The sequence below is a fragment of the Mycobacterium sp. AZCC_0083 genome (assembly GCF_014202335.1).
GTDB lineage: Bacteria > Actinomycetota > Actinomycetes > Mycobacteriales > Mycobacteriaceae > Mycobacterium.
In genome coordinates, this window is record NZ_JACHGP010000020.1 from 56,828 (window position 1) to 114,498 (window position 57,671).

Here is a 57,671-nt window from a genome sequence, read left to right on the forward strand (position 1 = left end):
TCCGCTGCGCGCCGAACACGACGTGCAGCGGCGGGAGATCGGCGGTGTCGGGCATTTCCGGTGGCGTCTCCACCGGCCGAAACGACGGCGGGGCGTCGCCGAGCTTGATGCCAACCCCGGTCGTGAGGGCGATGACCCGGGAGGAATCGGCGGCGTCCGTGATCACCGAGCGGCTGAATCCCATTTTTCGGCCCCGGTGCACGGTGCTGCGGGACACCCGGATCTCGGCAACGTCGCGAGCGTCGTCGACTATGTGCAGCCCGTACGTGACAGGTGCGGGTACCACCTCGCGATCGCGCCAGCCACCTGTCTCGGGAGCTGCAATCGCGAGCGGGGCGGCCATGATCCCGCCCGCACCGTTGCGCATATCGCGGCGCAGCCTCACCGTATCGGGGTCCACGGCCTGGTTGAACGCCCGGCCCAGGTACCAGTAGGTGATCAGGCCGTCGGGGCCCATCATCTCCCGCAACCGATCCCAGTACTCCTCGGTCGGCCCCTCTCGAACGTCACGGACCATCGAGCATCCTCCTCCGTCAGCGTCGCGACCGGACCTCCGTGAAGCGCACGGCAAGGGTCGCGGCGCATGGCGATCGGAACAATCATCACCGCTTGGTGCACCTATCGTGTTGCTTTGAGAACAGCAGTCATACTAGATTTTTTAGTATGTGGTTACCGCATGGGGATCTCAAGCGGCTCAGGTCTTGCGACCCATTGCTGCCGTACACCGCTGGGCGAGGGGCGGAGACCGACGGTGGATCTTGACCTCACCCCGGATCAGGAGTTACTGCGAGATACGACGCGCAAGTTCCTCCACGCGACCCTCCCGTTGACCGCGGTTCGGGCGCTCGCCGACAACGCCCCCGGATTCGACCGCGGATGGTGGCGGAAGGGAGCCGAGCTCGGCTGGACGTCGCTGCTGGTCGACGAGCAGCGCGGCGGCGGGAGTGTCTCCGGGTACGGCCTGCGTGACCTGGCGCTCGTCGCGGAAGAGATGGGCGCCATGGTGTCGCCGGGGCCCCTGATCGCCACCAATGTCGTCGCCCAGACCCTGCCGTGTGACGCCTCCGATGAGCTCGCCGGGCAGGTCTTACCGGGTTTGCTGGCCGGGGAGTCGGTGGCCGCCTGGTGCGTCGCGGAGCCGGGCCGAGCGGTCACCGCGGACGGGATGACACTGCAAGCACGGCGGGACGGCGACGAGTTCGTCCTGGACGGGGTGAAGTGCCCCGTCGACTCTGGTGGTCAAGCCGACTGGCTACTCATCACCGCCGCCTCGTCCGAGGGTCTGTCCCAATTCCTGATCCCGTCGTCGACGCCCGGCCTGGCCATCACGCCGCTGCGCGGGCTCGACCTCGTCCGCAGGCACGCCGAGATCCGGTTCGAAGATGTCCGGGTGCCCACTTCCGCTGTGGTCGGTGTCCTCGGTGGCGCCTCGCTCTCGTTCGAGCGGCAGATCCAGACCACGCTCGTACTCCAGTGCGCCGAGATCGTGGGCGCGGCGGACCGCGTCTTCGACTTCACCGTGCAGTACGCGTTCGACCGCTCGTCGTTCGGCCGCGCACTCGCGTCCTATCAGGCCCTCAAACACCGTTTCGCCGACATGAAGCTGTGGCTCGAGTCCGCCCACGCCATCACCGTCGACGCCACCAGGGCAGTGCAGGCCGGAGCCCCCGACGCCGGCGAGGTCGTCAGAATCGCCAAGGCGTATGTCGCCGACCGATGTCCCGAGCTCATCCAGGACTGCATCCAAATGCACGGCGGAATCGGCGTGACCTGGGAACACGACCTGCACCTGTATCTGCGGCGGGTCGTCGTTCATCGACAGACCTACGGCGACCCGGTGCAGCAGCGCGACCAAGTGGCGATCCTTGCCGGCAGATAGGACAACCATGACCGTGACGACTGCGGCACCCGGAGAACTGGCCGAGGACCTCGACGCCTTTGCGGCGCGAGCCAAGGACTGGGTCAGCGCGAATTTGGAACCCCTCAACGGCGCCGACCCGTACCTGGGTCACGCCACCGACGCCGATCACGTCGTACGGGCCAAGGCAATTCAGCGCAAGCTGTGGGACGCCGGCTTCGCCGGCCTGTGTTATCCCGTCGAGTACGGCGGGCGAGGCCTCCCCGTGGAATACCAGGACGCCTTCATCGAGGTGACCTACGACTACGAGCTGCCCCGGTTGTTCAACATCCCCACCTTCACCATCATCCTGCCGACCATCCTGGACTTCGGCAGCGAAGAGCAGAAGCAGCGCTTCATCCCCGCCGCGCTCAAGGGTGAGGAGCTTTGGGTCCAATTCCTCTCCGAGCCGACGGGCGGTTCAGACCTCGCGGGGGCGCTCACCCGGGCGGAGCGCCAGGGTGAGGTCTTCGTTCTGAACGGCTCGAAGATCTGGAGCACGTACGCGTGGAAGTCGGACTATGCGCTGTGCGTGGCCCGCACCGACTGGGATGTTCCCAAGCACCGGGGCCTGAGCGTCCTGATGGTGAAGGTGCACCAACCCGGGATCACCATCACCCAGATCAAACACGTCGACGGAAACGAAGACTTTTGCCAGGAATTCTTCGACGACGTCCCGGTCCCCGTCGACCACGTCCTCGGGGAAGTGAACGACGGATGGAACGTCGCGTCCCGGTTGCTCCTTCACGAGCGGGAAGCGATGAGCGGTTCCTCGCCCTATGCGATGGCGCCGCGCACAGCCGCCCATGAGAATGACCAGGTCAGTGCCGCGGCGCTCGCGCAAGTCTCCGGCGGCGCGAACGACCCGCGAGTGCGTCAGCTCATCGGCGAAGCGCGGGTGCTGACCCGAGTTCACACCGCGCTCGTCGGCCGTATCGCCACGTCCATCCAGACCGGTCGCCTCCCCGCCGCGGCCGGATCGATCCCTCGGCTGTCCAACGGGATGATGCGGGTCAGGCTGGCCACCATCGCGATCGAGATCGCGGGTGATCGCGCTGTTGCGTGGCACGAAGACGACCCGACCGGCGATCTCGGTGTCGCCTATCTGGGCCGACAAGGACCGTGCATCGGCGGGGGCACCACCGAAATCACCCGCAACATCATCAGCGAACGGGTACTCGGGATGCCCCGCGAGCGAGCCGAAGACCTGGACCGCCCCTTCCGGGACGTACGGACCAACGCAGCGGTGCCACGACACCGACAATGACCGACGCAGGAGGAACCATGGGGAAACTCGACTTTCCGGTATTCGACGCTGACAACCACCTCTATGAAACCGAGGACGCCTTCACCCGACACTTACCCAAGAAGTTCGAGGGGCTCTTCAAGTACGTGCAGGTGAACGGGCGGACCAAGATCGCCGTCGACAACGTCATCAGCGACTACATCCCGAACCCCACCTTCGAAGTCGTTGCACGGCCCGGTGCGTTCGCCGAGTACTTCTCCGGCAACAATCCCGAAGGCAAATCGCTACGGGAATTGGCGGGAAAGCCGATGCGCACCGGCGAGGAGTTCCGCACTGCCGAGCCACGCCTAGCGTTGCTCGATGAACTCGGCCTCGATGCCGCGCTGATGTTCCCGACCCTGGCCAGCCTGCTCGAAGTCCGTCTCACCGACGACCCGGAGCTGACGTGCACCGTCATCCACGCGTTCAACGAGTGGATCCACGACGAGTGGACGTTCAACTACCAGGACCGGATCTTCGCCACACCGATCGTGAACCCGTCGATCCCCGAGCGCGGCGTGGCCGAACTGGAGTGGCTGCTGGAGCGGGGCGCGAAAGTCGTGCTGCTGCGCCCGGCGCCCGTCGCCGGTCACCGGGGCACGCGGTCTCCGTTCCTGCCGGAATTCGATCCGTTCTGGGCCCGGGTGGCCGAATCCGGTGTGCTGGTCACCCTGCACGCGTCCGACTCCGGCTACCAGCGGTACATAAACGACTGGGAGGGCACTAGCCGTGAAACGCTGGCATTCAAGCCCAATCCGTTCTACGACGCCGTCTCGCCCGGTCGGGCCATCAACGACACCGTCGCCGCGGCGATCTGCCACGGCATGCTCAGCCGGTTCCCGACCGTGAAACTCGCGAGTGTGGAAAACGGTGGCAGCTGGGCAATCTCATGCCTGAAGGCGTTGGAGAAGACGCACCAGAAGATGCCGCAGGAGTTCGCCGAGCACCCCCGTGACGTATTTCTTCGCAACCTGTGGATCAACCCGTTCTGGGAAGACTCCATCGAGGACCTGGTGAACCTCGTGTCGCCCGAACACATTCTGTTCGGCTCCGATTACCCCCATCCCGAGGGCATGGCCGACCCGTTGAACTGGGCCAAGGAGATGAGCGAGTTGTTCCCCGCCGCCGACGTACGCAAGATGATGGGCGGCAACATGTATGGACTTCTCGGGCTGACGGCCGCGGGCCGTTGAAGGGCCGGCGTCGCCGCCCACAGAGGTGATGGACGCGCCTGCTCTAGCCGCCGCAACGATAGGTAGGCCTACTCACCTTTAGCGTGTTAACCTCGTTCTGCGGCACCTTAGCCTATCCCCTTGGTAGAACGTGATAGGCAATTGGGAACAATCATGTAGACGTCATCGGAAGGCCTTAGGTGAAGAACGAGGGCAGAAGCGGCGTCGTCTGCCTCCAGAAGGGTGTGCGATCTGTCGCCGAACGAGAACTATGTTGTTGTCTGAGGAAGTCGTGACTGATCAGTCGGGGGGATTCCACCCGTTCACCTACGAACGGGACGGGCTGACACTGGCGTATTCCGTCGTCGGCGATGGACGACAAGCCATCTTGTTCGTCCACGGTGCGACCGCCACCGGGGAGTTCGAATGGGGTGAACTGGCCGCCGCGATGGTGCCGGGCTATCGCTGCATCCTGCCTGATCTGCGTGGTCACGGCCGATCGGAGTTTCGTGAGTCGGCCACGACCGGCGAGGCGGTTTGCGCGGACCTGCTTTGCCTCATCGACCATCTACAACTCGGTCGGCCACACATCGTGGGTTTCTCCTACGGCTCGGAGGTCTCGCTGATGCTCGAGATTCTCGCGCCCGGCACTGCGCGATCGCTCGTTCTCATCAGTCCGGGGACCGGACGCCCCAGCGACTACCGGATACCGCGTCTGGAGTATCTGCACCGCACCTGGCCGTTCGCGCTGCGTCGCCTACACGACGCCACCCACGGACCCGAGCATTGGCACCAGCTGGTCACCGCCCTGCACGAGGACAGCACCGCGCGCCCCGAACTGTCGCCGGAGACATTGGCCGGCATCGGATGTCCGGTCCTCCTGCTGGCCGGTGACAACGACGAACCGATACGCCAGCAGCAGGGACGGCGGTTCGCCGAACTCAACGCGCAGGCACGGTACGTGGAGATCAAGGGCGCGGCACACGCCGCCCACCAGAAATGCCCGGATGTGGTCAAGACAGTCATCGGTGACTTCCTGGCTGAAGTCGACCTTGAGAGAGCGGGAAGCCATGGCGCGGTCAACTGAACTGAAGCCGAAGAAGAATGTCCAGGCGTCAGAGGCGCCCGAACCGACCTGGCAGAAGGACAGTGTCGATCGATCGCTGCGCAACGCCCGCGCGCGTGCCCAGGCACGCAGCGACCGTTTCGTCGCAGCAGCCGTGGAACTTCTCGGTGAGCGCGACGAGAGTGACTTCACCATCCAGGACGTCGTCGACCGCTCCAATATGTCGCAGCGCACGTTCTACACCTTCTTCGACGGCAAGGACACCCTGCTGCTCGCCGTCTACGAGACGATCCTGCGCACCACCGCCCTGCCGATATTGCGGGAGCGGTGCGAGGGTATTGCCGATCCGGTGTTGCGGCTCAAAGCGCTATTGGAGGCGATATCGGAGATCACGGCGATGCCGCCCCGGCTGGCTCGTGGGCTCAGCGTCTTGCACCTGCGACTGACCGAATCGCGGCCGAACGATCTCACCCGCGCGCTGGAGCCGCTGCACTCCCTGATCGTCGAACTGCTCAAAGATGTCGCCGACGCCGGCCTGCTCCGGGAGGACGTCCCGCTGGCCACCCAAGCCGCGCTGCTGCAGGAACTGCTGCTGGCGACCTCGCACTCGGCGGTGTTGTCCGGCGGACGGTCGACCACCTTCGATGACCTGTGGGCGTTCTGTTCGGCGGCCATCCTCCGCCCCGCGAACTGAGAGGAACCGCGCCTCTCAGGTCACCGCACCACTGATCTTGAGATTGATCAGCTCGTCGTCGGACTTGCCGAGCGCGCGCAGAATCTCGTCAGTGTGCTCGGCGAACTGCGGAGCCCGACTTATTTGAGCCGGTTTCTGATCGAATTGCACGGGATTGGCCACCAGTTCGCGGCGGGTGCCCTCGGTGTCGACTACTTCGGCGATCAATCCGTTGGCGCGCAGCGCGGCGTCCTGGCCAACCTCCCACGGATCCTGTGCGACGGCCCACTGGCCCTCCATGCCTGCGAAGGCCGTGGCCCATTCGGCGAGGGTCCTCGCGGCCAGTACCTCCTGCACGATCTCTGCCGCCGCCGCGGCATTGCCCATCAGTGCCTTGGCGGAGGCGAAACGCTCGTCGCTGATCAGGTCCTCGCGGCCGATATGTCGACAGAACTCCGGCCAGTACCGGCCCGGCTGCAACATCGCCAGTACCAGCCATCGGTTGTCGGCGGTCCGGTAATTACCGACCAGGGGATTCGTCCGCGCCGAGTTGCCGGGTGCGCGCCGCGCCGGCGGTCCCCCCTCCAACAGTGCGAAGCTCACGGACAGTGCGTTCGCCCAGGCCCCGACACCGAGCAGGGAGACATCGATGACCGAGGTCTCGCCGGTTCGTTCCCTGGCGAAGAGTGCACCTGCGATGCCGCCGGCGATGGTCATCCCGCCCAGTGAGTCGCCGTAGGCGCCGGCCGGCATCACGCACAGGCCGTCGTAGTCCACCGGCGTAGCCCCCAGCGCGCTGCCGCCGCGCGCCCAGAAGGCGGTGCTGTCGTAGCCGCCCTTCTCGCTGTCGGGTCCGGCGGCACCGAAGCCGGATCCGCGCACATAGATGATGTCCGGGTTGATCTTGCGAACGTCCTCGAGTTCGATGCCCAGTCGGCGGCGGGCTCTCGGGAGGAAGTTCGTCAGGAACACGTCACTCTCGCGGATCAGGTCGTGCAGCACATCGAGTGCCTCGGGCTGCTCCAGAGCCAGGCCGATGCTGCGCTTGCCCCGGTTGGGGTGCTCCATCAACGGAGCGAAGGATCCGCTGCCGACCGGCATGCCCATCAGCGCGCTGAGGCCACGCTGGGCGTCACCGGTTTCGGCGTGTTCGACCTTGATCACGTCGGCGCCCCAGTCGGCCAGGACCGCGCCCGCTGCCGGTACGAAGGTGAACTGCGCCACCTCCAGCACCCGGACGCCATCCATCGGTCGAATCACAGTGTCTCCTTTGCAGTTTCAGGTCTGGCCCGGCACGAGCTCGTTCGCGTCGGCGGTTCAGCTGCTCGACGGGCGGACGTGGACCACGTCCATCATCACGTCGCGAGGCCGGGTGATGACGTCGTGCAGCACATCGGCGACAGTGGTCGGCGTGAGGAGTTTGGTACCGCTCATTCGGGTCAGGTAGCCGTCGGCTTCCCATAGCGGCCAAGCCTTTTCGAGGTCACCCGGGCCGAAGTTCTCGTGGATTCCGGTATCTGCAACCGCGCCGAGAATGACCAGGGTCACGCGGATACCCTCGCGCCGCAGTTCCTTGCCCATGGCCTTGGTGAAACCGTTGAGGCCACTCTTGGTGGCGGCGTAGAGGGTCATCATCGGCATGTCGTCGAGGGTGATCTCGGAGGAGATGTTCATGATGTCGCCGCCACCTGCTGCGCGCAGCAGCGGAATCGCCGAGCGTGTGGTGTAGATGGGCGCCACGATGTTGGTGTTGACCGTGACGGCGATGTCCTCGTCGCTGGCCTCTTCGATCAGCCGGATCCGGCTGGCGCCTGCGGAGTTGATCAGAACGTCGATGTGCCCGAACTGCGCCGCGATCTGATCGAACGCGGCGTGCACATCGTGGCTGCTGGTGACGTCGGTGACGATCGGCACCGCGCTGGGCCCGATGATCTCGACGACCTCGTCGAGCAGCAATTTCCGGCGGGCCAGCAGCACCACCGTTGCGCCATCCCGCGCGAGGCGAATCGCGGTGGCCCGGCCGACGCCCATCGATGCGCCGGAGACCACCGCGACCTGGCCCTCCATGCCTTTCGACATCACACCCCTCACGTTCCAGTCTGCGGACCTAACAAATATGCGGATCATGATGCATTCGCAATGCACCTGTTCCTTGCATCAGACGCAGATAACGTTCTACCATGACGCGCACGTGATAGTCATCACTTGGCCCGAGATACTCGCGTCGGCAAAAGTTCAAAAGGAGTCGGTTGTGGTCACAGGTGTCACCGGTAAGGAGGCGAAGGATTGGGCGTCGGAACACCTGCGGGGCAACTGCAGCTCGCTGTACACCCCGTTCTGCGGTCTCGACGGCGATGACATCGACTTCGAGGCGTTGCGCACGTTGGTGCGGCACTGCCTTGTTGATCTGGATCAGGACGGCATCTGGCTGACGGGTGGTATCGCCGAATTCTGGTCGCTGACCACCGACGAACTCAAAGAGGTGGCCCGCGTCAGCATCGAGGAGGCCCGACGGGTCAAACCCGATGCGCTGGTTCAGGTGATGTCGAGCACCGACACCGCCAAGCAGGCCGTCGAGCTGACACTGAACGCCCAAGAGTTGGGCGCCGACATTTGCTACATCCTGACGCCCTACTTCGAGTGCTCGGGGAAGCCCGGGGTGCTGGAGTACCTGCGCTACGTGGCTGACCGCACCGACATGCCGCTGGGCTTCTTCAACTCCCACTCGACGGGTCTGGTGCTGACCCCCGAGGAATGCGTCGAGCTCTACCGCGAGATCCCCGCCTTGTGCGGGTTGAAGAACGGGCTGCTCGACGCGCAGCACAGCCTGGCAGTGCATCGGCTGGCCCCGGACATGGTGCTGTGGGAGGCGGCCGATGAGGCCGGGATCCGGTTGGGGATACCGCACCCGGGAGCTCTCGGCTCGGCGCTCTACCTCTACGAGAAGCCGGGAGCGCCGCTGTTCAGGGAATGGCGAGAACTGTTGGTGCAGGGTGATTTCGAGCGCGCTGACGCCTTCGCCGCCGAGACCGGTCTGACTGCCATGCGGGAGGCAAGCCGACGCTATCAGTCTCATCCGGCCCGCCCGGGCATGTTCACGCACTGGGGAGCCGGGTTCAAGTTCGGTGCGTCGTTGCTCGGTCTCCCGATCGGTGACCACCCTGCGCGGCCGCCGCAGACTGCGTTCCCCGAGGACTTGCGGCCGCCGATCCGTCAGGCGTACGTCGCCTCCGGGTTCATCGAGTCCTGAGAACGGGGATTGTCGTGGAAGTGCGCGAGTTTCGTGCCGGAGTGCGGGCGTGGATCGACGAGGTCGGAGAGTCACTGGTCCCCGAGATCGAGGATCAGAGTGTCGAGGCTCAGCTGAACCACCAGCGTCGCGTGCAGCGGTTGCTGTTCGACGCGGGGTGGATGCGCTGGGGATGGCCCGCGCAGATCGGTGGTTTGGGGGGTTCGCCGATCTTGCGCGCCGTACTCGGTGAGGAGCTCACCAGCCGAGCATTGGTGCACACCACGTCCTGGTCGATGCACGAAGTACTCGGGCCGGCGGTGGCCGAGTTCGGACGCCAAGACATCGTCGAGGACATCTTCCCTCGGCTGTTGCGCGGTGAGGAGTTCTGGTGTCAGGGCTTCTCCGAGCCAGAGGCAGGCAGCGATCTGGGATCGATGCGGACGACGGCCCGCCCGCACCGCGACGGCTGGGTGATCAACGGCGAAAAACTGTGGACCAGCTGGGCACACCACGCCACCCGGTGCATCGTGCTGGCCCGCACCGGTGGCCCCGGGTCGCGGGGTATCAGTGCCCTTCTGGTCGACATGGATACCCCGGGGGTGACGGCGAGCCCACTGGAGACGATGGCCGGCGTCGATGAATTTTGCTCCACGTCATTCGTCGACGTCGAGGTTCCCGCGGAGCGGCTGCTCGGTGAACTCGACGCCGGGTGGCGCGTCGCCCAGTTCATCCTGTCGTGTGAACGCGGCCCGATCTTCTGGCAGCGCGGAGCCTGGCTGGCGCATCATCTCGGCCTCCTCCTGGACGCCGCAGGCGACGGACGGTCTCCGTCGGCGCTGGGCGAGGCCTATCAGCTGTTGTGGGCCTTCCGCGCCACTTCGAAGTCAACTCAGGACCGCATCGCGACCGGTGCTCTGCCCGGTCCGGAGGCGTCGGTCGACAAGATCATGATCGCCGCCGCCGACCAGGCCGTGTTCGATACCGCACGCGAGTTGTTGCGCGGCGACATCGAAACCGATGACACCGCCCGCAGCCGGGCGTGGCGCCGCGAGTGGGCGTACTCGCGGGCCGCCACCATCTACGGGGGCACTAGTGAAATTCAGAAGGACATCGTGGCGTCGCGGCTGCTCGGACTGCCGAGAAGCGCGTGAGGCAGACCCAGACCATCGACGCGGCGGAGCGCGCCCTGATGGCCGTGACGCTCCGTGGCCTGGCCGAAGAGCTCGACGGGACCGAACTGGTGGCGGCACTCGATGCGTTCGGGTTCGCCGACCTGCTCGCCGAGGCACCTCGCGACGCGGTGCCTGCGCTGTTCACGGCGCTCGGTCGTGCCGGGTCGATGTCGACGTCGCTGCAGGACGTTCTGCTGGCGCCGCTGGCCGAATACCTGCCGGTGCCAACGACGGAATGCAACGTCGTGCTGCCCGGCATCGGCGCCGACTTGGTTGGCGAAACCGACGGCGAGGGCCTGGTTCTCCGCGGCCTGGTCATCGGTGCGCGCCCCGCCCCGACGTTTCTCGCGCCGGTTGCCATCCGCGGTGAGCTGGCCTGGGTTGGCTTGCAAGGGTCCTCGGGGATCTCCACGCGCCGAGTCGAGGGTCTCGATCCGGGTTTGGCGATGACCGAGGTCACCGGCGTCGACGTAGCGGCCGACCTCGTCGTGGCGGGGCAGCGCGCGGTCGCGGCCTGGGATGCGGTCGCGACGGCGGGCCGGCTGGCACTGGGATACCAGATCCTCGGGGCGGTCGGTCAGATGATCGAGCTCGCCGTCGACCATGCCCGCAGCCGGGTGCAGTTCGGTAGGCCCATCGGGTCGTTTCAAGCGGTAAGGAATCGCCTTGCCGATGCGCACGTCGCCCGCGAGGGCGCCGCCGCGGCCCTCGCGTCGGCGTGGGACGCCGACGACGCCTACTTGGCGGGCCTGCTGGCCAAATCGTTGGCTGGGCGGGCGGCGCGGATCGCCGCCACCCACTGTCAGCAGGTGCTCGCCGGCATCGGCTTCACCGCCGAGCACCCCTTCCACCGCTTCCTGGCCCGCGCCCTGGTGTTGGATTCGGTGCTGGGCTCGGCCACCGAATTGCCCGAAGTGATTGGGGCTCGCCTGATCTCGGCCGGGACGATCCCCCGGCTGGTCGACCTGTGAGCACCAGCGAACCGTTCCGCCTCCTCGGCCGCCCGGCAGTCGTCGTCGACCGAGACGGACCCGTGGCGTGCGTAACGCTGGCACGGCCAGAGAAGGCCAACGCGATGGACGCCGAGATCACCGATGCCCTGCTCGAAGTGGTCATCGACTTGCGCGACGATCCCGGCGTGCGGGCCATGGTGCTCACCGGCGAGGGCGGCGCGTTCAGTGCAGGCGGCGATTTCGGCACCATCCGCGCGATGCGCGAGGACCGCCACCTCCGCGGCGCGGTGCTGGACGCCCACCAGGACTTGTTCTGGGTCATGAGGCGCCTGCCGTTCCCCACCGTCGCCGCCGTCAACGGCGCCGCGGTAGGCGCAGGCGTCACCGTGGCGCTGTTGTGCGATCTCGTCGTGATGGCCGAGGACACCTTCCTGTCCGACCCGCGGGTCTCCCTTGGACTCCTCGACGGTGCAGGCGGGTTGGTGCTCTGGCCGCTGCTGACCAGCCTGTCCGCCGCCAAGGAACATCTGCTGCTCGGCGACCGGGTCAGTGGCACCGAAGCCCATCGACTGGGGTTGGCGAACCGCGCGGTACCCGCCTGCGATGTGTTGGAGGAGGCCCTGAGTCTGGCCGATCGTCTGGCGGCCCTTCCGGCACAGGCGGTTCGGGAGGTGCGCCAACTGCTGAACTCGCACATCGATCGGGCCGCCGCGATCCTGCCGGACTGTGCGCGCGCCGAAAGCGCGTGCTTCGACACCGAGGAGCACCGCGTACTACTGGAGCGCCTGAGTGCGCGGGTGGCAGCCAAGACCGCGGGGACCACCTAGTGGACGCCAGCACCCGGGTCGCGCTCGTCACGGGCGGAACCCGGGGGATCGGTCGCGCCGTCACCGATCGGTTGACACGGTCCGGTGTCGCGGTCGCCGCGGTGTACGCCCGGGATGTCGCCGCCGCGGACGCGGTCCGCGATGACGCTGCGCGGTCTGGAGCGACCGTGACGCTGCACCAGGCCGACGTCGGGCAGCCGGCGGCCTGCCAGACGCTGGTCGCCGAGGTTCTCGAGCAGCATGGGCGGCTGGACTATCTGATCAACAACGCCGGGATGGTCATCGAGCAACGCCTCGGCGCCATCAGTGCCGAGGACTGGCACCGGCAGCTCGCGGTGAACCTGTCGTCAGCGTTCTTCCTCAGTCAGGCAGCGCTGGCCCACATGACTCAGCAGCGGTTCGGGCGCGTCGTCAACATCGGCTCGGTCACAGCGCTGATGGGCAGCCCCGTCCAGGTCGCCTACGGAGCGGCCAAGGGCGGGATCGTCGGGCTCACCCGCTCCAGCGCTCGCGCCGTCGCCAGAAAGGGCATCACCGTGAACTGCGTAATCCCAGGCAGTTTCGATACCGATCTGTCGGCCGAGCTGGTGTACACCGACCGGGATGCGGTGACGTCGATGATCCCGGTCGGGCGCTGGGGTCGACCCGAGGAGCTGGCGCACGCCGTCGCGTTCCTGCTCGACGACCTTGCCGCTTACGTCACCGGCGCGGTCGTGACCGTCGACGGCGGAATGAGCATGGGCGGTTGAGGATGAACCGAACTCGACTGACCGCGGCCGACATCGTGGCCCCTCCGGTGGCCGCGGACCGCATCGAGGAATACCGGCGCTTCGGATACGTCAGTGACCTGACGATCAGTGCGTGTGTCGAACGGGCCGCGCGGCAGTGGGGCAGCCGTCCGGCGCTGGTCGAGTCGGGAACAGAGCTGACCTATCAGGAGCTGCTTGAACTCGTCGAACACGCGGCGGCGTGGTTGACGAAATCCGGGGTTGGTCCGGGTGGCGTGGTGGTCTGGCAGACCCCGAACTGGTGGGAGGCCCATGTCCTGGGTCTGGCCATCTGGCATGCCGGCGCGGTGAGCTGCCCGATCGCCCCGTTCTACCGGGAGCACGAGCTGCGTGGGGTCATCGAGCAGGTGCGGCCGGCGGCAGTTGTTGCCGCCGAGTCGTTTCGGGGCTTCGCGCACGCCGAGGCGTTCGATGATCTGCTGGCCCAAGCCGGCCTGCGCGCGATACCCAGGGTTGTCCTGCGCGGCTGCCGGCCGGGATGGACACCGTTCGAGGAGGTCATGTCCCACGGTCGACGGCAGAAGTTCGCCGAGACCTCGGCGGGCGACCCTTGCCTCATCCTGTTTACGTCGGGGACGACGACGGCCGCCAAGGCCGCCGTGCACTCCTCCCACACCCTGTTGGCCGAAACCCGTCAGCTCGCCGACGTGTGGGGGCTGAGCTGGGAGGATGTCGCGTACATGGCGGCCCCGTTGCAGCACATCACCGGAGTGCTCAATGCCATGACGATCCCCCTGCTGGTGGGCGCGTCTGCGGTGCTCGCCGAACGTTGGGATGCCGACGAAGCCGTGCAGGACATGACGCGGCGGCGGGTCACCTGGACCGCGGGTGCGACCGTGTTCCTGCAGGAACTGACCGACGCTGCGCACGCCGCGTCGTTGCACTTGCCGCTGCGAATGTTCGCCTGCGGCGGTGCGTCGGTTCCGCGCGCGATCATGGAACGTAGTGAGGAGCAGGGGATTCCCGCGGCGCGGGTCTACGGCATGACTGAACTACCGACCGTCACCGTGATGAACCGAGCCTACCCGTTCGACCTGCGGGCCCAGACCGACGGCGCAGTCGCACCGGGCGTCGAGGTGCGCATAGTCGACGACCAATCCCATCCGCTCCCAACCGGTTCCGCGGGCGAGATCCTGGTGCGCGGACCGGAGCGGATGCTCGGCTACCTCGACGAGGCGGCCAACCGGACCGCCCTGGACGACGCGGGTTGGTTTCGCACGGGGGACGTTGGAGTCCTCGACGACGCTGGCTTCGTCACGATCACCGGCCGCCTCAAGGATGTGATCAATCGCGGTGGCGAGAAGTTCTCTGCCCGCGACATCGAGGACGTGCTTGCAGCGCATCCCGCGGTCCGTCAGGCCGCGGTGGTGGCGGGTCCCGACGCCAGATTCGGTGAGGTTCCGGTCGCCTTCGTGGTGCTCGACGGCGCTGAGCGGCCCTCTGCCGAAGAGCTCGTGGGGCATCTCCGGGCGACCGGCGTTGCGCGACAAAAGACCCCCGTCGCATGGCATTTCGTGGAATCCCTGCCGATGACGCCGTCGGGCAAGGTCAAGAAGTTCGAGCTGATCGCAGCCGCAGGGAGGCAACGATGAACATCGACCAATTCCGCACCATGATGACGCTCTCCGAGGACCCCGAGGGCCGAACGGTGCTGCCGGTGCCGGACCGGAACGTCGAGCGGATCTTCGGCGGGCAGATCATGGCGCAACTCATTGGGGCCGCTGCGCCGCCCGGCTCGAGCAAGACGGTGAAGTCGCTCCAGATCGCGTTCCCCCGCGCCGGACGCGCCGGTGACCCGCTGTATCTCGACCTCGAGAAGACTTACGACGGGCGCTCGTTGGGGCATCGGCGTGCCGTGGCATGGCAGGGCCAGGAGGGCGCCCGTCGGGTGGTCGCCACCGCGTCGATCCTCGTCGACCACGCCGACGACGGGTACGACTATCAGTACGCCACCGCCGAAGCCGGTGATCCGATGGCGGCCAAACCCGTTGACTTCGCGGTCATTCCAGGTGAAGCCCGACTGGTCGGCGACGTTGGTCTGGACGTCGAGGACGCCGCGGACGCCGACCTGTCGTTCTGGATGTGCTGCCCGGACTTCACCGACACCGCGCTCGCGCAACCGGTCATCGCCTACATCTCGGACTGGCCGCTGATCGGCACCCTGCTCAAGGCGGTGCCCGGGGTCAGTCACCGCGACGCCCACGGCAGCGTCCAAACCGGTGTGGTGACCCATTCGGTGTGGTTTCACCAGCCATTCGACGTCGCGCAGTGGCTGCGGGTGCAGATCCACGGCGTGCGGCTCATTGGTGGCCGCGGCTTCGGCACCGGTGACGTGTACACCCAGTCCGGCTCACACGTGGCGTCGTTCGCGCAGGAGAGCGTCGTGAGAACTCCCCCGAAAGGAACACAACCATGACAGCCCAACACTTCGTCCGCTACGACGTCGACGATCGGGTCGCGGTCATCACCCTCGATCGCCCCGAGGCCGCCAACGCCCAGACCCCCGGCATTCTCCAGGATCTCGACGACGCGTGGCGGCGCGCCGACGAGGACCCCGAGGTCCGGGTCATCGTCTTGGCGACAACGGGTAAGCACTTCTCGGCCGGGCACGACATGTCGGGCACCGATCCGTCGGCTGACGGGCCCACCCTGGGGCCTCAGCGCTCCGATGGCAAGCTCTTCGCGGAGAGCTATTACGACTGGGAGACAAGGGGATACCTCGAGTACGCCAGGCGCTGGCGCGACATCCCCAAGCCGACCATTGCCGCGGTGCAGGGCAAGTGCATCGCGGCCGGGCTGATGCTGTGCTGGCCGTGCGACCTCATCGTCGCCGCGGACAATGCGCAGTTCTCGGACCCGGTCGGTCTGCTGGGCATCATGGGCGTCGAATACCACGCCCACACCTGGGAACTCGGGGCCCGCAAGGCCAAGGAGATGCTGTTCACCGCCGGTTCGGTGACGGCCGAGGAGGCGCTGCGCTCAGGGATGGTGAACCATGTCGTACCGCTGGACGAATTGCGTTCCTTCACACTGGCTCTCGCTCACCGCGTGGCCCAGACCGATCCGTGGGCGCTGCGCCTGGCCAAGCGGGCGGTCAACCACACCCTGGACACCATGGGCTTCTCGACGGCGATCGCATCGTGCTTCGACATGCACCACCTCGGCCACACCCGAGCGCTCGCCGCGACCGGCGGGCAGACCGTGGTGATGGCCGACCTCGAGCGGATGAAGGCCGCGGGCCGCGCCAGGTAAGTAGGGTCGCCGGCCCGCTCGCGCGCCGGCTGCGAGGGACACGCCGCTCAGCGCCAGGAGAACGTCGTCGGCGGCCTGGACTTCCTCCGGGCCGCACGGTGCGATGGTGCCGCTGACTGTTCCGGTGGCGGGTTCGATACGGTCGAGGTCACGCGCACGGGTTGTGTCCCATCGCCGTGAGCACCCGGTGGGCAGCGCTCAGCAGAAGGTCGCCGCGGTTCGCGTGTTCGGCGAGGTCGGCGGCGATGGCGACGTCCTTACCCAGCAAGTCGGCGATGACGCGCACGCGGGCTGATGGTGGCTGAAGGCCGTCGAGTAGGCCGGAGTACATTTGCACCGCATAGCTCCGTCCGCTGGCGTGCGGCAGGATGCTCATCAGGGCGGTCTCATCGACGCCAAGCGCGGCTGCAAACTCCGCGGTCTCGTGGGCCAGGCCCATCGTGGCGGTCAGCAGCAGGTTGTTGAGGAGTTTGGCCAGCTGGCCGGAACCCAGGGCTCCGACGTGCACGATGGGGTCGCCGAACGCGGAGAGCACAGGCACAGCCGTTTCGTAGATGTCGTGGTCGCCGCCCACCATCACGAGGAGCCGCCGCGCGCGGGCCGCTTCGCCGCCGCCGCTGACCGGCGCATCCAGCAAGTGGGCGTGACGTTCGCTGAAGCGCTCTCCGAGTTGGCGGCAGGTCGTCGGGTGCACGGTGCTGTGGATCAACACCGTTGTTCCCGGGGTGATCCCGGCGAGCAATCCGTTCGGGCGCAGCGCCACCTCGACCACATCGTCGTCGTTGAGGACGCAAATGCCGATCACGTCGGCCAGTTCAGCGAGTTCGGCCGGGCTGGAGGCGATGCGCGCTGTGCCGGCGAACGGCTCAACTGACTCGGGCTGGCGGGCCCACAGCACGGTGTCGTGGCCTGCGTCGATCAGCGCCTGAGCCATGGGCGCGCCTTGGCTCCCGAGCCCGATGAATCCGACGATCGGCTTGGCGGCGGTCATGGGGTGACCAGCTTGGCGATCTGGGCACTCGTGAACGCGTCGACGACGAGCCGTCCCACTTCGGCGGCCTCGATGAGCGCCAGGGTGGGGGTCTGTATCGGTTGTGAGGTACCGACCGCGGTGATCTGGTCGACGATGCCGGTCCGCACGGGGCCGGGGTACAGGCATGTGACTCCCACCCCGCGAGGGCGGGCGACATACCCATCGGCCCCCGCGGTGCTAGTGAGCCCCCGCGGTCTACGCCGACCGTTCGGCTGGGACTGAGGTGTCATCGGATGGTGACGCCGGCGTCGACTTTGAACTGCAGGCCGGTGACGTATCGTGCTTCGTCGGACACTAGATACAGCACCGCGTTACTCACATCAATGGCCTCGATCAGCGGTACGGGGAGCGCATTCCCGAAGAGAGGACCGAGGTCCGAACGGTCTTCAACGATTAGCTTGACCATGGATGGTGGCGCCATCCCGGTCCACACCCCCGTCGGGTGGACGGTGTTGACCCGGATGCTTTGAGCGGCAAGCTCGTTCGCGAGAGCGACGCTCATGCCGACGATGCCTTGCTTGGACGCTGTGTAGGGGATGTGCAGCGGGCTGCCCTTGATTCCGGCCGCAGAGCTGATGTTGATCAAGCTGCCGCCGCCTTGCTCAACCAGGTGCGGTATTGCTGCCGCGCACGTATTCCATGCCCCGATGAGGTTGACGTCGGTCACTAATCGCCACTGCTCTGCCGTCGTGGTGTCCCACGTGCCAGCGGTCAGCACGCCGGCATTGGCCACGGCTGCATCCAAACCCCCCAGCTGGGCCGCGGCTGCACTGACGGCTGATGCCAAGGCCTCGGCATTGCGAACGTCGACGACCGCGGTGATCGCCTTGCCGCCGAGCTCGGCGACCAGGTCGGCGGTTTCCTGAAGCTCGTCCTCGGTAGCCAGTTCGTATTCCAGCCCGGGTGGCGTTGCGCAGATGTCGACGAGGATGACGTCGGCGCCTTCCTCGGCCAACCGAACGGCGTGACTGCGGCCCATGCCGCGCGCAGCCCCGGTGATCAATACCCGCTTTCCGGCCACCCGGCCGGTTGACGTTTCTTTCATCGGTCAAAGCTTGTTGCAGAAGCCGGCGTCGACGGGGAAGGTGACGCCGGTGACGTACTTGGCCTCGTCCGAAGCCAAAAAGGCGATGGCTGCACTGACGTCCTCGGGCTCGATCATGTCGATGGGCATTGGATTCTGCAGATGCACACCACCCTCTGGGTAGTGCTCCAGGAATGCGGTCATGGCCGGATTGACCGCCATCATGGTTCGCACGGCGGTCGGGTGCACGGTGTTGACACGAATACTGTAGGGCGCCAGTGCATTTGCCAGTGTGCGCATCAGTCCGACGATTCCGTGCTTCGCCGCAGCGTATCCGAGTCCTCCGCCCTGCAGGCCGCCGAAGCCCTTCAATCCCGCGGTCGAGCTGGTGAAAACGATCGACCCACCTCGTTGGCCCGCGATGAGATGCGGTATCGCCGCCGAAGCGGTGTGGTACGAGCCGTCAAGGATTACCCCGGTCGCGGCGCGCCATTGCTCGAGTTCCTCCTCGATGGTCAACTCGCGGAAGGCGACCGGAGCAATGCCGGCGTTCGCGCACACGATGTCGAGCCGACCGAAGTGCGCTACGCCGGCGTCCAGTGCAGCCTTGACCTTTTGGAAGTCGCGGACATCGGCCACGCTGGCGACGATCTTGGCGCCCTCACCCTCGACCAGTTCGACGGTTTCGTCGAGTTCATCGCGGGATGCCATCGGATAGTGGTTGGCCGGGATGTCGGCACAGATGTCGATCCCGATGATGTTGGCGCCCTCCTGGGCCAGACGCACCGCGTGACTGCGGCCCTGGCCGCGGGCCACCCCGGTGATGAATGCGACGCGTCCCTCGAGGCGTGCTGACATTTGCATCTCCTCATGTCGGCTACCGCCGAGTCTTCAATGTCTACTGCTGCGATTCGGTGACGCGGGTGCTCGTCCATGACGATTCACCTCTCAAACCTTCGACTGGATGTTAAGTCATAGGACTTAATCCGTCTAGTATGAGATTCTGGTCAAATGTCCACGTCGATGTCCACGCCGGTAGGTGCGTCGGCCAGGGAGCGGTTGGTCCTCACCGCCGAGCGACTCTTTGCCCAGCACGGTCTCGACGGTGTTCCACTCCGACTGATCGGCACCACGGCAGGAATGGCGAACAAGTCCGCCGTGCAGTACCACTTCGGATCGAAAGATGTACTCGTCGAAGCGATCCTGGCGAACCGACTCGAACACCTGACCCGCCGACGACAGTTGCTCGGGGCGCGGATGTCCGCGGTCGACCTGCGAAGCGTGGTGGAGGCGCATCAGCTGCCACTCATGGAACTAGCTGAAGACGAAACCTGCTACTACCTGCCCTTCCTCGAACAACTGTTGCGCTACGACTACCGAAGCAGCCCGCTAGCCACCCTGCCAGCTGCCCACCGCGAATCGCACCAGGCGTACATCGACCACGTCGGCGCCCTGATCGACCATGTGCCGCAGCCGCTGCGTGACGACCGCATTCATCTGGTGTCGGCGATGTGCGTGCACGCCTGCGCCGACCGCCACCGTGCGCGCATGTTCGGCACGCCCGTGTCGACTTACGCCGTCCACGTCAGTGCACTGCTGGACGGGATGGTTGCGTTTCTTACAGCGGTTCCCTCGGCCGAGACACTGACCGCGCTCCAAGGATCCACGCACGATCGCCCGCGAATGCGGGCACTGCCCTGAGCGGACGAGCATCGGTTCCGAGCGCGACATCGTGGCCGACCACCACGGCGCTCTCGGCACCACCGGTGTCGAGAGGGCCATCCCCCTCGAGCATTGTTTGTGCGCATACGAAGTGCAACGACGTCGTCAGCTGTCTGTGCAGGTGTTCTTGGCCGCCGCCACCAGGAGATGATCGAGGCGTCGCGCCACGATCCAACCGAGATAAACCGCGATGTGCATGACGACCTCTTGCAACTCGTCGAACGTGAGATCGCCGCTGCGCAAGGCGGACTCGAGCTGATCGGTCATCTCCGCATCGATCCCGAGGGCGGCGCTGCAGGAGATTGCGACTAGTCGTCGGTCGCGCCGGGTGAGGTACTCATCGCGGCTCCAGATCTCGCCGTAGAGGTAGTCGAGGTCGCCCACGGCTTGAAATGAGGTGCGAGGCGGTGCAGGCGCGCCCCCGTGCACGGCCGCGTATGCCGCCTCACCTCGGGCCCGGCGGACGCCGTGGGCAACCGGATCGGCCCACGGGACGAACCTCGCGAAGGTCAGCGTGTCGCCGTCCTCCTCGGCGATCTTGGCGAAGGCAGCCATGATGTAGGTGAGCATCGACGAGCCCTTGGGCCAACCCGCCTGGGTGCCAAAGAAGAGCAGGAACTCGTCGATCTCCTCCTTCGTCACCTCGTTGCTCTTGAGGGCGGCGTAGCAGTGGGTCTCCATCGGCAGGGGTGCGTCGGCCATGCCGACGCACGCAAGGGTGATCCAGCGACGATCGCGCGGCGTGAGCACGCCGCGGCGCCACATCTCGGCGAAGACGAACCCGATCACTCCGCCGTCAATGTAGGCGCTGACCGGGGCAGGGGCCGGTGCACACATGATGTGCTCGTACTCCGCCTTGGCGACCCGTTGACGGTCGTCGCGATCTGTCCATTCGCTCACGTGGACTCCGTCCGGGGGTATAGAAGCTGTGCTGAGACGGCCCTCTGGGACGACAACCTAACCAGATGGGGTGAGTAAGTCAAAAAACTTAGGAACAAGTCGTATACCTTAAAGCACCCGGCCGAAGGCCTGCCGACATCGTGTGGGAGCGGCGACATACCAGCGCTGGCCAACTGTGATCAGCCAACTCCCGGAACGCGCGCAGAGCCGATAGGGGGCGCGTCGGCAAAATCCATGTCGACTAGGCGGGCTGGCCCGTTGAACTCGAATTAGGTTATTTTGCTGATGATTTCGGCCATGTAATCGACTTCGGTGTGCCCGTCCCGGAAGTATCGATGTTCGACCGCGACTCGAAGATCAACACGAGACCGTCTTCTCTGGGGTCATGCTGCGACCCGCAGCGACGCTGTGCGGCGAGCTGACCCCTGGCCTTCCCGCCGTATTCCGAGCCGTCGACCAAACTCCACGAGGTGTACTGAGCGTGGCACTGAATTGACTTAAGCCGGTGCGTATCACGCGATGTCGACCACGCGATGCTCTGACTTCACGGGGGCTCGCACGCTCGCCGAGATCGGTGAGTGATCGGGCTGTCGGAGTCGCCTGAAGACTGAGCTCCGAACACCCAATTGCCGCTACCATCGCCCGGGCGGCCCGGTAACGGGTCGCAGACCCGTGTCGACGTGGTGTTCACCCTGAACACCTTCCGCTGCTGACCAGCGCCGCGGTGATCGCGTTCCTCGCCGCCGGTGCTTGCGTGACATCCGTTGTCCAAGTGCCGTTCTCGGGGATCTCGATGCGACTCCTCTGGGGGTGGTCAGCGCGTCGACAACAACCTGACCAGCCCTTGGCGGTCGACCTTGCCGGTGGGCAGCATCGGTAGCTCGGTCTCGGCGAGCACCGCGATGACGGTCGGCACTTTGAACCCGGACAGGTTGCGACGGGCGTGGGCAGCGACGGCATCGGTCGACAGCACTGCGCCCTGCGAGGGCACGACGGCGGCTCCGACCACCTCGCCGCGTACCGGATGGGGCAGGCCGACGACGAAGCTGTGCAACACCCCGGGCGTCGCATCCAAGACGGCCTCGACCTCCGCCGGTGAGACGTTCGACCCCGCGGTTTTGATCAGACCGCTGGCGCGGCCGGTGAAGTGCAGATGCCCGGCGTCATCGAACCATCCACGGTCCCCGGTCGAATACCAGCCGTCGGGACTGAACACCTCGTGGCGTTCCTGCTTGTAGATCCCGCTCATGAGGATCTGGCCCCGAACCTGGATCTCGCCATGTTGCCCGGGTGCCACCTCGAGACCGCTGGGGTCCACGATCCTGTGCTGCACCACCCCGGGCAGTGGTATCCCGAAGGAGCCGCGCCGCTCGGTCGGCAACGGATTGTCGGGCACCTCCACCATGGTGTGCGGGCCGCCCGTCTCGGTCATGCCGAGCAAGTTGGGTGTCAACTCGGGTTCGCTGGGCCGCCTTTCGGGCGGCAGCGCCTCAAACATGGTGCCGCCCCGCACGCTGGACAGATCGCGCTTGGCGAAGTCGGGGTGGTCGGCCATGGCCTGACTGGCCTGCGCCCAGCACGAGATGTAGGTCGCCCGCTCGCGCTCGAGCAGCGCCAGTGTGGCACCGGGTTCGAACACGTCCTGAGCGAGGACGGCCGCACCGGTTGAGAGTGCCTGCAGCACAACCATCGTCAGCCCGCCGACCCAGAAGAACGGCATCGGAGAATAGACGCGGTCGGTGGCGGTGACGCCGCGGTGGTGCGCCAAGATGTAGGCGTGGCGCACCAGGCTGCCGTGCGTGTGCGCGACGGATTTCGGAAGCGCCGTCGTCCCTGACGTGGTGACGAGCACGAGATCATCAGCCGACCGAACCTCCGCCTCAGCCGAACCTGCCAGGGGCACAACCGGTCCCGCAATGCCGGGCCACGGCGTGGCCCACGACCGGTCGCAGTCCGGCCACACGTGCACCCTGCGCAGATAGGGGACTTCGGGAACGGCGATCGCCGCGTCGCCGTCGGACAGACCGGGCACGGCATCGGCTAACCGGTCGAGGAGGTCGTGCCCGGCGATCGAGCGACCCATCAGCAGCACCTGGGTGTCGGTGTGGCGGAGCAGCCGGGCGAGTTCGGCTCCCGGCGCGAAGGTCGACAGCGGGACGGTCAGCGCACCGATGCGCGCCGCGGCCAACCAGGAGATGATCCACTGGGCGCAGTTGGGGAACAGGATCCCGACCCGGGTTCCCTTGCCAACGCCGCTGGCCAACAGCGCATCGGCCAGCGCCAGTGACTGCGCATCGGCTTCGGCGAAGCTCAGCCGCTCGTCGTCGGTGACCAGGAATGCGCCGTCCGCCTGCGCGCGTCGCAGCGCCAGAAGGTCCGGGATGCTGCCGGGCAGCGCGTCGTGTGCCGGTTCGTACTCGGCGGACTGCGCCGCAGCCATCAACGCACGTGCACCGGGATATGGGAGTAACCCGCCACGTTGGACATCGTGACTCGTTGCAGGCCTTCGGTATCGACGTCGAACCGTGGCCAACATTCGCGCAGCTGCTGCAGCGCGACGCGGGTCTCCAGGCGGGCCAGCCAGGAGCCCAGGCAGCTGTGCGCGCCGTACCCGAAGGCCAGCGTGGTGGCGCCGCCCCGCTTGATGTCGAACACGTCCGGTCGGTCGTAGGCCCGCGGGTCGCGGGTCGCGGCGCCGGTGACCAGCAGGGTCGGCGACCCTGCTGGGATCGTGCCGCCGTCGAATGTGACATCGCGGGTGGTGAACCGGCCCTGGTACTGCGACGGCGGGTTGAGGCGCAGCATCTCCTCGATCGCGCCAGGGATCAGTCCGGGGTCCGCCAGCACCAGCTCCCACTGGTCGGGATTGTGGTGAAAGGCCATGACGCCGTTGCCCATCAGCTTGGTGACCGTTTCACTGCCTGCCGCGGCAATCAGCACCGAGAACGTGGCGATGTCTTCGTCGGTGAGCCGGTGCGTCACCCCGGTTTCGTCCTCATAGGTAGCGGTCACCAGCCGGCTGATGATCAGGTCGTCGGGCTTGCGCCTCTTCTCCCGCGCCAGGTCCAGGAAGTACTCGCCCATCGCCATCGACGCCGCCACGCCGCTCTCGGTGGCGAACGGGTTGTTCTCCTCGCGGTGCAGGAACCCGTCTGTCCACAGCCGGATCTGCTGGCGTTCCCCGGCCGGCACGCCCAGCATCGAGGAGATGATCTCGACCGGGAACAGCGCCGCGAAGTCGGCCACCAGGTCGAAGTGGTCCCTGCCTGCCAGCGCCTGGACATGCGAGGTGACGATGTCGGTCACCAACGGCTCGAGGTTGGCGATCGCGGCCTTGGTGAACACCTGGCGTACCAGCTTGCGCAGCCGCTCGTGTTCGGGCGGATCCATCAGAATCAACATCTTGAGTTCGTCGAACCTGTGCCGCATCGACAGTGCGTCCAGGGTGACGCCGTAAGCGCTGCTGAAGCTCTCCCAGTCGCGGAGCGCTGCAACGACATCCGCGTTGCGGGTCAGGGCATAGAAATCCCACCGGTCGCTGTAGTAGACCGGAGCCTCGTCACGCATCCAGCGATAGGTGTCGTACGGATCGTCGAAGAAGCTGTCGGAGTACGGGTTGAACTCCATGGGGGAGCCGTCGTCGCGTGCTTCGGTGGCTGATGGCGCACCCTGATCAGTCGACATCTCAGGCGTCGACCCGCATCATGGTCGCCAGCGTGCCGCCCATCACCATGGCGATCTCGTCGTCGCTCAACTCGGGGTGGTGCTCGGCGTAGCTGAGCGGGTCGGCGAGGCCTTCGGGGTGGGGATAGTCCGAGCCGAAGAAGAGGTGGTCCATCGGCACTAGCTTGGCGAGCTCGGCCACGTTCTCCTCCCAGAAGGGATTGAAGTAGATGCACCGTCGGACCGACTCCAACGGGTGCTCGCCGTAGAGCTGCGGCATTTTCTTGTAGGTATCGCTGAGATTGTCGAAAAGCCGTGGAAGCCAACTAGTTCCGTTCTCGACCATCGCGATGCGAAGCTCAGGGAAGCGCGTCAGCACGCCGTGGCAGGCGAGGGCCGCCACCGCGTCCTCGGCTGGGTTGCGGGCCAGGGTGTAGTACGACCGGAACGGTGTGGGCTGGAAGGGCTTGAACTCCCCGGCGCCCTCCCAATCGTTGGCGTAACGGGAGTAGCCGCTATCCGAGGCGTGCATGACCACGAGCACGCCGGTCTCGACGATCCGCTTCCAGAACGGATCGAACTCGGGAAGGGCAAACGAGCGCGGACCGTGCAGCCCCGGGACGGGTGCGGGACGGATGAGGATCGCCCGGGCGCCATGCTCGACGGCCCAATCCAGTTCCTCGATCGCCTTCTCGACGATTGGCAGGGTGATGATCGGCGTGGTGAAGATGCGGCCCCGATAATCGAAGCTCCAGGTCTCGTCCAGCCACTGGTTGAGGGCGTGGATGATCGTGTGCGTCGCCTCTGGCTGCGCGCGGAACCGCTCCTCCACCAGGCTGGCCAACGTCGGGTACATCATCGACATGTCGATGCCCTGCTCATCGAGCAGCGCCAAACGGGGCGCCGGTTCACGAAACGCGTCGGTCGACTCGATCGCCTTGCCCATTATCTCGCGTTGCGTCTTGCCTTGTGGGTTGCCGTTGCGGAAGTAGTCCTCCTGCGCGCCGGGTGCGGCGACCCTGTCAAAGGTGGGGTTGGGGATGTAGTCGCTGATCTGCCCCAAGGTGGCGATTTTCGTGCGCCCGTCGACCTCGACGTACCGGATTGCGCCGTGATACTCCGGCGGCAGAAATTTCGTCAGCGCATCGCGGGTCTCGTACATGTGATTGTCGCCGTCGAAGACCGGAAATCCCAATCTTTGCGTCATCGAACTCCTCCTGGTGCTTTGCCGCGTCTGCACCTCGTGCAGCCTGTGCCTGGTTCTGCAGTACGGTATTACGTGTGCGTGCAACTCTAACATTAGGTGCTTTAAAAGAGGATATGCGTTTACTTTGAAGCGCTGAAGCTCTCCGCGCATCGGTAATGTTGCTCTGCGACGGCCGCACGGCGTCGTCGCGCCCCAAGGCTCACGGTTCGGATACGAGGAGAAATTGCAAATGGATCTGCGCCTGGCCGAGGAGCAACGGGCGGTCCGGGCCACTTTTGCGGCGCTGTTCCGCAAGGAGGCCACCCCGGATCGCGTCCGGATCGCCGAATCGTCCGGCCTCGATCAGCAGCTGTGGCGGCGCTACGCCGACACCGGGGCGCTGGGGATCGGTGTGCCGACGGCCTGCGGAGGCGAAGGCGGCGGCTTGTTGGAGCTGGCCTTGATCGCTGAGGAGGCAGGCCGCCGCATTGCACCGATTCCGGTCGTGGAAACCGCGGCCGCCGCTCGACTGCTGGGCCGCCTTGGCGAAAAGGAGCTGCTGGGTCCGATCGTGAACGGCTCGACGATCGTGTCGTTGGCAACGGCGCCAGGACCGGTGGGTCGCCAGCTGCTGGTCGACGGGGCGATTGCCGACGCCGTGCTCGTCTTCGACGGAGGATCCCTTCATTACGTGGTCCGGCCTGACGGTGCGTCAAGGACACCGCGACGCAATTTGGGCGGGTTGGCTCTGGGCCGCTGGGATGAGCGTTGCTCGAGCTCCGAACTCGCCGACGGTGACGAGGCACAAAGGGTATTCGCTGCGGCTCTGGACGATGTCCGGGTGCTGCGGGCTGCGGCGCTGCACGGGTTGGCAAGCCAGGCCGTGCAGATCGGGACGAGTTACGCGTCCGTGCGCGAGGCGTTCGGCCAGCCGATCGGCATGTACCAGGCCGTTGCCCATCCCTTCGCCGATGCGGTGGCCGCCCTCGACGGTGTCCAATTATTGGTCGACAAAGCCTGTTGGACCTTGGAGTCCGCGCACGTCGACGGCCCCGTGTTGGCCGCGATGGCCTTCGTGTTCGCCGCCCAGACCGCCCATCAGACTGCCCAACACTGCCTGCACGTCCACGGCGGCTACGGCTTCATGGAGGAGTACGACATCCAGCTCTATTACCGGCGGGCCAAGGCATGGGCGACAGCATTCGCCGACCCGCACCGCGAGCTACTCACCGTCGCCGATCGACGATTCGGGCCCGTCCCAGCCGAGGGCACATAACAGATGGACTTCACCGAACCTGCCAACTGGACCGAAATCCGTCGTCAAGCGGAGGCGTTCGTCGCCGAGCACGTCATCCGGGAGATGATCGAGGATGAGCGCCGCACCGGCGACGGCGTGAACCGCGACCTGACCAAGAAGCTGGGGGAACGCGGCTGGGTCGCGTCGATGTGGCCCGCCGAGGAGGGTGGCGCCGGGTTGGACCATTTCGAGGCGTCGGTGTTGTTGACCACCCTGCGCAAGGGCGGCGTTCCGACGGCCGGACCCGGTACCACCATGTTGCCCGCCAACGCGATCCGGGCGGCCGGCTCGGAGGAACTGAAATCCCGGGTCCTGCCCGGGGTGGCGGCAGGTGAGACCCTGATCTGTCTGGGTTACACCGAGCCCGCGGGTGGATCCGATGTCTTCGCTTGCGCCACCCGGTCGCAACGCGACGGCGACGACTGGATCGTCAACGGGCAGAAGATCTTCACCACCTTCGCGCACCGGGCCGACTACTGCTTCCTGTTGACTCGCTCCCAGCCGGAGTCGGTGGGGACCCGCGGTCTGACCATGCTGCTGGTGCCGCTGGACTCGCCCGGCATCGAAATCCAGGCCGTGCGCACGATGGGCCACGAGCGCACCAACATCGTGTTCTACAACGACGTCCGGGTCGCCGACGCCAACCGCATCGGAGAGGCTCACCAGGGTTTCGCCGTAATGCGCGCGGCCCTAGAGGCCGAACAGAACGTCGCACCGGGTTCGAGAACCAGCTGGATCGCCGCGGACGCCGTCGAGTACGCCCGCCAGCACCGCGCCCCCGGAGGCGGCGAGCTGATCAACGACCCGCTGGTGCGCCAGCGGCTGGCACAGATGGCGATCGAGGCCGAGGTCGCCGACCTGCTCGACCTGCGCGTCGCCTTCCTCGACGCCGAAGGCGACAAGCCCGGACCTGTGTCGGCCCTATTCGGTCCGGAGAGCTACGTGCGCGCATCGGCTGCGGCGATCGACATCGCAGGCACCCTGGGAATGCTGGACTGGACCGATCCGGAAAGCCCACTGGACGGCAGCCTGGACGGGCACTATCGCAGCGCCGTCGCCACGACGATCTACGGCGGATCCAGTGAGGTGCTGCGCAGCCTCATCGTGGAGAACCGGCTCGGCTTACCCCGCAGTCGTCCTCGACGGTGATCACAGAAAGTCACTGCCACCATCGACGTTGAGGTGCGCACCGGTCATGTAGCCGTTGGTGCGCGAGGCGCAGAATGCGATGACGGCCGCCACCTCGTGGGGCAGGCCGAAGCGTCCTAGATCGACCGCCATGCCGTGGCGGCGGCCCAGCAGCTCGTAGGCGCCGACAGAGTCGTCCATCGCGATCTCGGTGGCGGCAAGCATTGGTCGCGCCCAGTCGGTGAGTATCGGGCCCGGAGCAACCGCGTTGACCAGGATGCCGTCGGGCGCCAAGGAGCGGGCGAGGTTCTTCGTGACGCTGAGCAGGGCGCTCTTCGCCGCCGTATAGCTCACCAACGACGGCGACTGGTGCTGGACCGACATCGCCGTCACGTTCACTACGCGCGCCCAGTCCGCCGCCCGCAGCACGGGCAACGCCGCCCGTACACAGCGCACGGCTGACATCACCCCCTGGTCGAACGCCGTCGACCACGCCTCGTCGTCGAGGTCCTCGAAGCGCCCCGCACCGAACGGCCCGGCGGCATTGATCAGCACGTTGAGGTCGCCCCATCGGTTCCGGACGGTTTCGAAGACGGCAGCGACCTCGGACTCCGACGCCAGGTCCGCCGGTAGCACGAGTACTTCGGGACTACCGGCGGCCGCGACGGCGGCGGCGGTCTCCTCCAGTCGGGTCTGGTCCCTGCCGATCAGACCGACCCGGCAGCCGTCGCCCGCCAGCTGCACGGCGGTCGCCAGTCCGATGCCGCGGGTACCGCCCGCGACCACTGCCTTCGCGTCGGCGAATCCGAGATCCACTAGGGGTGCCGCTACTTCGGGGCGAACCGCTGGCCGGCGTCGAGGCGGATCGCGCTGCCGTTGAGCATTTGATTCTCGATGATGGCCACCGCGAGGGCGGCGTATTCGCCGGGGCGGCCCATCCGGCGGGGGAAGGCCGCGTCGCGTGTCAGTTCACCGGCCATCTGCTCGGGAATCCGCGAGGTGATTCCCGTCGCGAACAGGCTCGGCGCGATGGCGGTGACGCGGATGCCAAGGCTGCCGAGGTCACGCGCCATGGTGAGGGTCATCCCGGCGATCCCGGCCTTGGCGGCGGTATAGGCGACCTGGCCGATCTGGCCTTCGAATGCCGCGATCGAGGAGGTGTTGACGATGATGCCGCGTTCGGCGTCGTCCGGCTCGTTTCGACTCATGTGCGCGGCCTGCAGCCGGTTCAGATTGAAGGTGGCGATCAGATTGAGCTCGATTACCGACCGGAAGGCGTCCAGGGAGTGGGGTCCCGTCTTGGACAGCGTGCGCTGGGAGACGCCGCCCCCGGCGGTGTTGACTGCGATGTGCAGGGCACCCAGGTCGTCGACAGCCGCTTGCAGCGCCGCCTCGACGCCGTCGCTGTCGGTCACATTGCACGGATGAAACGACGATCCGTCGCCGAGTTCCTCGGCCACGGCGGCTCCCTCCGATGTCGGCAGGTCGAGTACGGCGACTCGCGCACCCCGTTCCGCCAACCGTTCCGCGGTTGCCCGCCCCATGCCGGAGGCGCCTCCGACGACCACCGCGGCACTGCCTTTGACCTTCACGTGAACCTTCACCCCTGTCTGCTGTGACAACTGATTGTCCCTCTACGAGGTCGTTACTGTACATATAAGTAGAATCATCCTCTACTTTGACGCCAGACAACATATTCGTCGTCTGCTACGGTGCGTGCGAGAAGTTCGTCGGCTTGACCGGAGGTGTGATGAAAGAGCCCGGCCCAGACGAACCGGTTGCGCGGCCTCTGCCCTCCCCGAGCATCAGCAGCGAGCGGTTCTGGACCAGCGGAGCCGACGGGCGGCTCCGGATCGCCCAATGCCAGGGCTGCCGCCGCTACCATCACCCGCCGCAGCCGATCTGCCCCGCATGCCGCTGCGCCGAGGTGACGATGACGCCGGTATCGGGACATGCGACCGTCGCCGGGTTCACCGTGAATCATCAGCAGTGGCTGCCGAAGTTCCCACCGCCCTACGTCGTCGCAGTCGTCGCCCTCGCCGAAGATCCGTCCACCCGACTGACGACGAACATCGTCGGCTGTGATCCCGGTGACGTCGCCATCGGCATGCAGGTGCGCGTCGTGTTCGAGCAGCACGACGAGGTGTGGATCCCCCTGTTCGAACCCGACCCCGAGGCTTCGGGGGCCGGACAGGTCCCGGGCCCACGCGACCTGACCTCGGCAGTGCGCCCGATGGTGTCCACCAGCAAGTTTGAAGACAAGGTCGCTTTGACCGGGGTCGGCAGCTCGACCATCGGGCGCCGCCTCATGGTCGATCCGCTCTCCCTGACCGTCACGGCGTGCCTGCGTGCCGTCGAGGACGCCGGTCTGACCTTGGCCGACATCGACGGCCTGGCGACCTATCCGGGAGGTTCCGTCGGGGGCATGTCCGAGGGCGGGGTCACCGCGTTGGAGGAGGCGTTGCGCATCCAGCCCACCTGGATCAGCGGTGGGGGCGAAGTTCCCGGGCCGAGCGGCAGCGTCGTGTCCGCGATGCTCGCCGTCGCGGCCGGGCTGTGCCGGCACGTGTTGTGCTTCCGGACCGTGTGGGAATCCACGCACACCACCCTGGCCAGAGCCGCGACGTCCCGGTCCGGCGGCAGCCGAGGAGCGTCGGGCATGTTCGAGTGGCGCGCTCCGTTCGGCGCCATGTCGGCCGCCAACTGGATCGGAATCAACGCCTCGCACTATTTCTGGCGCTACGGCGGCGACCGCGCATCAACGCTGGCGCCCATCGCGCTGACCGCGCGCGCGAACGCGGCGCGCAATCCGGCCGCGATCTACCGCGACCCGCTCACCCTGGATGACTACTTGTCGGCGCGAATGATCAGCTCGCCGTTCGGCCTCTACGACTGCGACGTGCCGTGCGACGGGGCCATCGCGGTGGTCGTGTCATCGATTGACACGGCGTTCGACCGACCGAAGTCGCCGGTGCTGGTCGAGGCCGTGGGCACGCAGGTGATCGACCGAATCTCCTGGGACCAGGACACTCTCACCCACGAACCTCAGGTATTCGGACCGGCCGCGCATCTGTGGACCCGCACCAGCCTGCGGCCCGACGATGTCGACGTCGCCGAGCTCTACGACGGATTCACCTTCAACGCCGTCTCGTGGCTGGAGGCGCTCGGATTCTGCGGCCTCGGGGAGGCCGCAGACTTCCTCGATGGCGGAACGACCATCGCGCTGGACGGCAAGTTGCCGCTCAACACCCACGGCGGTCAGCTGTCGGCCGGACGGACCCACGGCTTCGGCTTCCTGGCCGAGGCGATCGCACAACTGCGGGGCGAGGCGGCCAACCGCCAGGTCGCCGACGCCCAGGTTGCGGTCGTCACCACCGGCGGCGGTACCCCCGGAGGAGCGCTGCTTCTGCGGCGAGGTGACTGAGCAGAGGACGGACGAATGAGACTGGAACAGGATCACGAGATCGATCAGTTCCGCGCGGAGGGATCGTGGGTCAGGTGAGCGTCGGCTCGGCGTGCCGCGATTCGGTTTCGCTGCGGTCCGCTTCGTAGAGGGCGTTGTCCGCTTCTCCGAGCATGGCGTGGGCCGCTTCGAGGTTCTTGGCCTGTTCGGCGGACCACTTCTGTGGGTCGCGGCGGAGTTTGAGCCGGTGGGCGCGGATTCCGTTGATGGCGGCGGAAATGGCGGCGTCGGCGATCTTGTCCTCGCCGATCTGCAGTTCGTCGGCCACCGCGGTGCCGTGGAAGCGTCGGGCCAGGCTGTGCAACCCCTTGTTGCCGAGTGTTTCGGGCACACCGAGCGCTTCGGTCAACATGTCGGTGATCGAGTCGAGTGTCGCACCCGCCAATGTGACCGAATCCACGATCAACGGGCCGGTCACGGCCTGATAGAGCTCGTCGACCCGAGCGGCTTGCTCGTTGGTTTGGATGCCTTCGACCAGGTCGGGATCGATGCCCAGGATGTGCGCAACGACCCACCAATACCGGTAGAGCGTTGCGGTCTCCGCCGACGTGAGGCCGAAGCCCATGGCCTGTTCGGCGTTGAGCGTCGTGACGGTGAAGTCCATCCAGGTGCGGGCGAGATCGACCTGATTGATCGGTGCGCCATATGCCCCTTCGTCGAAGCCGTGCGTGCGCGCGAACCGGCGCATGTGTGCGTGCAGCATCCGGACCTGCAACGTCGCGACGTAGCCGGGCCTCCCTGGTCGGAGTCCGCCGGGCAGCATCACCGTGGCCACCCATTTACCGGTTTCGCGGATCCGTCGATCGGCACCCTCGACCAGTCGCCCCGTAGTGGCCAGGACCTTGGATATCGACGGTGACTCATAGACCCGGATGAGTGCGCCGGCACTGAGGGATACGAGGTGCACCGGATTGGGCATGGTGAAGAACGGCATCGAGGCGTTGTCGAGCACATCGTCGTCGGCGTAGTCCGGCAGATTCTCAGTGGAAGCGAGCAGCGCAGCCACCGCCGGAGGCGGTGCGTCCAGAGAGGCGAGTCCGTGTCGGATCCCGGAGTCGAGTTGGTGGCGGACGTCGCGTCCGCCGGCGTGGATCTCTTCGACGACGGCATCCGCCAGTGGGTCACCGGTCGTCAGGGCCACGTCGAGCAGATCGGCCCGCGATTGGCCGAACTGCAAAAGGACGCCGCTGTAGCGCCCGCGTTCCGTCGGCCAGGTGGGGGTGGCGGGGGCGGAGCCCATCGTGCCTCCGTGGATTGGCAGGTATGCACGCGAATTGTGACACAACAGTTATACACTGACGTTCATATCAGGACAATGGTGTATCGATTTATACAGTATTGGCCAGATTCTGGCGGGTTTCTAGACGCTGCACGAGACGGGAGTCCTGGTGTCGAATGCGACCGAGCAGCGCATCATTGCCGCAGCCATCAGGCTCTTCTCCGAACGGAGCAGCGCGAACCTGACCATGAGTGATCTGGCCGCCGAAGCGGGCGTCGCCCGTGGAACGCTGTACCGCAACGTCGAGTCGGTGGAGCAGCTCTTCGATCAGGTCATCTCGGATTTGGGGGTGAAGCTGCATGCCAACATGGCCCTGTCGATCGATGCGCTTGGCGACATCGACCCGGCTCTGCGATTGCCCACCGGGCTGCGCATGCTGATCCGAATTGCCCACGACGACCCCGCAATTGGAAGATTCATCGTCAGATTCGGCCTGACCAACGAGAGCCTTCGCAGCATCGTGTCTGGCCCGCCCATGCAGGACGTCGCGGCAGGCGTCGCAGCGCATCGCTTCGACGTCGGCGAGGCGTCGATGCTCGGCGTCGCCTCGCTGCTCATAGGCAGCGCTGTCGCCGCGATATGGACGGTCCTAGAGGGCCACCAAGGGTGGCGCGAAGCAGGCTCGAGCACCGCTGAACTCGTGCTGCGCGCCCTTGGCGTGTCATCCAGCGAAGCCCGTCGGATGTCCCGCACCCAGCTTCCCCCGTTTCGCGGGGCTGCCGCCATCGGCGGCAGCTAGCGCGACTCACGCACGAATCGTCAACCGAACTGGCGGGCCAGCCAGTCCGCGCTGTCACGCGCGGCGGTTCGGGCGAGGGCGGTGTGGGCGAACATGTCGAAGCCATGCACGGCGCCGGCGTAGACGTGCAGCTCGGTGGGCACCGCGGCCCGGCACAGTCGCGCTGCGAAGTCGATCGACTCGTCGCGCAGACAGTCGACGGTGCCGACGCCGATGAATGTCGATGGCAGGCCGCTCAATTCGGTGGCCCGGGCCGGCGCAGCATCCGCTGGCACATCGTCGGTGCCGCACCGGTCCCCGATATAACTGCGCCAGCCGAACGCATTGGATTCCCGACTCCACATGCGCAATCCTTCGAGTTGGCTCGATGGAGTCAGGCCGCGGTCGTCGAGCATCGGATATTCCAGGTATTGGAACGCCACCGGGATGTCGGAGCCGTCTCGGCATCGCAGCGCGAGACCGGCGGCCAGCGCGCCACCTGCGCTTCGTCCGCCGATCCCGACCCGCCGCAGGTCGATCTGCAGATCACTGGCGTGCTCGACAATGAAGCGCAACCCAGCCTCGCAGTCGTCGAGCGGCCTGGGATACGGCGATTCGGGTGCCAACCGGTACTCGACGCTCACGCAAACACAGCCCAGCCCGCGGCACCACTCGATCAGGCGCGCGTCGTCCATGTATCGGTTGCCGATCACCATCCCACCACCGTGCATCCAGTACAGGACGGGCAGTTCGCCGACCGTGGTGGCTGGTCGCAGAACGGACAGTGCGACGTCACCGCGGTCAGTGGTCAGTTCGACACGATCGATGTCGGGCGCGGATTGCGGCTCGAACTCAGTCGCGCTGCGCATGCCGGGAAGGTTCTCGTTGGAGAAGTCGAAGTCGGGCATGTGCAGCAGACTCTCGCCGATCTCCGGGTCGACCCAGCCCGCTCGGGTCGTGGCCATCAACCGACGCCCATCATGTGTTTGCCTGCACCGACGAGTCCCCCGTCGACGCGGAGGTCGCAGCCGGAGATGAACGCCGCCGCGTCGGACTCCAGAAAGGCGACCGCGGCGGCGATGTCCTCGGGACGCCCGGGAAGTGGTTGCTCGGAACGCTTTACCGGCGTCACATCGATCATGAGCGGAATGACGGGCTGACGTTCGAGTTCCAGCCTGCCCATCGGAGTGTCGATCAGGCCGGGCGAGATAGCCACGGTGCGACCGCCTTTCACGCCCCACGGCGCGGCCAGACGTTCGGCCAGCCGGACGACGCCGCGCTTGGCGAGAACGTAGGCCGTCGCGCTGTCGAGGGGGTGGCCCAGCGCCTGCTCGATGGCGGTGAGGAACCCGTCGGCCAGCGGATCGTCCAGTAGCGGCTCGGCGGCCGCCGCAATGTCGCTGTACCCGGCGATCGAGCCGATCAAGATCGCCGAGCTGCCCGGGGTCACGAGGGGAAACAACGCGTCGGTGATCCGCACCGAGCCGGCCAAATCGACGTCCAGTACGGTGCGAGCATCCGCCATCTCCGGCGAAACACCCGCGGTGTGCACCAGGCAGCGAAAGCTGCCCATGTCCAGCACGCGCTCGGCGACCGCCGCGATGTCAGCCGGAGAGGTCACGTCGCATCGCAGTGTCTCGACGCGCACCCCGTTGGCTTCGAGCTCAGCGCGGGCATGTTCGAGTTGCTCCTCGCCGAGGTCCACCAGAAGCAGACTCCCGCGGTGAGCCAACGCACGTGCGCAGGCCAGGCCCATTCCGCCTGCACCACCAGTGATCACCAGGACGTCGTCAGTTGCCATGGTGCGCTCCTACAACCGCTCGATGATCGTCGCGTTCGCCATCCCGCCACCTTCGCACATCGCCTGGAGGCCATAGCGACCGCCGGTGGCCTCCAAATGGTTCAAAAGCGTTGCTAGCAGCCGGGTTCCGGATGACCCGAGGGCGTGGCCCAACGCAATCGCTCCACCCCATGGATTGAGCCGCGCGGGATCGGCGCCAAGCTCCTGCGCCCACGCCAGTGGCACACAGGCAAATGCCTCGTTGACCTCATAGGCATCGATGTCGTCGAGCGTCAGGCCGCCACGGTGCAGCGCCCTGTTCGTCGCCGGGATGGGCGCGGTCAACATGTAGAGCGGATCGTCCCCGGCGACGGCGAACGCGTGGAATCGGGCGCGGGGCCGCAGGCCGCACGCCAGCGCCGTCTGTTCGCTCATGATCAACGCGGCCGACGCCCCGTCGGTCAGCGGGGACGAGTTTCCTGGGGTGATCCGCCAGTCGAGGGTGGGGAAGCGGGCGGCCGCTTCGGTCGAGGCGAAGGACGGCCTCAGCGTGCCGAGCGCTTCGGCTGTGGTCGCCGCCCGAATCGTCTCGTCGACGGAATGCGATGTGTGGCGGCCCTTCTCGTCGACGACCGGCATCGCGACGATCTCATCGGCGAAGCATCCCGCGGCGGCCGCAGCCGCCGCCCGTTGGTGGGAGGTGACGGCGAACGCATCCAGGGAATCCTGATCAAGCTTCCAGCGCGCCGCCACCAGTTCGGCGGCCACGCCTTGCTTGACCAGGCCCTGCGGATATCGCGCCGCGACGCTCGGGCCGAACGTGTCGGCGCCCGACGATGCCGTTCCCATCGGAACCCGGCTCATGGACTCCACGCCGCACGCGATCACTATGTCGTAGGCACCGGCCATCACGCCCTGCGCTGCGAAATGCACCGCCTGTTGGCTGGAACCGCATTGGCGGTCGACGGTGGTGGCGGGCACGGACTCCGGGAAGCCCGCGGCCAGGGCCGCGCTGCGGGCGATGTTGAAGCTCTGCTCACCCACCTGTTCCACGCAACCGGCGATGACGTCATCGATACGGGCCGGATCCAGATCGTTTCGGGCCACGACCTCTGACAGCACCTGGCGCAACAGCTCGACGGGGTGGCAGCCCGATAGTGCGCCGCCGGGTTTGCCCTTGCCTGAGGCCAACCGGACGACGTCGACGATGACTGCGTTGTTCATTCCTTACTCCCACCTGGCGCGGCGTGTATCGATCACCGGTGGCGACGCCGGCACGAAGGGCAGTCTGCCACAGATGAAACTGATATATGCATACAGTGATCACATGGTTGTCGCTATTAGAATGTGATGGTCTACTGGAGATATGAAGGTGACAGTCGATCCCGATCTCTGTGAAGCGAACGCGTTGTGCGTGGCATCGGCCCCGGACGTGTTCGACCTGGTCGACGACGCGGTCGTCGACATCCTGATTCCGCAGCCGCCTCCCGAACTGGAATCCGATGTACGTGATGCAGTTGCCGCGTGCCCGAAGCAGGCGCTGTGGATCCTCGATACGGACTGACTGCAGGCCCTCGCAGCTCGCGCAGGCAGACCTGCATTGCAGTAAATGCACTCAGCGTTCTACTCTGAAGACAGTTCGTTCCACGTCTGGTGTTCGAGCCGGTGTACCAGTCGTTCCTGAAGGGAAACCAGCATGCTGCCCGACGACGCCAAGATCATCTCCGTCGACGACCACGTCATCGAGCACCCGCGCGTCTGGCTCGACCGGGTGCCCGCCAAGTACGCGGAGGTGGCTCCGCGCATCGTGAAGCTGCCCGACGGCAACGACACCTGGCTATACGAAGGCAAGCAGTCCGGCAACTTCGCGCTCAACGCCGTCGCGGGCAAGCACCCGCGCGACTTCGGGATGGACCCCCGCAGCTACGACGACATGCTGCCTGGCTGCCACGACATCGAGGACCGCATCAAGGACATGGACATCGAGGGCGTCTGGGCCCAGTTGTGCTTCCCCAACTTCGGTGGCTTCGCAGGCAGCACCTTCCATACCGCCAGCGACAAAGAGTTCGCCAAGCTCTGCATCACCGCCTACAACGACTTCATCCTCGATGAGTGGTGCGGCTTCGCCCCCGAGCGCCAGATCCCGTTGATGATGGTGCCGTTCTGGGACGTCGAGGCCTCGGTCGCCGAGATCGAACGCACGGCCACCAAGGGTGCCAAGTCCATCTCCTTCCTCGAGGCGCCGCACAAGATCGGTCTGCCGTCCTACCACACCGACCACTGGGATCCGATCTTCCGCATCTGCGAGGAGGCCGGCCTGCCGCTGTCGATGCACTTCGGATCCGGCGGCATGCCGCAGGGACTTGCCCGTGACGGCGACCTGTTCATCGGGATCGCGTTGTTCGGACTGAATTCGATGATGGCCACCGTGGATCTGCTGATGTCGGACGTGTTCTACAAGTTCCCCAACCTCAAGGTCGCGCTCTCCGAGGGCGGCATTGGCTGGATTCCGTACCTGCTGGAGCGCATCGACTACTCCTGGGGCCGGCACAAGTACTGGTGCAACGTCAATGCCGACAAGCTGCCCTCAGAGTTGTTCCGGGAGCACATCTTTGGATGCTTCATCTCCGACCAGTCCGGCATCGAGCAGCGCCATCGCATCGGTATCGACAACATCATGTTCGAAAGCGACTACCCACATTCCGACTCCAACTGGCCGCACACCCGAAAGCTGCTCGCCGAGCACCTCGTCGACGTGCCGGACGAGGAGGCCCGCAAGATCGTCGAGCTCAACGCCCGCACCCTGTACAACTTTTGGGCCTGACGCCCACCATCGCCGTCTCCCGAGGCGGGAGCCCGGGAATTCGCCGCTCATCCGTGCTCGGCGAAACGGGGGGACCAGCACGCTGTCCCACGCACCACGAAAGGTAGCCAATGACCGACCTCGCTGCGGGAAAACGGTTGCGCAGCAACGTGAGTGACACCGAGATCATCGTGGTGCGGGCCCCCGCAACCCCGCTTGAGCTGTCGTGCGGCGGCCAGCCGATGACCGCAGACCCGGTTTCGGCCGGCACGGCACCGACGAACATCGGCGACAACGACACCGCATTGGGTAAGCGATACGTCGACACCGACACCGGGCTGGAAGTGCTGTGCACCAAGCCCGGGCCGGGAGTACTCACCGCGGACGGCCGGGTGCTGACGATCAAGGCACCTTCCGCGCTGCCGGCATCGGACTGAGGCCGCAGCGTTGAACGTCCTGACACTGCTGGAGATGGCGGCGACGGGTACCCCCGATCGGGTCGGCGTCGGGCGTGTGGGTCCGGCCGAAAATGCGGCAGCCGGACTGACGTACCCAGCCCTCCTCGATCGCGCACGCTGCGGGGCGGGAATGCTCTCGGCGCACAGTGCCGAGGAGCTCGTGTACGTGGGAGTCAACGACGACGACTTCGCGGTGGCACTCTTCGCTGCCGCGTGGGCCGGCGTCCCGTTGGTTCCGCTGAACTACCGGCTGGGCAGTGATGCGCTGGCCGGCCTTCTCGCGCACCACCCGAATGCGCTTGTCGTCTCCGATCAAGCGCCCCCGACGACGGCCCAAACGGTCACCTTGGCGCAGTGGCGGGCGGCGTGCGTCAAGCCGACGAACGACACGTCGCGGTGGTCCGACGATCCCGATGCGGTCGCGGTGCTGCTCTACACGAGCGGAACCACCTCGGAACCCAAGGCAGCCGTGCTGCGCCACCGGCACCTGACCTCCTACCTGCTCGGCAGCGTCGACTTCGGTGCGGCAGGTGGACACGAAGCGGTCATCGTCAGCGTCCCGCCGTACCACATCGCGGGCGTGTCGAATCTGTTGAGCAACATCTGCGCCGGCCGACGGGTGGTCTATCTGGAGACCTTCACCGCGCAGGGATGGCTCGACTGCGTGCGCGCCGAACAGATCACCCATGCCCTCCTCGTTCCTACGATGCTCGCCACGATAACCGAGCACCTCGGCCAGAGGGCCAACGCGGACGTACCCACCCTGAGGTCACTGGCCTACGGCGGCGCCAAGATGCCGATCCCCGTGCTGGAGCGCGCGATTCGGCTGTTCCCCGCCGTGGACTTCGTCAATGCCTACGGGCTGACCGAGACCAGTTCCACCATCGCAGTCCTCGGCCCGGACGACCACCGCGCCGCGCTGCAGGGAGACCCCGTTGCACGCGCCAGGCTCGGCTCGGCCGGCCGATTGCTCCCCGGCATCGAGATACAGATCCGCGGGCCGGGCGGCGCGCTGCCCACCGGAATCGCCGGTGACATCCATGTCCGCGGCGAGCAGGTCTCTGGTGAGTACCGCGGTGCGGGAAGTGTGCTCGACGAAGACGGATGGTTCGCCACCCGGGATCGCGGGTGGGTCGACGATGACGGCTACCTGTTCGTTGAAGGACGTACCGACGACACCATCATCCGCGGCGGCGAGAACATCGCGCCGGCCGAGATCGAGGATGTCCTTCTGGAACACCCCGCGGTCGCCGAGGCCGCCGTGGTGGGGATGCCCGACGAGCACTGGGGCCAAGACATCGCCGCCGCAGTCGTGTTCGGGCCCGGCCGCACCGTCGCCGTCGAGGAGCTCCGCGAATGGGTGCGGACCCGGCTGCGCGGCTCCAAGACTCCGGCACTGATCGTCGTCCGCGACGCGCTGCCCCAAACCGCCACCGGAAAGGTCCTACGTCGCGAGCTGCTTGCCGACCTGCTCGCCACCGAGCGTGGACCCCTTACATGACCACTCATTCGCAGCCACAACCCGACTCATTCGCTGGAGGCCACCATGCCTGACGCACTCATCCTTGCAGCCGCACGGACACCGATCGGGCGCGCCCGCAAGGGATCTCTGACGTCGGTAGATGCCTACCAACTCGCCGAGGTCGCGGTCAGCGCGGCAGTCGACCGGTCCCAGATCCCGATCGCCGACCTTGACGACCTGTTCATTGCGGAGTCACTGCAGGGCGGCGGCGTGATCGCACGCAACATCGCGGTGCGTCTCGGTATGACAGGGGTGCCGGGGGTAGCGATCAACCGGCACTGCGCTTCCGGGGCGACCGCCGTGCAGTTGGCGGCCGCCACCATCATCGCAGGCATGGCAGATGTGATCGCCGCCGGTGGAACGGAGAGCGCCAGCACGATGCCCCGGCTCAGCAAGATGGCACCGGGCGCGCAGGAGCCCACCCGGTGGTCACCACAAAGCCATCCCGATGCGCCCGGTGTGCCTCCCTTCGACATGTCCGTGACCATCGGGGAGAACACCGCACGGCTTCACCACGTCACCCGGGAGCAGGCCGATGCCTGGTCCGCACGCTCGCAGCAGCGGGCACTCAATGCGATCGCCAAGGGGTACTTCGACGACGAGATCGTCGGCGTCCCAGTCACGGCAGGCACATTCAGCACCGATGAGCATCCGCGGGACACCACGCCCGAGGCGCTCGCCGGGCTGAAGGTGCTACACCCGGAGATCCCCGACGCCGTCGTCACCGCGGGCAACTCCGCGGGCATCAACGATGCGGCAGCCGCGCTCGTCATCGGCGGCTCCGACTTCGCAGCCAGTCACGGCCTGACACCGCTGGCGCGGATCCGGGGCTGGGCGTCCGTTGGCGTGGATGTGCAGCACACCGGGATGGCACCGGTGACGGCAATCCCGCAGGCGCTCAAGCGCAGTGGTCTCACACTCGACGATGTCGACCTCTTCGAGATCAACGAAGCGTTCGCCACGATGGCGGTGGCCTGCACACGCGACCTCGGTTTGGACGAGTCAATCGTGAACGTCAACGGCAGTGGCATCAGCCTCGGCCACCCGATTGCCGCGACCGGTGCACGAATGGTCGTGTCGATCATTCACGAGCTCGTACGCCGCGATGCGCGCATCGGGGTAGTGGCGATGTGCGCAGGCGGCGGTATGGGTTCCGCACTGGTGGTCGAACGGATCTGAGCCCCAGCGGAATCGTCAGCGTCGCGCGGTGAGCTTGGTGTATCGCCCACCGAGCAACCATTCGGAGACATAGAGGTTGCCGTCGGCGTCCGCCGCTACCGAATGTGGCGAGTTGAACCGATCGTGCTGGGGGAGATGCGGTAGCGTCGCGCGCCCGTCGTCGGCCAGATCATTGGGCCATCCTGGCCGGGTCGGCCACCCTCGTGCTGCCTCGGGATCCGGGTCGGCGCCGATGTACCCGACGAGGCTGTCGTCGGAATCCAGAACGGCCAGGCGTTCGTAGATCTCCGCGACCACCAGCAGGTCGCCCCACTGCGCGAAATCGCTCGGACTGTTCAAGAAGGTCTCGCCAAACGTGCGCAGGTACCGGCCCTCCAGGTCGTAGACGAGGACACGCACGTTGATGCGGTCGGCTATGTAGAGTTCCGGCACCTTGTCGTTTCGGCGGTCGATGAAGATCGCGTGCGGGCACAGAAGTCGTCCACTTCCCTCTTCGCCGGTCAGTGTCGACAGGTGGTTTCCATCCTTGTCGAAGCGATGAACCAAGCCAGATCCGTATCCGTCGGCTACCCAAATGTCGCCCGTGCCGCCGAACCGCTCCTCGTCCACGACGCAGCCGCACGGGCAGTAGGGTCCCATCGGGCCGGCGGGGATCGCCGGATCCTGCGGCGGGTTCGGCAGCTCGGAAAGGATCTGCCCATCGAGGGTCATCTTCACCACCCGGGGTGCCCGCGTCTCGCAGTGAACGCCCTTGCCGAACAGGGGAGTCCAGTTCGGATCGCCTTCGTCGGCGGCGCACCTGAATACGAAACCGGGATCGCAAACCCACAGGTATTCGTCCTCGCCCTCACGGACGACGCTGATGCCGTGGCCTTCGGTGAGGTCCGTCTCGACCACTCGTAGCAGGCGCCCCTCGGTGTCGAACGCGACCAGTTGCCCGGCGTGGAAACCGATGAGTTCGCCGTCGTCGGTGGCGACGACGGCGTTGTGCACCCAACAGGACGCTGCGCGTGGGACGGCGGACAGATCTGCCCAGTCGCCGGTTACGTCGTAGGGGGGAAAGTCGTTGTGCCTGTCAGAACTTGAGGACACGACCCGTGCCTTTCTGTCGATTCACTGGCTGGTGACGGCACTGCTTGGCAACTCACCGAGACCGGGTGCCGAGGATGGCGAAACTCTCTGGGGCTCTGCGTCGTTCGTTCTGGACCACGACTCTCCCGCCTCGTCCTCGAACTGGATGTGCACCCGGGGAGATGCGTTGCCTTCCAACTGGTACAGAGCAGAGGCGTGTTGATTTGGTCTCAGCCAGCGCGGGAAGTCCAGCGCCGTGTGCGCGGCCAGAATGTCCATCCGATTGGTCAGAAATGACGGCCCAGGAGCCGGTGACACCACACCCGGGTCGATCGGTGGTCGACGCTCTTCCGGCCACCGGCCAGTCCTCAGCTTGGCGAAGACATCGGTGATCGACTGCCTCGAGCGCCTGCAAGCGTCGGGTAGTTCGTTGCCCTCGGAGTCGACCGCATCCACCGAGACCGTCAGACCGGTGGCTAAAGCGGTGCTGTGATTCATCACGGTCACCGCCCAGATCTGTGGGCCAAGCAATGCCACGGGCATCCGGTAGGTCGTCACCTGGCGGGTCGGCGTGGCCCGTGCGAACCGCTTTGTCAGCGTGCTGAGACTGGTGTAGTGCAGATCGGCGCTAATGGCACTTTGCAAGCGGCTCTCGAAGAGTGAATCTTCGTGACCAATGTAGCGAGGGACGGTTCCCTCCTTCGCCAGTCGCTGCGCCACGCTGCTCAACCAGGCTTGGTCGTCCGCATTGAGGCCGTCCGACGGTGACTCGGCGATGACCCAGGCGAGCGCCAACTTGCCGGCGCGCTTTGCGCGCACCAAGTCGTCTATCGCTTCAACGGCATTTCGCTGCATCGGGTCGATGACCGCGATCAACACGTCATAGCGATCGAGGATCGCAGCCGGCTTGCCCGCATGATCGAAATCCTCAGCGGCGGTACGGTGCTGCCCGCGCACGGGCACGAGCACAATCTGGTGTCGCTCTGCGCTCGCGCTGTTCCACCAGTTCAGAGCGTGGTCGACGGCGGTGCGGAATCGTCCGGTGTCGTCGGGCGCCGCGATCACCACCTCCACGACTTGAGCAATGAACACCGTCTGATCTCCTGATTGATCCGCCGAGACCTGTGTGGCCCATCGCTTGGTCACAACAGGTGCTGTTTTACTCTAACTACCCTTGCTTTGTTTGCAAATGTCGTCCTACTATGACGCACATGCCCTTGTTGCGGGCGCTGCCGTCCGCTGTGCGAGAGGGCCCGCTTGCGTTCGCCAATGAACAGGAGAGACATTGTCGGCCGACGGAAGTGTTCTGGAGTTCGAGCCGTTCAAGCCCGGTCCGCGCGACCAGTTGCCTGCGGTCTATGCGCAGTTGCGGGAGCGATTTCCGGTCTACCGGAGCGCTACCAACATCTGGGTGATATCGCGATTCGATGACGTGAAGGCCGTGCAGTCGAGTCCCGATGTGTTCTCGTCGCGACCCAACCCCTACGAGGGGGATTCGACGCCGTCGGATGCCGAGATGAAACCGGAGGTCATCGAGCGACTCATGGCGCTGGCAGCGGGAATTCCAGTCGATATGAACGAGATGGCATCCGCCAAGTCCATTGCCGCCGCAGACCCGCCCCAGCACACTCGGATGCGCAGAATCGTGAGCAGAGGTTTCACACCCCCACGGATCAAGGAGATGGCCTCCGCGATCAGCACGATCGTCGACCGCTGTCTGGCCGGGATTGGCGACCTGCCCAGATTCGACCTCGTCGAGCGGCTGGCCGTGCCGCTGCCGGTGGAGATGATCTGTCACATCCTGGGCATTGACCGAAGCGAGTATGGCCGTGCCAAACGATGGTCGGACGCCTTCGCCGCGGCTGCCGGCGGCGAGTGCAACAGTCCCGCTGAACGAAACGAGTTGATGCTGAGCAACATCAAGGAGTTCAGCACGTACTTCGTGCCGTTGATCGAGGCGCGGCGCGCTGAGCCGAGGAATGACCTGGTCAGTGCGATGGTCGCGGCGATCGACAACGAGGCGCTGACCAATGTCGAAACATTGATGGTGGCGATCACGATCATGGTCGCGGGCAATGAGACGTCGACGAACCTCATCGGGAACACCGTGGTCGAACTGCTGTCAAACCCCGACCAGCTCAAATTGTTGCTCGACGATCCTGCGCTGCTGTCCAATGCGGTGGATGAGGCGAACCGACTGACGGCGCCGATCCAGTTCGCGTTTCGTGAAGCCACCGAAGAGACAGAGGTTGCGGGCACGACGATCCCGAAGGGGGCAATCGTCGCCTTGCACATGGCCGCCGCGAACCGAGATCCCCGGCGCTTCGACGACCCCGACCGTTTTCTCATCACCCGCCCGGCCGCCAAGAACCTCTCGTTCGGCCACGGCATACATTTCTGTCTGGGTGCTCACCTGGCCGGTCAGGAAGTACGAGCCGCGATCGGTGGATTGTTGCCTTATCTCGACCGCCTCGAATTGACCGACGCTCCGCTGGAGCGCAACCCGACGGCACTGCTCAACGGCTGGCAAAGGGTCGAGCTCGCGTGGGTGTCGTAGTGCGCGGGGGACGCAGCCAGTGAGCACAGACACGACCGTCGGCGTGCCGGGTCATCTGGGTCGACTCGATCCCGAGTTGCGCGGCGTCGCCGCCGGCCTCGACGTTCTGCAGTTCGAACACGACACGCTTGCCCAGGAACGGCATCGACTCAAGAGTATGAGCGCCGTCCGGGCCGCTGCGGTCGATCTCGCCGGTGTCGAGGTGGCCTCGTTCGCCATCACCGGTGGGTCGGGTCAGCAGCTCGGGCTTCGGACTTACCGGCCGGCGAGTCCCGCCACCCTGCCGATCGTGGTGTACGCCCACAGCGGGGGCTTCGTCAGTGGGGATCTGGACACCGATCACGGTGACTGTGTCGAGCTGGCGCGAACGGCGGGCTGCCTCGTCATCTCGGTCGACTATCGGCTCGCGCCCGAAAACCCCTGCCCGGCCGCACTTGACGACGTTTCCGCTGCGTTCGACTATGCGATCGCCAATGCCGAAGAGCTCAACGCGGACCCGAGTCGCGTTGCACTGGCGGGCCGGGATGCAGGAGCCGCGTTGGTGGCCGGTCTGGCTCAGAGCGTCTTCGATGCCGAGGGCCCACGCATTCGCCTGCAGATTCTGCACGAACCGATGCTCGACCGGGGTTCGACCAGATCGCGGCGGGAGTTTCAGAGCACCCCGGGACTCAGTGGCCGGGCGATGGACCACGGCTGGGCGCATTATCTAGCGGCCACGTCGTTATCGAGGAACACCGTTCCTGCCTCCAGGCCGAACCTCGAGGGGTTGGCGCCGGCATTCGTCAGCTGCGCAGAGATCGGTCCCTGCCGGGATGAAGCACTGGAGTACGCCAACCGGTTGATGCACGCCTACGTGCACACCGAACTGCACGTGTTCGCTGCCGTCTTTCACGGATTCGATTCCGCGGCGCCCGATGTCGCCCTCTCCCGCGAGGTCCGGGAATTGCACGCCCGCAGCCTGCGTAGGGCGTTCTCCTACTGAGGACTCTCGTGCGGTTCGTCGTCACACGGGATCGAAGGACGAGATGAGCCAAGCGCCATCGACCCGGTTCAGGGTCACCAGGACACTGCTGGAGGTCATGGTGGGGTTGGGTTTGCCGGAGCTCGACGTGCTCTGATTGACGAATACCAGGACAACGGCTGCGCCGGAGCGCAATTCGGTGACCGCGGCCCTGACCACGGTGGCGTTCGTCCTTACCGACTTCTGGGCGGCGGCCGGAGCGACGACCTGCGTGGTGAACGTGTTGTAGTAGTCGAGGAAATCGCCAGTGAGATGAGACTTCGCAGTGGCGAAATCCCGGTCCAGGGTGTCGGGAGAGTAGGACAACACCGCGATGGTTCCATCACTGGCGGCTCGAACGGCGGACTGCGCGACGTTGGTGTCGGCGTCCCGGTCGGGGCGATACTGGAAGTAGTACAGGCCTCCGACGAGCCCAGTTGCCGCCAAGACCAGCGTCAGCAACACCAGCCCCGCGCGCGACTTCTGACGCAGGATCATGGGACGAACTCGACTTTCGACATCTTGAGTTGACCGGCGTCGCGCGACACCGTCACGATTAGTCGCCAGGACCTGTGCTCCGCCTTGGCTCCGGCGGCGTTGGTGACCGTTGACGTTGCCGACACCAGAACGACTGCGGAGTCATCCGTCATGGATTCGACGGCGGTGGCGTTCACGGCGCCCTTGGTGACGACTTTGGACTGCTCGAGCACTGAGGTGAAATCGGCTGCGTGACGTTCAAAGTCGTCCTTGAAGGCCCCCGTCGAACTGCTCAGAATGCGGCCGACGTCGTCGTTGGCCTTGCCGAAGTCCAGTGAGGTCATGTTGACCACGCCTTGGCGCGCGGCCGCCGCGAACTCAACGGCACGGGCACGCTCCTGCGTGACGCCGTCGTGCAGCCACGCCAGATAAGCACTGACTGCCAGCAGTGCACAGATGATGGCCGTCGCACCCCCGACGACGAGGTGGCGCCTGAGGCGTGCCCACCAGCGAGGGCGACTTCGGGCGGGCGCGCTGCCACCGGCCGGAGAAGTCTCGTCACGATCGATGTCGGCCACTGCCAGTGACGATGCCGCCTCGTCGTTGCTCGTCGCCAGATCAGCGAGCCGGCGAAGCTGGATGGCCCGGGCCCTGGCCTGCGCCGCAACCGCACATGCCTCGGCCTCGGCGGCAGCCGCTTCAGCCTCGGCAGCGGCGGAATCGGCGACCGCGTGAGCCGCCTCTCGAACGGTCTTCACGATTTCGTCATCGCCGTCGGAACAGCGATGTCAGTGTGCCGTGACGTTCTCGCCCAAAGGCCACGTTGCATATGGCTACCTCCCGGTCAGCGGGTACGTCCTTCTGTGGTGAGGTCAATCGTCTACCGTTAGTACCATGGCACTCTACCTTGATGCGCTATATATGGTGTTGCTGAGAGAACACGATACGTTACGGTGTCGAGGGTAGCCATGAGTGCCGCTGAATGAGAACCGACGCTTGAACGCCAGTACCGGCGTGATCAAGAGGTAGGAGCATCGATGCCCCGGACGAACATCGTCGGTCTGTTTCAGGCGGTCGGCGGCCTGTTCGCGATGGTGGCCGTCACCGTTCTGGACGGACCGGGATCTGATGGGGTTTAGATCATCGGTGGACCGCTGGTCGCCGGGCCTTTCAGCGCCGCGCAGTCTCTCTGCGGGGATGCAGGCCGTCGGGGGGCTGTTCGCAATGTCGGCCGACGCGGTCAAGTTCGTTTTCCGCAGGCCCTTTCAGGGCCGAGAGTTTCTGGAGCAGGCCTGGTTCGTGGCCAGGGTTGCGCTTGCTCCCACTTTGCTGGTCGCGATTCCGTTTACCGTTCTGGTCAGCTTCACCCTCAATATCCTGCTGCGCGAACTCGGGGCGGCGGACCTGTCCGGTGCCGGTGCGGCGTTCGGTGCGGTCACCCAAGTGGGTCCGATCGTGACGGTGCTCATCGTGGCCGGTGCGGGCGCGACGGCGATGTGTGCCGATCTGGGGTCGCGCACGATCCGCGAAGAGATCGACGCGATGGAAGTGCTGGGCATCAATCCGGTGCAACGCCTGGTGACCCCGCGGATGCTGGCCTCGGGTCTGGTGGCGCTGCTACTCAACAGCCTGGTCGTCATCATCGGCATCCTCGGCGGCTACTTCTTCTCCGTGTTCGTCCAGGGGGTCAACCCCGGCGCGTTCGCGGCGGGCATCACCCTGCTGACCGGAGTCCCCGAGGTGATCATCTCCTGTGTCAAGGCCGCCCTGTTCGGCCTGATCGCCGGCCTGGTGGCCTGCTACCGCGGGCTGACGATCAGCGGTGGTGGCGCCAAGGCGGTGGGCAACGCCGTCAACGAAACCGTGGTCTACGCATTCATGGCGCTGTTCGTCATCAACGTGGTCGTCACCGCCATCGGCATCCAAATGACGGCCAGGTGACCACGTGGCTGCGATGACACTGAGAGCCCTCTACCCGCAAGCTACCCACCAGCTCGGTAAGCCGATCTCGCTTCTGGGCCGGATCGGCGATCACACGCTGTTCTACGGCAAGGCAATCGCCGGGGCGCCGTTCGCGGCCACCCACTACACGCGTGAAATCATCCGCCTGATCGCCGAGATCAGCATGGGCGCAGGCACCTTGGCGATGATCGGCGGCACCGTGGTGATCGTCGGGTTCTTGACCGTGGCGACCGGCGGCGTGCTGGCCGTGCAGGGATACAGCTCGCTGGGCAACATCGGCATCGAAGCGTTGACCGGATTTCTGGCGGCATTCGTCAACGTCCGCATCTCGGCGCCGATCGTCGCGGGCATCGGCCTGGCCGCCACCTTCGGCGCCGGGGTGACTGCGCAACTGGGTGCCATGCGGATCAACGAAGAGATCGACGCGCTCGAATCCATGGCCATCCGGCCCATTTCGTACCTGGTCAGCACCCGGATCATCGCGGGGATGATCGCGATCACGCCGTTGTACTCGATCGCGGTCATCTTGTCGTTCGTGGCGAGCCAGTTCACCACCGTCTTCCTGTTGGGGCAGTCCGGCGGCTTGTACGACCACTACTTCAACACCTTCCTCAACCCGATCGACCTGTTGTGGTCGTTCTTGCAGGCGATTCTGATGGCATTGGCCATCCTGCTGATCCACACCTACTACGGCTACTTCGCCACTGGAGGTCCCTCTGGTGTTGGTGTCGCGGTGGGCAATGCGGTGCGTACGTCCCTGGTCGTGGTGGTATCGGTGACATTGCTTGTCTCGCTTGCCATCTACGGCTCCAACGGCAACTTCAATCTGTCGGGATAGGGGACAAGTCGTGACGCAAAACCTGGGCCCGGGTCCGATCCACCGGTCTGAAACCGCCAGCGTCGCTACTCCTGTCGCTGCATCGCCTGGGCAAAGTTTCGGCGCGCGCGGGTACGCGCGTCCACTTGCGGGTCTGGCGATGGTTGTCGCCATCGTCGCCATCGTCGCCCTTGCCGTCGGGTTGTTCCGCGGTGGTTTCACCGAAACCGTTCCGGTCACCGTGATTGCGCAGCGCGCCGGCCTGGTGATGAATCCCGATGCCAAGGTGAAGATGCTCGGCGTGCAGGTCGGCAAGGTCGATTCAATCGAGGAACGGCCGGACGGCCAAGCCGCGATTCACCTGGCGATGGAACCGTCTCAGCTGCATCTCATTCCCTCCAATGTGCTCGTGGCCATCACGTCATCAACGGTGTTCGGCGCCAAATTCGTTCAGCTGATCCCTCCTGCCGAGCCGTCGCCGACGGCCATGTCCGCCGGACAGGTGCTCGACGCCAAACGCGTGACGGTGGAGATCAACACGGTGTTCGAGCAACTCACGTCGGTGCTGTCGACGATTGAGCCCGAAAAGCTCAATGAGACCCTTGGGGCGATCGCGTCCGCACTAAATGGCCGTGGCGAGAAGATCGGTCAGATGCTCACTGATCTCGATTCCCTTCTTGCCAAGTTGGAGCCGAGTCTTCCGAATCTGAGCCATGACATCGCCGTGGCGCCCGACGTGTTCAGCGCCTACGCCGATGCGGCGCCGGACCTCATCAAGACCGCCGACAACGCGACGCGAATCAGCCAGACCTTCGTCGACGAGCAACAAAACCTGGACGCGCTCTTGGTCAGCGCGATCGGGTTGGCCGACATCGGAAACGACGTCGTGGGCACCAACAGGCAGCCGCTAGCCGATGTCCTGCATCTGCTGGTGCCGACCACCGACCTGACGAGCCAGTACCACGAAGGGTTGAACTGCGCGCTGGCCGGCATGGTGGCATTCACCAAGAATCCGCCACTGCCCGAGCCCGGTGCCGAAGTGTTGATCAGCTTCGCGCTCGGGGTCGACCGCTATCGTTATCCGAGCGACCTCCCGAAGGTCGCCGCAACCGGCGGTCCGCATTGCCAGGGCCTGCCGAACGTGCCCGCCGGGGTGCGTCCACCGTTCCTGGTCGCCGACGTCGGCGCCAGCCCCTGGAAGTACGGAAACCAGGGAATCCTGCTGAACTCCGACGGCCTCAAGCAGCTGTTGTTCGGGCCGATCGACGGGCCACCGCGCAACTCCGCACAGATCGGGCAGCCCGGATGATGCGGTCCGGACGCGCGACGTTCCTGAAGTTCGCGTCATTCGTCGTGGTGATGGCGGTGATGACCGCCTTCCTCTTCCTCATCTTCGGCCAATACCGCACCGGTGCGACCAATGGCTATTCCGCCGTGTTCGCCGACGCATCGCGCGTTGAGCCCGGAGACTCCGTGCGGGTCGCCGGAATCCGGGTGGGCACCGTCAACACGGTCTCGCTGCGCCCGGACAAGACGGTGGTGGTGCGGTTCGACGCCGACCACGGCGTCGTGCTCACCGCAGGCACCAAGGCAGCAGTGCGCTACCTCAACCTGGTCGGCGATCGCTATCTCGAGCTCGTCGACGGTCCCGGCTCGACGCGGGTGCTGCCAGCCGGATCGCAGATTCCCGTCGACCGTACCGAGCCCGCACTGGACCTCGATCTGCTGCTCGGTGGGCTGAAACCAGTGATCCAGGGCCTCAACCCGCAGGACGTCAACGCGCTCACCTCCTCGCTCGTACAGGTCTTCCAGGGCCAGGACGCCACTCTGGAGTCCCTCCTGTCGAAGACATCGTCGTTCTCAAACACGTTGGCGGACAACGGTCAGGTGGTTGAACAACTGATCGACAACCTGAACACAGTGGTGGCCACGCTCGCCAAGGATGGCGACAAGTTCTCCAGCGCAATCGACGGTCTGGAAAAGCTGATCACCGGCCTGTCGCAAGACCGCGATCCGATCGGAGCCGCGATCGAGTCCCTCGACAACGGAACCGCGTCCATCGCGGACCTGCTGACCAATGCGCGCCCGCCGCTGGCGGGCACGGTGGACCAGCTGAATCGAGTGGCCCCGCTGCTCGATCAGGACAAGGACCGCATCGACCTCGCACTTCAGAAGGCGCCGGACAACTACCGCAAACTCGTCCGGCTCGGTTCGTACGGCAGCTGGTTCCCGTACTACCTCTGCGGAATCAGCCTCCGGGCCAGCGACCTGCAGGGCCGGACGGTGGTCTTTCCCTGGGTCAAACAAGAAGGCGGGAGGTGCAGCGAGCCCTAATGCTCAAGTATCGCGGATCCAATCTCATTCGTGCCGGATTCATCGGCGTCGTCCTGATCGTCCTCGTCATCGCGATCGGGCTGCAGCCCCAGCGGCTGTGGTCAATGGCGACCGCGATCAGATACCAGGCGCTGTTCTCCGAAGGCGGCGGACTCGCCCCCGGCAACGACGTGACCGTCTCCGGCATCAAGGTCGGCGCCGTGTCGGACGTGGCGCTGCAGCACGGCGATGCCTTGGTGACGTTCACCATCGACGGGGCGGTTGCGCTCGGGTCGGACACCACCGCCCACATTCGGACGGGCACGCTGCTGGGAGAGCGGGCACTGACCTTGGAGTCGGCGGGCGCCGGGACGATGCATCCGTCCGACGTGATCCCGGTCGCGCGCACGTCCTCGCCGTATTCGCTGACCGAGGCGGTCAGCGACCTCACGACGAACGCCGCGGGAACCGACACCGGTTCGCTCAACCAATCCCTCGACACGCTGTCCGAGACGATCGAGCGGATAGCACCGCAATTGGGACCGACCTTTGACGGCCTGACCCGGTTGTCGCGGTCGCTCAACAGCCGGAACGAGTCGCTGGGCGCGCTACTCAAGAGCGCCAGCGATGTCACCGGAATCCTGTCGCAACGCAGCCAACAGCTCAACACGCTCATCCTCAACGCCAACGACCTGCTCGGGGTGCTGGTGGCGCGCCGGCAGGCGATCGTCGACCTGCTCGCCAACACATCAGCGCTGGCCCAACAGCTGTCGGGTCTGGTGCACGACAACGAACGGGAGCTGGAGCCGGCGTTGCAGAAACTGAATTCGGTCACCGCGATGCTGGAGCGCAACCGCGACAACATCGCCAAGGCATTGCCGGGTCTGGCGAAGTTCGAGATCACCCAGGGCGAGGCCGTCGCCAACGGTCCCTTCTACCAGGCGTACGTGCCCAATCTCGTACCTGCAGAAATGCTGCAGCCGTTCCTGGACTACGCATTCGGGTTCAGAAGGGGTGTCGACGCCGGGCAACCGCCGGACAACGCCGGGCCTCGGGCCGAGCTGCCGTTCCCCTACAACGGAATCCCACAGCCGGGGGACCACCCATGATGTCCCGCAAGCGGTTTGCGGCCGGGCTGGCGGTCGTCCTGGCAGCGCTGCTCGTCGTCGGCGCGGCACTGGTCGTCCGGCAAACGTTCTTCCGGCCCAAGACGATCACCGCCTACTTCACCACCGCCACCGCGGTCTACCCGGGTGACGAGGTTCGGGTATCCGGCGTCAAGATCGGCAGCATCACCTCCATCCAGCCGGAGGGAACTCAGGCCAAGATGACGCTGGACGTCGATCGCGACGTGGCCATCCCGGCCGACGCGAAGGCGGTGATCGTCGCCCAAAATCTGGTCGCGGCCCGCTATGTCCAGCTCGCGCCTGCATACCGGTCCAGCGGCCCGACGATGTCCGACGGCGCGGTGATCCCGGTCGAACGGACGGCGGTACCCGTCGAATGGGACGAGGTCAAAGCCCAATTGATGCGATTGGCAACAGATTTGGGGCCGACCAGCCAGATCTCCAGCACGTCGGTAGCACGGTTCATCGACAGCGCCGCCGACGCGCTGGGCGGTAACGGCGACAAGTTGCGGCAGACGCTGGCTCAACTGTCCGGGGTTGGGCGGATCCTGGCCGACGGCAGCGGCAACGTCGTCGACATCATCAAGAATCTGCAGACATTCGTCACGGCCCTTCGCGACAGCAACACCCAGATCGTGCAGTTCGGTGACCGGCTCGCCACGCTGACCAGCGTGGTGAACGACAGCAGGTCCAATCTGGATGCCGCGCTGACCGACCTCTCGGTGGCGGTCGGCGACGTGCAGCGGTTCATCGCGGGAAGTCGTGACCAGACCGCCGAGCAGATTCAGCGGCTGACCAACGTCACCCAGAACCTCGTCGATCACCGCATGGACCTCGAAAACGTCCTTCACGCGGCGCCCAACGGGTTCGCGAACTTCTACAACATCTACAACCCCGACACCGGAGCTGCCGTCGGCCAGTTCGTGGTCAACAACTTCTCCAACCCCGTGGCGTTCTTCTGCTCGGCGATCGGCGGCATCGAGAACATCACCGCGCCCGAAACGGCGAAGCTGTGCGCGCAGTACCTCGGCCCCGCGATGCGCCTGCTCAACTTCAACTACTTGCCGTTTCCGGTCAACCCGTACCTGACGAAGTCAGCAAGCCCGGACAACATCGTCTACTCCGACCCGAGCCTGGCACCCGGCGGCGCCGGCCCGACGCCGGGGCCGCCCGAAATACCGCCCACGGTGTCGGCGTATACGGGGCTGAACGGAGATGTGCCGCCGCCCCCGGGGTACGGGCAGCCGCCGCCTGGAGTCGCACCTGGCCCGTCGGCACCCGATCATTTGCCGGCCTTTCCCTCACCTGCACTGTTTCCGGGAGCGCCGGTGCCCGCCGCGCCGACGAGCGTGGGAGACATGTTGCTTCCGGCTGAGGCCCCGGCGCCCAGCGGGCCGCTGCCCGGCGCACCACTCCCCGCGGAAGGGACACCACCATCATGACGGGCGCACGATCGACGCGCCGACTGCTCGTCATCGCGTGCAGCGTCGCGGTGACGGCGACAGGGTGTGCCTTCCAGGGCGTGAATTCGTTGCCGCTACCCGGCGCGGTGGGCCGGGGGACCGGCGCCAACATCTACCACGTCGAGATCGCGAATGTCGGTACGCTGGAGTCGAATTCACCGGTCATGATCGACGACGTCGTGGTTGGCAGCGTGGGCAAGATGACGGTGCAAGGCTGGCACGCCGACGTCGAGATCTCGGTGAAACCCGATGCCGTCATCCCCGCGAACGCTGTTGCAAGCGTCGGGCAGACCAGCCTGCTGGGATCCATGCATCTCGCGGTCAACCCGCCGCTCGGCCAGCCGCCGACCGGGCGGCTGCAACCGGGCGCCACCATTCCACTCAACAGGTCTTCGACGTATCCGTCGACCGAGCAGACGTTGTCATCGCTGTCGGCGGTCGTCAACGGCGGAGGACTGGGGCAGATCGGCGACATCATCCACAACTTCAACGCCGCCTTGTCCGGCCGGGAAGACCAGGTTCGCGACCTGATCACTCGCCTCGACACCTTCGTCGGCATGCTCGACCAACAGCATGACAGCATCATCGCCTCCGTTGAGGCACTGAACCGACTTGCCGCGACGTTCGCCGAACAGCGCGACGTCATCACCCAAGCGCTGCGCAAGATACCCCCGGCACTGGACGTCTTGAACAAGGAGCGGCCGCGCATCACGATGGCCCTGGACAAGCTACGGATTTTCAGCGACACCGCCAGCGGGCTCGTCAACGACACGCAGGCGGACCTGGTGAAGAACTTGCAGAACCTTGAGCCGACGATCAAAGCGCTCGCCGACATCGGACCGGACCTGGATGCCGCGATTGCCCAAGCGACGGTATACCCGTACGCCCAGAGCTTCATCGACCGAGCCGTCCGAGGGGACTACGTGAACTTCTACGCCATCCTCGACCTCACGGTTCCCCGACTCAAGCGGACATTGTTCTTGGGCACCCGCTGGGGTCAAGAGGGCGCTGAGTTGGTGCCGGCGCCGGGGGACCCGTGGTATCTGAACTACAGCTATGACCCCCTCAGCGTCGGCGTCAACCCGCCGGCCGCGGATCCTGCGCCGCCGCCGGACGCAACCGCGCTGGCGGTGCCCGCCGAAGCCGGGTCCATGCCACCGGTGACGGAGCCGTTGCTACCGGTGGTTCCGCCGATGTCGGCACAAGCGCCGCCACCGCCCGGAAGTTCGCCACTTCAGATTTTTGCGGGTGGATGATGTTGACGCGTTTCGTCCGAATCCAGTTGACGATCTTCACGATTGCGTCGATTGTCGGCGTGCTGGTGATGGTCTTCTCCTACATTCAGGCGCCGACCCTGCTCGGTGTCGGCCGCATCACCGTCACGTTGGAACTGCCCGCCTCCGGTGGCCTTTACCGCTTCAGCAACGTGACCTACCGAGGAGTCCAGATCGGCAAGGTGACCGCGGTCGGGCTAACGCCGAACGGCCCGAAAGCGACGCTATCCCTTGACACGTCGCCCAGGATCCCGGCAGACCTGCAAGCGGAGGTGCGCAGCATCTCGGCGGTCGGCGAGCAGTACGTCGACCTGCGGCCACACACAGACTCGGGGCCCTACCTGAAAGACGGCTCGGTAATCCCGGCGCGCGACACCACGATTCCACAAGCGGTTGGCCCGATGCTGGATCAGGTCAGTGCCCTGATCACCAGCATTCCGAAGGACAAACTCAGCGGATTGCTCGACGAGTCGTTCAAGGGTCTCAACGGGGCCGGCTACGACCTGGGTTCGCTGTTCGACTCGTCAGCCAAGGTGGTCGGCGACGTCAACGGCGTCGCCGACTCCACGCGGACCCTGGTCGACGACGTCGCGCCGCTGTTGGATTCGCAAGCCGACACCACCGACGCGATCAGGACCTGGGCGCGCAGCCTAGCCGGAGTCACCGAGCAGGTAGCGACGGACGACCAACAGGTGCGTACGCTTCTGCAAACCGGTCCCGGCGCCGCCAACGAGGTGTCTCGACTCCTCAACCAGGTCAAACCCACCCTGCCGGTGCTGCTCGCCAACCTCACCACAATCGGCCAGGTCGCGGTGACATACCACCCGTCACTGGAACAACTCTTGGTGTTGCTACCGCCCTCGGTGGCCTCCACGCAGGCGTTCGGCCTGTCCAGGAACAACCCGACCGGGTTTCCCCTTGGCGACTTCGGCGTCAGCATCGGCGATCCGCCCGCATGCACTGTTGGGTTTCTCCCACCCTCGCAGTGGCGATCCCCAGCCGACACGTCCACGGTCGATACCCCCGACGGGCTGTACTGCAAACTGCCCCAGGATTCACCCATCGTGGTTCGCGGTGCCCGCAACTACCCGTGCATGGGGCACCCCGGGAAGCGTGCGCCGACCGTGCAATTGTGTAACGACCCCAACGGGTATCAACCGTTGGCGCTGCGCCAACATGCGACCGGCCCCTATCCGCTGGACCCGAACCTCATCTCGCAGGGCATCCCGCCCGATGACCGGGTTACCTTCGGCGACAACATCTTCGGTCCGGTGGAAGGGACGCCGATGCCACCGGGAGTGCCTCCGCCGCGGGCACCTGAAGGCCCCGAGGGTGCTCCACCGCTACCAGAGCCCGCTCAGATTCCGTCGCCAGCCGTACAGGCACCGCCATCACCAATTGCGGCTCCACCACCAACCGCCGCCGATGGTGGTGTGGCGCCCGCAGCTCCGAGTTCGTTGCGCACGGCCGAGTCGGGGGCGGGGCCTTCGGTTGCCGTCGTGCAATACAACCCGCAGACAGGCATGTACGTCACTCCCGATGGCCAGGTGTTCGAACAGTCGGACCTAGTGGCGCAGGCGGCGCCAAAGACGTGGAAGGACATGCTGCCCACCTAGATTCGGCCGAGCCGGCCTCTCGATCGGTTCCGCCGATCGCAAGTCAGCGTTTTGCGTAGAGGAGCGAGTGATGAGCACACGTGGTGTGATCGCCTGCGCAACCGCGGTCGCGGTGGCGGTGATCGTCGGCGTGGGCACACCGGCGTCCGCCCGCGCTTCCGGAGATGGCCTCGCCCTCAATGGGACCTACCTCGCCACGTCGAACGGCGATTGGGCGAAGACGAACGATTCCTACCACGACGAGACGACTGTCAGGAGCACCTGGACCATCACGTCTACGTGTTCCAACCCCGTCGATTGCACCGGCCAGGTGACGAGTGACCAGGGCTGGACCGCACCGATTCGCCACAACAGCGACGCATGGATCGTCGAGCGCGAAGTTCCGAACTGGGAGAAGTGTCCCGACGGCACCGCCGCCCCGGGCCACCAGAGGTACAGATTCTGGCCCGTCGACGCGACGGGCTACGTGGCGGTCGGGTCGCCAACGCTGGGAGGCGAGGAGAGAACGACGGGCCCCAGCGG

55 protein-coding genes (2 of these 55 running past the window's edge) are annotated in these 57,671 nt (G+C 65.9%); 34 read left to right on the plus strand and 21 right to left on the minus strand.

What is annotated here, in order from left to right; genetic code table 11:
• A protein-coding gene (locus tag HNP02_RS35715; protein WP_184445389.1) for a hypothetical protein crosses the window boundary here: on the minus strand, positions 1-517 show its 5' portion. 326 nt of this gene lie to the left of the window's left edge; the window shows 517 of its 843 coding nt (coding positions 1-517); it begins with the start codon at positions 515-517; the stop codon falls past the left edge of the window.
• Positions 518-751: 234 nt separating this feature from the next.
• Here HNP02_RS35715 and HNP02_RS35720 point away from each other — a divergent pair, with 234 nt between their 5' ends.
• The 5 genes from HNP02_RS35720 to HNP02_RS35740 all read left to right on the plus strand — a co-directional run bounded on the left by HNP02_RS35720 (position 752) and on the right by HNP02_RS35740 (position 6,114).
• On the plus strand, positions 752-1,879 hold the full coding sequence (locus HNP02_RS35720; RefSeq protein ID WP_184445390.1) for an acyl-CoA dehydrogenase family protein: 1,128 nt from the start codon (positions 752-754) through the stop codon (positions 1,877-1,879).
• Positions 1,880-1,886: 7 nt separating this feature from the next.
• Positions 1,887-3,164 (plus strand): acyl-CoA dehydrogenase family protein, encoded by a 1,278-nt coding sequence (locus tag HNP02_RS35725; RefSeq protein ID WP_184445391.1) that lies wholly within the window; start codon positions 1,887-1,889, stop codon positions 3,162-3,164.
• Positions 3,165-3,181: 17 nt separating this feature from the next.
• Positions 3,182-4,375 carry an amidohydrolase family protein gene (locus HNP02_RS35730; RefSeq protein ID WP_184445392.1) on the plus strand — a complete coding sequence of 398 codons (1,194 nt, stop codon included), beginning with the start codon at positions 3,182-3,184 and terminating at the stop codon, positions 4,373-4,375.
• 271 nt (positions 4,376-4,646) lie between these two features.
• Positions 4,647-5,441: an alpha/beta hydrolase gene (locus HNP02_RS35735; protein WP_309241805.1), complete on the plus strand. Its 795-nt coding sequence runs from the start codon at positions 4,647-4,649 to the stop codon at positions 5,439-5,441.
• Positions 5,425-6,114: a TetR/AcrR family transcriptional regulator gene (locus HNP02_RS35740; RefSeq protein WP_184445393.1), complete on the plus strand. Its 690-nt coding sequence runs from the start codon at positions 5,425-5,427 to the stop codon at positions 6,112-6,114. The genes HNP02_RS35735 and HNP02_RS35740 overlap by 17 nt, the downstream gene beginning before the upstream one ends.
• Positions 6,115-6,129: 15 nt before the next feature.
• On the opposite strand, the gene HNP02_RS35745 is transcribed toward HNP02_RS35740, so the two are convergent.
• Together HNP02_RS35745 and HNP02_RS35750 are read right to left on the minus strand one after the other, a co-directional pair.
• A complete protein-coding gene (locus tag HNP02_RS35745; protein ID WP_184445462.1) occupies positions 6,130-7,341 on the minus strand; it encodes a CaiB/BaiF CoA-transferase family protein in 1,212 nt (403 codons plus the stop codon).
• A gap of 69 nt (positions 7,342-7,410) precedes the next feature.
• The gene (locus HNP02_RS35750) at positions 7,411-8,172 is read right to left on the minus strand and encodes an SDR family oxidoreductase (RefSeq protein ID WP_184445463.1); all 762 of its coding nucleotides are present in this window, start codon (positions 8,170-8,172) and stop codon (positions 7,411-7,413) included.
• Between the two features lie 172 nt (positions 8,173-8,344).
• Here HNP02_RS35750 and HNP02_RS35755 point away from each other — a divergent pair, with 172 nt between their 5' ends.
• The 8 genes from HNP02_RS35755 to HNP02_RS35790 are packed head-to-tail and all read left to right on the plus strand — an operon-like array spanning position 8,345 to position 16,317.
• Positions 8,345-9,343 (plus strand): dihydrodipicolinate synthase family protein, encoded by a 999-nt coding sequence (locus tag HNP02_RS35755; protein ID WP_309241806.1) that lies wholly within the window; start codon positions 8,345-8,347, stop codon positions 9,341-9,343.
• A gap of 14 nt (positions 9,344-9,357) precedes the next feature.
• Positions 9,358-10,476: an acyl-CoA dehydrogenase family protein gene (locus tag HNP02_RS35760; protein WP_184445394.1), complete on the plus strand. Its 1,119-nt coding sequence runs from the start codon at positions 9,358-9,360 to the stop codon at positions 10,474-10,476.
• The gene (locus HNP02_RS35765; protein WP_309241808.1) at positions 10,473-11,468 is read left to right on the plus strand and encodes an acyl-CoA dehydrogenase family protein; all 996 of its coding nucleotides are present in this window, start codon (positions 10,473-10,475) and stop codon (positions 11,466-11,468) included. The genes HNP02_RS35760 and HNP02_RS35765 overlap by 4 nt, the downstream gene beginning before the upstream one ends.
• The gene (locus HNP02_RS35770; protein WP_184445395.1) at positions 11,465-12,277 is read left to right on the plus strand and encodes an enoyl-CoA hydratase/isomerase family protein; all 813 of its coding nucleotides are present in this window, start codon (positions 11,465-11,467) and stop codon (positions 12,275-12,277) included. Before HNP02_RS35765 ends, HNP02_RS35770 begins: the two co-directional genes overlap by 4 nt.
• Positions 12,277-13,026, plus strand: a complete 750-nt coding sequence (locus tag HNP02_RS35775; RefSeq protein ID WP_184445396.1) for an SDR family NAD(P)-dependent oxidoreductase — start codon at positions 12,277-12,279, stop codon at positions 13,024-13,026. The genes HNP02_RS35770 and HNP02_RS35775 overlap by 1 nt, the downstream gene beginning before the upstream one ends.
• A 2-nt stretch (positions 13,027-13,028) precedes the next feature.
• Positions 13,029-14,657 (plus strand): AMP-binding protein, encoded by a 1,629-nt coding sequence (locus HNP02_RS35780; RefSeq protein WP_184445397.1) that lies wholly within the window; start codon positions 13,029-13,031, stop codon positions 14,655-14,657.
• A complete protein-coding gene (locus tag HNP02_RS35785; protein ID WP_184445398.1) occupies positions 14,654-15,481 on the plus strand; it encodes an acyl-CoA thioesterase II in 828 nt (275 codons plus the stop codon). The genes HNP02_RS35780 and HNP02_RS35785 overlap by 4 nt, the downstream gene beginning before the upstream one ends.
• The gene (locus HNP02_RS35790) at positions 15,478-16,317 is read left to right on the plus strand and encodes an enoyl-CoA hydratase (protein ID WP_184445399.1); all 840 of its coding nucleotides are present in this window, start codon (positions 15,478-15,480) and stop codon (positions 16,315-16,317) included. Before HNP02_RS35785 ends, HNP02_RS35790 begins: the two co-directional genes overlap by 4 nt.
• A gap of 148 nt (positions 16,318-16,465) precedes the next feature.
• On the opposite strand, the gene HNP02_RS35795 is transcribed toward HNP02_RS35790, so the two are convergent.
• The 4 genes from HNP02_RS35795 to HNP02_RS35810 all read right to left on the minus strand — a co-directional run bounded on the left by HNP02_RS35795 (position 16,466) and on the right by HNP02_RS35810 (position 19,232).
• Positions 16,466-17,308, minus strand: a complete 843-nt coding sequence (locus tag HNP02_RS35795; protein WP_184445400.1) for an NAD(P)-dependent oxidoreductase — start codon at positions 17,306-17,308, stop codon at positions 16,466-16,468.
• A complete protein-coding gene (locus tag HNP02_RS35800) occupies positions 17,305-17,457 on the minus strand; it encodes a hypothetical protein (protein ID WP_184445401.1) in 153 nt (50 codons plus the stop codon). The genes HNP02_RS35795 and HNP02_RS35800 overlap by 4 nt, the downstream gene beginning before the upstream one ends.
• Before the next feature lie 119 nt (positions 17,458-17,576).
• On the minus strand, positions 17,577-18,395 hold the full coding sequence (locus tag HNP02_RS35805) for a mycofactocin-coupled SDR family oxidoreductase (RefSeq protein WP_184445402.1): 819 nt from the start codon (positions 18,393-18,395) through the stop codon (positions 17,577-17,579).
• A 3-nt stretch (positions 18,396-18,398) separates the two neighbouring features.
• Complete coding sequence (locus HNP02_RS35810) at positions 18,399-19,232, minus strand: mycofactocin-coupled SDR family oxidoreductase (RefSeq protein WP_184445403.1); 834 nt, start codon at positions 19,230-19,232, stop codon at positions 18,399-18,401.
• Between the two features lie 153 nt (positions 19,233-19,385).
• Between HNP02_RS35810 and HNP02_RS35815 the strand changes: the two genes are divergently transcribed.
• Positions 19,386-20,075, plus strand: coding sequence for a TetR/AcrR family transcriptional regulator (locus HNP02_RS35815; RefSeq protein WP_184445404.1), 690 nt, complete (start codon positions 19,386-19,388; stop codon positions 20,073-20,075).
• Between the two features lie 126 nt (positions 20,076-20,201).
• Here HNP02_RS35815 and HNP02_RS35820 read toward each other — a convergent pair whose 3' ends face one another.
• From HNP02_RS35820 to HNP02_RS35835, 4 genes are all read right to left on the minus strand, one after another.
• Positions 20,202-20,996 (minus strand): carboxymuconolactone decarboxylase family protein, encoded by a 795-nt coding sequence (locus HNP02_RS35820; protein WP_184445405.1) that lies wholly within the window; start codon positions 20,994-20,996, stop codon positions 20,202-20,204.
• 814 nt (positions 20,997-21,810) lie between these two features.
• On the minus strand, positions 21,811-23,436 hold the full coding sequence (locus HNP02_RS35825) for a class I adenylate-forming enzyme family protein (protein WP_184445406.1): 1,626 nt from the start codon (positions 23,434-23,436) through the stop codon (positions 21,811-21,813).
• Entirely contained in the window at positions 23,436-24,680 is a 1,245-nt protein-coding gene (locus HNP02_RS35830) for a cytochrome P450 (RefSeq protein WP_184445407.1), read from the minus strand. Before HNP02_RS35830 ends, HNP02_RS35825 begins: the two co-directional genes overlap by 1 nt.
• A gap of 1 nt (position 24,681) precedes the next feature.
• Positions 24,682-25,866 carry an amidohydrolase family protein gene (locus HNP02_RS35835; RefSeq protein WP_184445408.1) on the minus strand — a complete coding sequence of 395 codons (1,185 nt, stop codon included), beginning with the start codon at positions 25,864-25,866 and terminating at the stop codon, positions 24,682-24,684.
• Positions 25,867-26,095: 229 nt separating this feature from the next.
• Here HNP02_RS35835 and HNP02_RS35840 point away from each other — a divergent pair, with 229 nt between their 5' ends.
• Positions 26,096-27,121, plus strand: coding sequence for an acyl-CoA dehydrogenase family protein (locus tag HNP02_RS35840; RefSeq protein WP_184445409.1), 1,026 nt, complete (start codon positions 26,096-26,098; stop codon positions 27,119-27,121).
• A 3-nt stretch (positions 27,122-27,124) separates the two neighbouring features.
• Positions 27,125-28,291 carry an acyl-CoA dehydrogenase family protein gene (locus tag HNP02_RS35845; RefSeq protein ID WP_184445410.1) on the plus strand — a complete coding sequence of 389 codons (1,167 nt, stop codon included), beginning with the start codon at positions 27,125-27,127 and terminating at the stop codon, positions 28,289-28,291.
• Here HNP02_RS35845 and HNP02_RS35850 read toward each other — a convergent pair whose 3' ends face one another.
• Together HNP02_RS35850 and HNP02_RS35855 are read right to left on the minus strand one after the other, a co-directional pair.
• Positions 28,292-29,086, minus strand: coding sequence for an SDR family oxidoreductase (locus tag HNP02_RS35850; RefSeq protein WP_184445411.1), 795 nt, complete (start codon positions 29,084-29,086; stop codon positions 28,292-28,294).
• A gap of 11 nt (positions 29,087-29,097) precedes the next feature.
• Positions 29,098-29,862: an SDR family NAD(P)-dependent oxidoreductase gene (locus HNP02_RS35855; RefSeq protein ID WP_184445412.1), complete on the minus strand. Its 765-nt coding sequence runs from the start codon at positions 29,860-29,862 to the stop codon at positions 29,098-29,100.
• Positions 29,863-30,020: 158 nt separating this feature from the next.
• Here HNP02_RS35855 and HNP02_RS35860 point away from each other — a divergent pair, with 158 nt between their 5' ends.
• The gene (locus tag HNP02_RS35860; RefSeq protein ID WP_184445466.1) at positions 30,021-31,694 is read left to right on the plus strand and encodes an OB-fold domain-containing protein; all 1,674 of its coding nucleotides are present in this window, start codon (positions 30,021-30,023) and stop codon (positions 31,692-31,694) included.
• A 70-nt stretch (positions 31,695-31,764) separates the two neighbouring features.
• Here the strand turns inward: HNP02_RS35860 and HNP02_RS35865 are convergent, their stop codons facing one another.
• The gene (locus HNP02_RS35865; protein WP_184445413.1) at positions 31,765-32,973 is read right to left on the minus strand and encodes an oxygenase MpaB family protein; all 1,209 of its coding nucleotides are present in this window, start codon (positions 32,971-32,973) and stop codon (positions 31,765-31,767) included.
• 148 nt (positions 32,974-33,121) lie between these two features.
• Here HNP02_RS35865 and HNP02_RS35870 point away from each other — a divergent pair, with 148 nt between their 5' ends.
• Positions 33,122-33,751, plus strand: coding sequence for a TetR/AcrR family transcriptional regulator (locus tag HNP02_RS35870; RefSeq protein ID WP_184445414.1), 630 nt, complete (start codon positions 33,122-33,124; stop codon positions 33,749-33,751).
• Between the two features lie 20 nt (positions 33,752-33,771).
• On the opposite strand, the gene HNP02_RS35875 is transcribed toward HNP02_RS35870, so the two are convergent.
• The 3 genes from HNP02_RS35875 to HNP02_RS35885 are packed head-to-tail and all read right to left on the minus strand — an operon-like array spanning position 33,772 to position 36,734.
• Complete coding sequence (locus tag HNP02_RS35875; RefSeq protein ID WP_184445415.1) at positions 33,772-34,695, minus strand: alpha/beta hydrolase; 924 nt, start codon at positions 34,693-34,695, stop codon at positions 33,772-33,774.
• Positions 34,695-35,531, minus strand: coding sequence for an SDR family oxidoreductase (locus tag HNP02_RS35880; RefSeq protein ID WP_184445416.1), 837 nt, complete (start codon positions 35,529-35,531; stop codon positions 34,695-34,697). Before HNP02_RS35880 ends, HNP02_RS35875 begins: the two co-directional genes overlap by 1 nt.
• A 9-nt stretch (positions 35,532-35,540) precedes the next feature.
• Positions 35,541-36,734, minus strand: coding sequence for an acetyl-CoA C-acyltransferase (locus tag HNP02_RS35885; protein ID WP_184445417.1), 1,194 nt, complete (start codon positions 36,732-36,734; stop codon positions 35,541-35,543).
• Positions 36,735-36,876: 142 nt separating this feature from the next.
• On the opposite strand from HNP02_RS35885, the gene HNP02_RS35890 reads away from it, so the two are divergent.
• The 5 genes from HNP02_RS35890 to HNP02_RS35910 all read left to right on the plus strand — a co-directional run bounded on the left by HNP02_RS35890 (position 36,877) and on the right by HNP02_RS35910 (position 41,472).
• On the plus strand, positions 36,877-37,074 hold the full coding sequence (locus HNP02_RS35890) for a ferredoxin (RefSeq protein ID WP_184445418.1): 198 nt from the start codon (positions 36,877-36,879) through the stop codon (positions 37,072-37,074).
• Between the two features lie 132 nt (positions 37,075-37,206).
• A complete protein-coding gene (locus HNP02_RS35895) occupies positions 37,207-38,334 on the plus strand; it encodes an amidohydrolase family protein (protein ID WP_184445419.1) in 1,128 nt (375 codons plus the stop codon).
• 110 nt (positions 38,335-38,444) lie between these two features.
• Positions 38,445-38,750: a hypothetical protein gene (locus tag HNP02_RS35900; protein ID WP_184445420.1), complete on the plus strand. Its 306-nt coding sequence runs from the start codon at positions 38,445-38,447 to the stop codon at positions 38,748-38,750.
• A 10-nt stretch (positions 38,751-38,760) separates the two neighbouring features.
• Positions 38,761-40,272 (plus strand): class I adenylate-forming enzyme family protein, encoded by a 1,512-nt coding sequence (locus tag HNP02_RS35905; RefSeq protein WP_184445421.1) that lies wholly within the window; start codon positions 38,761-38,763, stop codon positions 40,270-40,272.
• Between the two features lie 45 nt (positions 40,273-40,317).
• Positions 40,318-41,472: a thiolase family protein gene (locus tag HNP02_RS35910; RefSeq protein ID WP_184445422.1), complete on the plus strand. Its 1,155-nt coding sequence runs from the start codon at positions 40,318-40,320 to the stop codon at positions 41,470-41,472.
• Between the two features lie 15 nt (positions 41,473-41,487).
• Here HNP02_RS35910 and HNP02_RS35915 read toward each other — a convergent pair whose 3' ends face one another.
• On the minus strand, positions 41,488-42,564 hold the full coding sequence (locus HNP02_RS35915; RefSeq protein WP_309241809.1) for a hypothetical protein: 1,077 nt from the start codon (positions 42,562-42,564) through the stop codon (positions 41,488-41,490).
• Between the two features lie 21 nt (positions 42,565-42,585).
• Entirely contained in the window at positions 42,586-43,635 is a 1,050-nt protein-coding gene (locus HNP02_RS35920; RefSeq protein WP_184445423.1) for a hypothetical protein, read from the minus strand.
• 193 nt (positions 43,636-43,828) lie between these two features.
• On the opposite strand from HNP02_RS35920, the gene HNP02_RS35925 reads away from it, so the two are divergent.
• Complete coding sequence (locus HNP02_RS35925) at positions 43,829-45,100, plus strand: cytochrome P450 (protein WP_184445424.1); 1,272 nt, start codon at positions 43,829-43,831, stop codon at positions 45,098-45,100.
• A 19-nt stretch (positions 45,101-45,119) separates the two neighbouring features.
• The gene (locus HNP02_RS35930) at positions 45,120-46,082 is read left to right on the plus strand and encodes an alpha/beta hydrolase (RefSeq protein ID WP_309241810.1); all 963 of its coding nucleotides are present in this window, start codon (positions 45,120-45,122) and stop codon (positions 46,080-46,082) included.
• A gap of 21 nt (positions 46,083-46,103) precedes the next feature.
• On the opposite strand, the gene HNP02_RS35935 is transcribed toward HNP02_RS35930, so the two are convergent.
• On the minus strand, positions 46,104-46,667 hold the full coding sequence (locus HNP02_RS35935) for a twin-arginine translocation pathway signal (protein WP_375373748.1): 564 nt from the start codon (positions 46,665-46,667) through the stop codon (positions 46,104-46,106).
• Entirely contained in the window at positions 46,595-47,335 is a 741-nt protein-coding gene (locus tag HNP02_RS35940; RefSeq protein ID WP_255507349.1) for a hypothetical protein, read from the minus strand. The genes HNP02_RS35935 and HNP02_RS35940 overlap by 73 nt, the downstream gene beginning before the upstream one ends.
• A gap of 439 nt (positions 47,336-47,774) precedes the next feature.
• On the opposite strand from HNP02_RS35940, the gene HNP02_RS35945 reads away from it, so the two are divergent.
• The 9 genes from HNP02_RS35945 to HNP02_RS35985 form a co-directional block, all read left to right on the plus strand.
• Entirely contained in the window at positions 47,775-48,518 is a 744-nt protein-coding gene (locus HNP02_RS35945) for an MlaE family ABC transporter permease (RefSeq protein WP_375373746.1), read from the plus strand.
• 13 nt (positions 48,519-48,531) lie between these two features.
• Positions 48,532-49,377, plus strand: coding sequence for an ABC transporter permease (locus HNP02_RS35950; protein ID WP_184445427.1), 846 nt, complete (start codon positions 48,532-48,534; stop codon positions 49,375-49,377).
• A 10-nt stretch (positions 49,378-49,387) separates the two neighbouring features.
• Positions 49,388-50,665: an MCE family protein gene (locus HNP02_RS35955; RefSeq protein WP_375373747.1), complete on the plus strand. Its 1,278-nt coding sequence runs from the start codon at positions 49,388-49,390 to the stop codon at positions 50,663-50,665.
• Positions 50,665-51,690 (plus strand): MCE family protein, encoded by a 1,026-nt coding sequence (locus HNP02_RS35960; protein WP_184445471.1) that lies wholly within the window; start codon positions 50,665-50,667, stop codon positions 51,688-51,690. The genes HNP02_RS35955 and HNP02_RS35960 overlap by 1 nt, the downstream gene beginning before the upstream one ends.
• On the plus strand, positions 51,690-52,778 hold the full coding sequence (locus HNP02_RS35965; protein WP_184445470.1) for an MCE family protein: 1,089 nt from the start codon (positions 51,690-51,692) through the stop codon (positions 52,776-52,778). The genes HNP02_RS35960 and HNP02_RS35965 overlap by 1 nt, the downstream gene beginning before the upstream one ends.
• The gene (locus tag HNP02_RS35970) at positions 52,778-54,238 is read left to right on the plus strand and encodes an MCE family protein (RefSeq protein WP_375373749.1); all 1,461 of its coding nucleotides are present in this window, start codon (positions 52,778-52,780) and stop codon (positions 54,236-54,238) included. Before HNP02_RS35965 ends, HNP02_RS35970 begins: the two co-directional genes overlap by 1 nt.
• Entirely contained in the window at positions 54,235-55,515 is a 1,281-nt protein-coding gene (locus HNP02_RS35975; protein WP_184445430.1) for an MCE family protein, read from the plus strand. Before HNP02_RS35970 ends, HNP02_RS35975 begins: the two co-directional genes overlap by 4 nt.
• Positions 55,515-57,149 (plus strand): MCE family protein, encoded by a 1,635-nt coding sequence (locus HNP02_RS35980; protein ID WP_184445472.1) that lies wholly within the window; start codon positions 55,515-55,517, stop codon positions 57,147-57,149. Before HNP02_RS35975 ends, HNP02_RS35980 begins: the two co-directional genes overlap by 1 nt.
• Positions 57,150-57,219: 70 nt before the next feature.
• Positions 57,220-57,671 carry the 5' portion of a hypothetical protein gene (locus tag HNP02_RS35985; RefSeq protein ID WP_184445431.1) on the plus strand. 64 nt of this gene lie beyond the right edge of the window, so only the first 452 of its 516 coding nucleotides appear in the window; its start codon is at positions 57,220-57,222; the stop codon falls past the right edge of the window.

Coding starts and splice junctions, on each gene's coding strand:
- HNP02_RS35825 (WP_184445406.1), bottom strand. CDS start 23,436: ATGGCTGCGGCGCAGTCCGCCGAGTACGAACCGGCACACGACGCGCTG.
- HNP02_RS35795 (WP_184445400.1), bottom strand. CDS start 17,308: ATGACCGCCGCCAAGCCGATCGTCGGATTCATCGGGCTCGGGAGCCAA.
- HNP02_RS35895 (WP_184445419.1), top strand. CDS start 37,207: ATGCTGCCCGACGACGCCAAGATCATCTCCGTCGACGACCACGTCATC.
- HNP02_RS35890 (WP_184445418.1), top strand. CDS start 36,877: ATGAAGGTGACAGTCGATCCCGATCTCTGTGAAGCGAACGCGTTGTGC.
- HNP02_RS35880 (WP_184445416.1), bottom strand. CDS start 35,531: ATGGCAACTGACGACGTCCTGGTGATCACTGGTGGTGCAGGCGGAATG.
- HNP02_RS35900 (WP_184445420.1), top strand. CDS start 38,445: ATGACCGACCTCGCTGCGGGAAAACGGTTGCGCAGCAACGTGAGTGAC.
- HNP02_RS35860 (WP_184445466.1), top strand. CDS start 30,021: ATGAAAGAGCCCGGCCCAGACGAACCGGTTGCGCGGCCTCTGCCCTCC.
- HNP02_RS35790 (WP_184445399.1), top strand. CDS start 15,478: ATGACAGCCCAACACTTCGTCCGCTACGACGTCGACGATCGGGTCGCG.
- HNP02_RS35980 (WP_184445472.1), top strand. CDS start 55,515: ATGTTGACGCGTTTCGTCCGAATCCAGTTGACGATCTTCACGATTGCG.
- HNP02_RS35805 (WP_184445402.1), bottom strand. CDS start 18,395: ATGAAAGAAACGTCAACCGGCCGGGTGGCCGGAAAGCGGGTATTGATC.
- HNP02_RS35830 (WP_184445407.1), bottom strand. CDS start 24,680: ATGTCGACTGATCAGGGTGCGCCATCAGCCACCGAAGCACGCGACGAC.
- HNP02_RS35950 (WP_184445427.1), top strand. CDS start 48,532: ATGACACTGAGAGCCCTCTACCCGCAAGCTACCCACCAGCTCGGTAAG.
- HNP02_RS35740 (WP_184445393.1), top strand. CDS start 5,425: ATGGCGCGGTCAACTGAACTGAAGCCGAAGAAGAATGTCCAGGCGTCA.
- HNP02_RS35910 (WP_184445422.1), top strand. CDS start 40,318: ATGCCTGACGCACTCATCCTTGCAGCCGCACGGACACCGATCGGGCGC.
- HNP02_RS35730 (WP_184445392.1), top strand. CDS start 3,182: ATGGGGAAACTCGACTTTCCGGTATTCGACGCTGACAACCACCTCTAT.
- HNP02_RS35815 (WP_184445404.1), top strand. CDS start 19,386: ATGTCCACGTCGATGTCCACGCCGGTAGGTGCGTCGGCCAGGGAGCGG.
- HNP02_RS35975 (WP_184445430.1), top strand. CDS start 54,235: ATGACGGGCGCACGATCGACGCGCCGACTGCTCGTCATCGCGTGCAGC.
- HNP02_RS35840 (WP_184445409.1), top strand. CDS start 26,096: ATGGATCTGCGCCTGGCCGAGGAGCAACGGGCGGTCCGGGCCACTTTT.
- HNP02_RS35885 (WP_184445417.1), bottom strand. CDS start 36,734: ATGAACAACGCAGTCATCGTCGACGTCGTCCGGTTGGCCTCAGGCAAG.
- HNP02_RS35970 (WP_375373749.1), top strand. CDS start 52,778: ATGTCCCGCAAGCGGTTTGCGGCCGGGCTGGCGGTCGTCCTGGCAGCG.
- HNP02_RS35835 (WP_184445408.1), bottom strand. CDS start 25,866: ATGACGCAAAGATTGGGATTTCCGGTCTTCGACGGCGACAATCACATG.
- HNP02_RS35750 (WP_184445463.1), bottom strand. CDS start 8,172: ATGTCGAAAGGCATGGAGGGCCAGGTCGCGGTGGTCTCCGGCGCATCG.
- HNP02_RS35785 (WP_184445398.1), top strand. CDS start 14,654: ATGAACATCGACCAATTCCGCACCATGATGACGCTCTCCGAGGACCCC.
- HNP02_RS35865 (WP_184445413.1), bottom strand. CDS start 32,973: ATGGGCTCCGCCCCCGCCACCCCCACCTGGCCGACGGAACGCGGGCGC.
- HNP02_RS35960 (WP_184445471.1), top strand. CDS start 50,665: ATGCGGTCCGGACGCGCGACGTTCCTGAAGTTCGCGTCATTCGTCGTG.
- HNP02_RS35780 (WP_184445397.1), top strand. CDS start 13,029: ATGAACCGAACTCGACTGACCGCGGCCGACATCGTGGCCCCTCCGGTG.
- HNP02_RS35845 (WP_184445410.1), top strand. CDS start 27,125: ATGGACTTCACCGAACCTGCCAACTGGACCGAAATCCGTCGTCAAGCG.
- HNP02_RS35875 (WP_184445415.1), bottom strand. CDS start 34,695: ATGGCCACGACCCGAGCGGGCTGGGTCGACCCGGAGATCGGCGAGAGT.
- HNP02_RS35725 (WP_184445391.1), top strand. CDS start 1,887: ATGACCGTGACGACTGCGGCACCCGGAGAACTGGCCGAGGACCTCGAC.
- HNP02_RS35945 (WP_375373746.1), top strand. CDS start 47,775: ATGCAGGCCGTCGGGGGGCTGTTCGCAATGTCGGCCGACGCGGTCAAG.
- HNP02_RS35965 (WP_184445470.1), top strand. CDS start 51,690: ATGCTCAAGTATCGCGGATCCAATCTCATTCGTGCCGGATTCATCGGC.
- HNP02_RS35810 (WP_184445403.1), bottom strand. CDS start 19,232: ATGTCAGCACGCCTCGAGGGACGCGTCGCATTCATCACCGGGGTGGCC.
- HNP02_RS35745 (WP_184445462.1), bottom strand. CDS start 7,341: ATGGATGGCGTCCGGGTGCTGGAGGTGGCGCAGTTCACCTTCGTACCG.